The organism is Shinella sp. S4-D37 (assembly GCF_040812195.1).
Lineage (GTDB): Bacteria > Pseudomonadota > Alphaproteobacteria > Rhizobiales > Rhizobiaceae > Shinella.
Genome location: NZ_JBFNXL010000001.1, coordinates 165814 through 221993 on the forward strand (window position 1 = coordinate 165814; position 56180 = coordinate 221993).

52 protein-coding genes, 10 pseudogenes and 1 other annotated feature (2 of these 63 only partly in view) are annotated in these 56180 nt (G+C 62.6%); of the genes and pseudogenes, 27 read left to right on the forward strand and 35 right to left on the reverse strand.

What is annotated here, in order from left to right; all coding sequences use genetic code 11:
- The 3 genes and pseudogenes from AB3G45_RS00840 to AB3G45_RS00850 form a co-directional block, all read left to right on the forward strand.
- A protein-coding gene (locus tag AB3G45_RS00840; protein WP_367828775.1) for a hypothetical protein crosses the window boundary here: on the forward strand, positions 1-311 show its 3' portion. The gene continues 253 nt to the left of window position 1, outside the view; only the last 311 of its 564 coding nucleotides appear in the window; its start codon lies off the left edge, out of view; it ends in the stop codon at positions 309-311.
- A gap of 14 nt (positions 312-325) precedes the next feature.
- Positions 326-430: pseudogene (locus tag AB3G45_RS00845) on the forward strand (transposase); the annotation flags it as partial.
- Positions 431-488: 58 nt separating this feature from the next.
- Positions 489-620 (forward strand): annotated as a pseudogene (locus tag AB3G45_RS00850) (amino acid dehydrogenase); the annotation flags it as partial.
- A 257-nt stretch (positions 621-877) separates the two neighbouring features.
- On the opposite strand, the gene AB3G45_RS00855 reads toward AB3G45_RS00850, so the two are convergent.
- The 5 genes and pseudogenes from AB3G45_RS00855 to AB3G45_RS00875 all read right to left on the reverse strand — a co-directional run.
- A complete protein-coding gene (locus AB3G45_RS00855; protein ID WP_367828776.1) occupies positions 878-2110 on the reverse strand; it encodes a type II toxin-antitoxin system HipA family toxin in 1233 nt (410 codons plus the stop codon).
- The gene (locus AB3G45_RS00860) at positions 2110-2499 is read right to left on the reverse strand and encodes a helix-turn-helix domain-containing protein (RefSeq protein ID WP_367828777.1); all 390 of its coding nucleotides are present in this window, start codon (positions 2497-2499) and stop codon (positions 2110-2112) included. The genes AB3G45_RS00855 and AB3G45_RS00860 overlap by 1 nt, the downstream gene beginning before the upstream one ends.
- Positions 2500-2717: 218 nt before the next feature.
- Positions 2718-3203 carry an IS5 family transposase gene (locus AB3G45_RS00865; protein ID WP_367828958.1) on the reverse strand — a complete coding sequence of 162 codons (486 nt, stop codon included), beginning with the start codon at positions 3201-3203 and terminating at the stop codon, positions 2718-2720.
- A pseudogene (locus tag AB3G45_RS00870) lies at positions 3170-3313 on the reverse strand (amidohydrolase); the annotation flags it as partial. The pseudogene AB3G45_RS00870 and the gene AB3G45_RS00865, both read right to left, overlap by 34 nt.
- A gap of 12 nt (positions 3314-3325) precedes the next feature.
- Positions 3326-3684: pseudogene (locus tag AB3G45_RS00875) on the reverse strand (transposase); the annotation flags it as partial.
- A gap of 324 nt (positions 3685-4008) precedes the next feature.
- Here AB3G45_RS00875 and AB3G45_RS00880 point away from each other — a divergent pair.
- Both AB3G45_RS00880 and AB3G45_RS00885 read left to right on the forward strand, forming a co-directional pair.
- Positions 4009-4296, forward strand: a complete 288-nt coding sequence (locus AB3G45_RS00880; protein ID WP_367828778.1) for a hypothetical protein — start codon at positions 4009-4011, stop codon at positions 4294-4296.
- Positions 4297-4405: 109 nt separating this feature from the next.
- Positions 4406-5236 carry a universal stress protein gene (locus AB3G45_RS00885; RefSeq protein ID WP_367828779.1) on the forward strand — a complete coding sequence of 277 codons (831 nt, stop codon included), beginning with the start codon at positions 4406-4408 and terminating at the stop codon, positions 5234-5236.
- Between the two features lie 84 nt (positions 5237-5320).
- On the opposite strand, the gene AB3G45_RS00890 is transcribed toward AB3G45_RS00885, so the two are convergent.
- Entirely contained in the window at positions 5321-6118 is a 798-nt protein-coding gene (locus AB3G45_RS00890) for a DUF4010 domain-containing protein (RefSeq protein ID WP_367828780.1), read from the reverse strand.
- Between the two features lie 205 nt (positions 6119-6323).
- On the opposite strand from AB3G45_RS00890, the gene AB3G45_RS00895 reads away from it, so the two are divergent.
- Positions 6324-6776, forward strand: a complete 453-nt coding sequence (locus AB3G45_RS00895) for a hypothetical protein (protein WP_367828781.1) — start codon at positions 6324-6326, stop codon at positions 6774-6776.
- Between the two features lie 30 nt (positions 6777-6806).
- Here the strand turns inward: AB3G45_RS00895 and AB3G45_RS00900 are convergent, their stop codons facing one another.
- The 6 genes from AB3G45_RS00900 to AB3G45_RS00925 form a co-directional block, all read right to left on the reverse strand.
- Positions 6807-7274 (reverse strand): pyridoxamine 5'-phosphate oxidase family protein, encoded by a 468-nt coding sequence (locus AB3G45_RS00900; RefSeq protein WP_367828782.1) that lies wholly within the window; start codon positions 7272-7274, stop codon positions 6807-6809.
- A 119-nt stretch (positions 7275-7393) separates the two neighbouring features.
- On the reverse strand, positions 7394-10135 hold the full coding sequence (locus tag AB3G45_RS00905; RefSeq protein WP_367828783.1) for an HAD-IC family P-type ATPase: 2742 nt from the start codon (positions 10133-10135) through the stop codon (positions 7394-7396).
- Between the two features lie 43 nt (positions 10136-10178).
- Complete coding sequence (locus AB3G45_RS00910; RefSeq protein ID WP_367828784.1) at positions 10179-11045, reverse strand: universal stress protein; 867 nt, start codon at positions 11043-11045, stop codon at positions 10179-10181.
- A 48-nt stretch (positions 11046-11093) separates the two neighbouring features.
- Positions 11094-12275, reverse strand: coding sequence for an acetate/propionate family kinase (locus AB3G45_RS00915; RefSeq protein ID WP_367828785.1), 1182 nt, complete (start codon positions 12273-12275; stop codon positions 11094-11096).
- Complete coding sequence (locus AB3G45_RS00920) at positions 12272-13672, reverse strand: bifunctional enoyl-CoA hydratase/phosphate acetyltransferase (protein WP_367828786.1); 1401 nt, start codon at positions 13670-13672, stop codon at positions 12272-12274. Before AB3G45_RS00920 ends, AB3G45_RS00915 begins: the two co-directional genes overlap by 4 nt.
- A 7-nt stretch (positions 13673-13679) precedes the next feature.
- A complete protein-coding gene (locus tag AB3G45_RS00925; RefSeq protein ID WP_367828959.1) occupies positions 13680-14864 on the reverse strand; it encodes a PHA/PHB synthase family protein in 1185 nt (394 codons plus the stop codon).
- 254 nt (positions 14865-15118) lie between these two features.
- On the opposite strand from AB3G45_RS00925, the gene AB3G45_RS00930 reads away from it, so the two are divergent.
- The 3 genes from AB3G45_RS00930 to AB3G45_RS00940 all read left to right on the forward strand — a co-directional run bounded on the left by AB3G45_RS00930 (position 15119) and on the right by AB3G45_RS00940 (position 19289).
- Complete coding sequence (locus AB3G45_RS00930) at positions 15119-15445, forward strand: hypothetical protein (protein ID WP_367828787.1); 327 nt, start codon at positions 15119-15121, stop codon at positions 15443-15445.
- Positions 15446-15519: 74 nt separating this feature from the next.
- Positions 15520-17886, forward strand: a complete 2367-nt coding sequence (locus tag AB3G45_RS00935; protein ID WP_367828788.1) for a phosphoketolase — start codon at positions 15520-15522, stop codon at positions 17884-17886.
- A 44-nt stretch (positions 17887-17930) separates the two neighbouring features.
- Positions 17931-19289 (forward strand): MBL fold metallo-hydrolase RNA specificity domain-containing protein, encoded by a 1359-nt coding sequence (locus AB3G45_RS00940; protein ID WP_367828789.1) that lies wholly within the window; start codon positions 17931-17933, stop codon positions 19287-19289.
- A gap of 15 nt (positions 19290-19304) precedes the next feature.
- Here AB3G45_RS00940 and AB3G45_RS00945 read toward each other — a convergent pair whose 3' ends face one another.
- Positions 19305-20021: a GNAT family N-acetyltransferase gene (locus AB3G45_RS00945; RefSeq protein ID WP_367828790.1), complete on the reverse strand. Its 717-nt coding sequence runs from the start codon at positions 20019-20021 to the stop codon at positions 19305-19307.
- Between the two features lie 457 nt (positions 20022-20478).
- Between AB3G45_RS00945 and AB3G45_RS00950 the strand changes: the two are divergent.
- From AB3G45_RS00950 to AB3G45_RS00960, 3 genes and pseudogenes are all read left to right on the forward strand, one after another.
- Positions 20479-20567 (forward strand): annotated as a pseudogene (locus AB3G45_RS00950) (hypothetical protein); the annotation flags it as partial.
- Between the two features lie 102 nt (positions 20568-20669).
- Positions 20670-21086 (forward strand): amino acid permease, encoded by a 417-nt coding sequence (locus tag AB3G45_RS00955; protein ID WP_367828791.1) that lies wholly within the window; start codon positions 20670-20672, stop codon positions 21084-21086.
- A 7-nt stretch (positions 21087-21093) separates the two neighbouring features.
- A pseudogene (locus tag AB3G45_RS00960) lies at positions 21094-21399 on the forward strand (ATP-binding cassette domain-containing protein); the annotation flags it as partial.
- 193 nt (positions 21400-21592) lie between these two features.
- Here the strand turns inward: AB3G45_RS00960 and AB3G45_RS00965 are convergent.
- Positions 21593-22567, reverse strand: coding sequence for an aldo/keto reductase (locus AB3G45_RS00965; protein ID WP_367828960.1), 975 nt, complete (start codon positions 22565-22567; stop codon positions 21593-21595).
- A gap of 110 nt (positions 22568-22677) precedes the next feature.
- Here AB3G45_RS00965 and AB3G45_RS00970 point away from each other — a divergent pair, with 110 nt between their 5' ends.
- Positions 22678-23586: a LysR family transcriptional regulator gene (locus tag AB3G45_RS00970; RefSeq protein WP_367828792.1), complete on the forward strand. Its 909-nt coding sequence runs from the start codon at positions 22678-22680 to the stop codon at positions 23584-23586.
- Positions 23587-23706: 120 nt separating this feature from the next.
- Here AB3G45_RS00970 and AB3G45_RS00975 read toward each other — a convergent pair whose 3' ends face one another.
- From AB3G45_RS00975 to AB3G45_RS01005, 7 genes are all read right to left on the reverse strand, one after another.
- Positions 23707-24771: an ABC transporter ATP-binding protein gene (locus tag AB3G45_RS00975; RefSeq protein WP_367828793.1), complete on the reverse strand. Its 1065-nt coding sequence runs from the start codon at positions 24769-24771 to the stop codon at positions 23707-23709.
- Between the two features lie 22 nt (positions 24772-24793).
- Positions 24794-25615 (reverse strand): carbohydrate ABC transporter permease, encoded by an 822-nt coding sequence (locus AB3G45_RS00980; protein WP_367828794.1) that lies wholly within the window; start codon positions 25613-25615, stop codon positions 24794-24796.
- The gene (locus AB3G45_RS00985; RefSeq protein WP_367828795.1) at positions 25612-26499 is read right to left on the reverse strand and encodes a carbohydrate ABC transporter permease; all 888 of its coding nucleotides are present in this window, start codon (positions 26497-26499) and stop codon (positions 25612-25614) included. The genes AB3G45_RS00980 and AB3G45_RS00985 overlap by 4 nt, the downstream gene beginning before the upstream one ends.
- Before the next feature lie 89 nt (positions 26500-26588).
- Complete coding sequence (locus AB3G45_RS00990; protein ID WP_367828796.1) at positions 26589-27917, reverse strand: extracellular solute-binding protein; 1329 nt, start codon at positions 27915-27917, stop codon at positions 26589-26591.
- Between the two features lie 19 nt (positions 27918-27936).
- Entirely contained in the window at positions 27937-28791 is an 855-nt protein-coding gene (locus AB3G45_RS00995; protein ID WP_367828797.1) for an ROK family protein, read from the reverse strand.
- A 5-nt stretch (positions 28792-28796) separates the two neighbouring features.
- A complete protein-coding gene (locus AB3G45_RS01000; RefSeq protein ID WP_367828798.1) occupies positions 28797-29483 on the reverse strand; it encodes an N-acetylmannosamine-6-phosphate 2-epimerase in 687 nt (228 codons plus the stop codon).
- 71 nt (positions 29484-29554) lie between these two features.
- Positions 29555-30301, reverse strand: coding sequence for a GntR family transcriptional regulator (locus AB3G45_RS01005; protein WP_367828799.1), 747 nt, complete (start codon positions 30299-30301; stop codon positions 29555-29557).
- 164 nt (positions 30302-30465) lie between these two features.
- On the opposite strand from AB3G45_RS01005, the pseudogene AB3G45_RS01010 reads away from it, so the two are divergent.
- Positions 30466-30614 (forward strand): annotated as a pseudogene (locus AB3G45_RS01010) (IS630 family transposase); the annotation flags it as partial.
- 203 nt (positions 30615-30817) lie between these two features.
- Here AB3G45_RS01010 and AB3G45_RS01015 read toward each other — a convergent pair.
- A complete protein-coding gene (locus AB3G45_RS01015) occupies positions 30818-31165 on the reverse strand; it encodes a DUF2200 domain-containing protein (protein ID WP_367828800.1) in 348 nt (115 codons plus the stop codon).
- A 347-nt stretch (positions 31166-31512) separates the two neighbouring features.
- On the reverse strand, positions 31513-32448 hold the full coding sequence (locus tag AB3G45_RS01020) for an IS110 family transposase (protein WP_367828801.1): 936 nt from the start codon (positions 32446-32448) through the stop codon (positions 31513-31515).
- Positions 32449-32828: 380 nt separating this feature from the next.
- Between AB3G45_RS01020 and AB3G45_RS01025 the strand changes: the two genes are divergently transcribed.
- Complete coding sequence (locus AB3G45_RS01025; protein WP_367828802.1) at positions 32829-33281, forward strand: hypothetical protein; 453 nt, start codon at positions 32829-32831, stop codon at positions 33279-33281.
- 27 nt (positions 33282-33308) lie between these two features.
- Here the strand turns inward: AB3G45_RS01025 and AB3G45_RS01030 are convergent, their stop codons facing one another.
- Genes AB3G45_RS01030 through AB3G45_RS01045 form a run of 4 tightly spaced genes read right to left on the reverse strand, consistent with a single transcriptional unit; the run spans position 33309 to position 36315 of the window.
- Positions 33309-33872 (reverse strand): YecA family protein, encoded by a 564-nt coding sequence (locus AB3G45_RS01030; RefSeq protein WP_064334525.1) that lies wholly within the window; start codon positions 33870-33872, stop codon positions 33309-33311.
- Positions 33869-35443, reverse strand: coding sequence for an IS66 family transposase (locus AB3G45_RS01035; RefSeq protein ID WP_160788236.1), 1575 nt, complete (start codon positions 35441-35443; stop codon positions 33869-33871). The genes AB3G45_RS01030 and AB3G45_RS01035 overlap by 4 nt, the downstream gene beginning before the upstream one ends.
- 48 nt (positions 35444-35491) lie before the next feature.
- The gene (gene tnpB, locus AB3G45_RS01040; RefSeq protein ID WP_160788235.1) at positions 35492-35848 is read right to left on the reverse strand and encodes an IS66 family insertion sequence element accessory protein TnpB; all 357 of its coding nucleotides are present in this window, start codon (positions 35846-35848) and stop codon (positions 35492-35494) included.
- Positions 35845-36315 (reverse strand): transposase, encoded by a 471-nt coding sequence (locus tag AB3G45_RS01045; RefSeq protein WP_160788234.1) that lies wholly within the window; start codon positions 36313-36315, stop codon positions 35845-35847. The genes tnpB and AB3G45_RS01045 overlap by 4 nt, the downstream gene beginning before the upstream one ends.
- Positions 36316-36431: 116 nt before the next feature.
- Between AB3G45_RS01045 and AB3G45_RS01050 the strand changes: the two genes are divergently transcribed.
- Together AB3G45_RS01050 and AB3G45_RS01055 are read left to right on the forward strand one after the other, a co-directional pair.
- On the forward strand, positions 36432-36566 hold the full coding sequence (locus AB3G45_RS01050) for a helix-turn-helix domain-containing protein (protein ID WP_367828803.1): 135 nt from the start codon (positions 36432-36434) through the stop codon (positions 36564-36566).
- A gap of 112 nt (positions 36567-36678) precedes the next feature.
- Positions 36679-37055, forward strand: a pseudogene (locus AB3G45_RS01055) (IS701 family transposase); the annotation flags it as partial.
- 170 nt (positions 37056-37225) lie between these two features.
- On the opposite strand, the gene AB3G45_RS01060 reads toward AB3G45_RS01055, so the two are convergent.
- From AB3G45_RS01060 to AB3G45_RS01085, 6 genes and pseudogenes are all read right to left on the reverse strand, one after another.
- Positions 37226-38173, reverse strand: a complete 948-nt coding sequence (locus AB3G45_RS01060) for a sugar-binding transcriptional regulator (protein ID WP_367828804.1) — start codon at positions 38171-38173, stop codon at positions 37226-37228.
- A 56-nt stretch (positions 38174-38229) separates the two neighbouring features.
- Positions 38230-38979 carry an HAD family hydrolase gene (locus AB3G45_RS01065; RefSeq protein WP_367828805.1) on the reverse strand — a complete coding sequence of 250 codons (750 nt, stop codon included), beginning with the start codon at positions 38977-38979 and terminating at the stop codon, positions 38230-38232.
- A gap of 223 nt (positions 38980-39202) precedes the next feature.
- On the reverse strand, positions 39203-40225 hold the full coding sequence (locus AB3G45_RS01070; protein ID WP_367828806.1) for an ABC transporter substrate-binding protein: 1023 nt from the start codon (positions 40223-40225) through the stop codon (positions 39203-39205).
- Positions 40226-40246: 21 nt separating this feature from the next.
- Entirely contained in the window at positions 40247-41320 is a 1074-nt protein-coding gene (locus AB3G45_RS01075) for an ABC transporter ATP-binding protein (RefSeq protein WP_367828807.1), read from the reverse strand.
- A gap of 11 nt (positions 41321-41331) precedes the next feature.
- Entirely contained in the window at positions 41332-43584 is a 2253-nt protein-coding gene (locus tag AB3G45_RS01080; protein ID WP_367828808.1) for an ABC transporter permease, read from the reverse strand.
- A 212-nt stretch (positions 43585-43796) separates the two neighbouring features.
- Positions 43797-44170, reverse strand: a pseudogene (locus AB3G45_RS01085) (ATP-binding protein); the annotation flags it as partial.
- A gap of 469 nt (positions 44171-44639) precedes the next feature.
- On the opposite strand from AB3G45_RS01085, the gene AB3G45_RS01090 reads away from it, so the two are divergent.
- Both AB3G45_RS01090 and AB3G45_RS01095 read left to right on the forward strand, forming a co-directional pair.
- Entirely contained in the window at positions 44640-45296 is a 657-nt protein-coding gene (locus AB3G45_RS01090; protein ID WP_367828809.1) for a recombinase family protein, read from the forward strand.
- Positions 45251-45652 (forward strand): recombinase family protein, encoded by a 402-nt coding sequence (locus tag AB3G45_RS01095; protein ID WP_367828810.1) that lies wholly within the window; start codon positions 45251-45253, stop codon positions 45650-45652. Before AB3G45_RS01090 ends, AB3G45_RS01095 begins: the two co-directional genes overlap by 46 nt.
- Here AB3G45_RS01095 and AB3G45_RS01100 read toward each other — a convergent pair.
- Positions 45616-46846, reverse strand: a pseudogene (locus AB3G45_RS01100) (IS3 family transposase). The gene AB3G45_RS01095 and the pseudogene AB3G45_RS01100 overlap by 37 nt on opposite strands.
- Positions 46446-46562 (reverse strand) — a sequence feature (AL1L pseudoknot). (Overlaps the previous pseudogene by 117 nt.)
- Here AB3G45_RS01100 and AB3G45_RS01105 point away from each other — a divergent pair.
- Positions 46775-47743 carry a hypothetical protein gene (locus AB3G45_RS01105; RefSeq protein ID WP_367828811.1) on the forward strand — a complete coding sequence of 323 codons (969 nt, stop codon included), beginning with the start codon at positions 46775-46777 and terminating at the stop codon, positions 47741-47743. The pseudogene AB3G45_RS01100 and the gene AB3G45_RS01105 sit on opposite strands and share 72 nt — an antisense overlap.
- Positions 47744-47948: 205 nt before the next feature.
- Here AB3G45_RS01105 and AB3G45_RS01110 read toward each other — a convergent pair whose 3' ends face one another.
- A complete protein-coding gene (locus AB3G45_RS01110; protein ID WP_367828812.1) occupies positions 47949-48980 on the reverse strand; it encodes a LacI family DNA-binding transcriptional regulator in 1032 nt (343 codons plus the stop codon).
- 210 nt (positions 48981-49190) lie between these two features.
- Here AB3G45_RS01110 and AB3G45_RS01115 point away from each other — a divergent pair, with 210 nt between their 5' ends.
- From AB3G45_RS01115 to AB3G45_RS01145, 7 genes are all read left to right on the forward strand, one after another.
- Entirely contained in the window at positions 49191-50483 is a 1293-nt protein-coding gene (locus AB3G45_RS01115) for a sugar ABC transporter substrate-binding protein (protein WP_367828813.1), read from the forward strand.
- A 71-nt stretch (positions 50484-50554) separates the two neighbouring features.
- A complete protein-coding gene (locus AB3G45_RS01120; RefSeq protein WP_367828814.1) occupies positions 50555-51430 on the forward strand; it encodes a carbohydrate ABC transporter permease in 876 nt (291 codons plus the stop codon).
- Between the two features lie 10 nt (positions 51431-51440).
- Complete coding sequence (locus tag AB3G45_RS01125; protein WP_064333952.1) at positions 51441-52265, forward strand: carbohydrate ABC transporter permease; 825 nt, start codon at positions 51441-51443, stop codon at positions 52263-52265.
- A 5-nt stretch (positions 52266-52270) separates the two neighbouring features.
- Positions 52271-53269 carry an alcohol dehydrogenase catalytic domain-containing protein gene (locus tag AB3G45_RS01130; RefSeq protein ID WP_367828815.1) on the forward strand — a complete coding sequence of 333 codons (999 nt, stop codon included), beginning with the start codon at positions 52271-52273 and terminating at the stop codon, positions 53267-53269.
- 4 nt (positions 53270-53273) lie between these two features.
- Positions 53274-54350 carry an ABC transporter ATP-binding protein gene (locus tag AB3G45_RS01135; RefSeq protein WP_367828816.1) on the forward strand — a complete coding sequence of 359 codons (1077 nt, stop codon included), beginning with the start codon at positions 53274-53276 and terminating at the stop codon, positions 54348-54350.
- Positions 54347-55258, forward strand: coding sequence for a sugar kinase (locus AB3G45_RS01140; protein WP_367828817.1), 912 nt, complete (start codon positions 54347-54349; stop codon positions 55256-55258). Before AB3G45_RS01135 ends, AB3G45_RS01140 begins: the two co-directional genes overlap by 4 nt.
- A gap of 11 nt (positions 55259-55269) precedes the next feature.
- A protein-coding gene (locus tag AB3G45_RS01145; protein WP_367828818.1) for a tagatose 1,6-diphosphate aldolase crosses the window boundary here: on the forward strand, positions 55270-56180 show its 5' portion. The gene runs 136 nt beyond the window's last position; the window shows 911 of its 1047 coding nt (coding positions 1-911); the start codon lies at positions 55270-55272; the stop codon falls past the right edge of the window.

Here is a 56180-nt window from a genome sequence, read left to right on the forward strand (position 1 = left end):
ACGCGATGCCGGCCGGCAACGCCCCCGCCTTGGCCCCGGATCGCACTATGGTCATCATAGGCGCCGAACGTCGAAATCAGCAGGATAAGGCACCGCGGGCAACCCGAAGGAAGGTGAAGGCGGATGTGCCGGGGCGTATCAGGGGTGCGGAGTCGGCTGTCGCCTTGGCGGAGCAAGCGGCGCCAAATGAACCAAATCCTGTCCGGGCGCTGGACAGCGAGATCCGGGAATTGCGGTCCCAGCTGGCGGGGCGGCTTCGACTTCAAAATGATCAACTGAGACAGATGCTCAAGCGATTTGAACTGAAGTGATTCTTCTATTGTGAGGCTTTGCCGGACCAAACCTGCTGGCGATCATCCTGTTTGAAAAGGTTGCCCTGCATCAGCCGCTGAGGCAGCAGAGCGATCGCTATGCTCGCGAGGGCCTCGACCCCCAGCCTTTCGACCTTGACCGACCAGGTCGGTGCTTGTGTATGGTTGGAGCAGTGCTGGTCCGGAGAACGCCCCATGACGCCTTCGCCGCGGCCAATCCGCGGCGTCTATGTCAATACCAGTCATTGCATGCTCGGCTGCACTCTTGCGCTCGGCTCAGCACGTCGTCTCTCGGGAACATTGGCGTGAACGATGCCACTGCAGCGCGAGGATTCGAAGCTCAGAAGTTGGGGTCGCGGAGATACATAATAGAATCTAACGTCACCTGGTATAATAATTCGGCGGCCGTTATGTCAGACGCAGCATGACCAATCTGCCAAACCAACCTTCCCCGGCGCACCCGCCGAACCATTCCAAGTGTCTTGAACACTCCCCTGCATCATTCTTCATCTGCCGTGTTATAGTCATATATGACGCACAATATGAAATAACTGGTCAGATATGACTTAAGCTTCGAGCGCCACCCCCATCTCGTCGTTCACGAAGGCCGGCTCATAGTCGCGAGCCAATGCGCCTGAGACACCGACCTGGCGGAGACCTTCCCTCCATCCATCCGAGATAAGCAGCGCCGTAGCACGGATAATGTCCCGGGCCTCGGCCTCGGGGATCTCGAAAAACTCGCAAGCTTCCAGCGCGAGTTTGATCGACCGATCATGGGCGCCGCCCTCAAGGATCGCTGTCTCAAGATGGGGGTTGCGATCCGGCGCCGGGTTCACGTCGAACACCGGCGACAGCCGCCATTGACCCGCTCCCACATAGAGGAAGCCATGGTTCTTCAGATGGTCATCCTTGTTGGACACGAGGATCGTAAAGATCAGCCGACGATAGAGTTCGCGGAAATCGGCCATGGGGTCGGATGATGCGGCCCGCATGAAATCGACGATCTCCGTATAGGAGCCAAGCTCCGCCCCGGTCTTGCCCAACGCAGTACGCGCGGAAATATAGGGAATCCGTGCGGCCCCGCGCCGATCGAACCGTTGAATCAACGCCACCGGGAACGACGTGTCCGCCAGTTCCAACCGCGTCATGGGTGTGCGGATGCCGCAGGCCTCCGCCAAGCGAAGCGTAGCGACCTCGACACGCTCGATAGGCTGCTGATCGTGGACCGAGGTGAACTTCGCCAGCCACAGCACACCGCCATCCCTTACATTGGCCTTGGGTCGCGCTCCGCCGGAGCCGCCCGCGCCGGCCAGCGCCAGCATCTCCTCGGCCGAAATCTCTTTCCCCTGCTCATAGGCGCGGGCGATCGCCGTGATGGCTTCCAGATCGACCAGACGCGGAACGGCGTCGGCGGCGTTGCCGCGAATGATCTCGCCCTTGCTATCCAGAAAGCGCATCGCGCCCTGTCGGCAGGCATCATCGGACAGCGTCAGATACTCGAATTCGTTGAGCCCATTGCCATAGGCTCGTTCGAGAAGCCTGCGTCCCCAACTGTCGGGGGCGGCGTCAGCGAAAACGCCGGGCAATGCGTCACGCATGTTTCCCGGCTGGCCAGACCTATGAAACGGCCCGGCCTCAAGAGAGAAGTCCGGCTCTATGGCGAATGCGCGCGGATTTTCGATCCAGGGCGCGTCATAGGCAAAAGTCGAAAACTGCCGCGGCCCAGCCTGTGTGAAACGCAACTGCCCAACCGGCGTCAGGCTTTCGCCGAGGGCGACGTGGGCGCGGAAATCAGTCATTAGAATGATGTACCGTCAGGGTCCACGATGTCCTGTTGATTTTGAGTTCCTGCGGATTGGCTCTTCTGCTTTCGCAGCTTCGCTGCGAACGAGCGCCCCCGGCGAGGCCCATGTTCGGTTGTCAGCGCAAGTCCAAGATCGTCCTTGCGGACATCAACCAAGTCGGCCAGCCGCTCCAGAAGGCCCAGCACCACCAGCACATCGGCAAGTGTCCCTATAGCGACACCGGGATCGCCCCGTTCGAGGCGAGCAATGGAACTCGCCGAAGTTCCGGCGCGCACGGCGAGATCCGCTACGGCGGTACCACGCCGCAGCCGCGCATTTCGGATATCCTGCCCTAATCTCTCAAGGGCCGGCTTCGCTTTGGGGGAACTCACACAATACTCCATATTTGAAGTGCTATTGTACTTTATTAGTCATATATGACAAATTATGTCTTTGGTCAAGAGGGTGGCCCGCCGATGCGTCTAGCGACCACCCGGCTTTGGATTTCCGCGCTCGTTTGGGGTCGGTCGAATATATCCTGCGCGATGAAGTTCGAGAGCCTCCAGCCGAAATCCCGATCTTATGGGTTGAATCAAGTTTACCCCATGCTGCAACCATCCAATCAGAGAGGACCCGCGTTGCTAGGGTCCGGGCTCACTACATCCACCAGATGACGGCGGCGGCAGAACATACGCTCGATGACGTTTGGCTGCTTGTAGATGACCTTGTCGTATTCGTACTGGATTTTGCGGTTCTTGCGGGGCGCGATCACGGCCTGGGTGCCGCGCTCGTCAAGCCACGCGCGCAGGGCCTGGCTGTCATAACCTTTGTCGGCGACGAGTTCGCTGGACCGCGGCATGGCTTCGATGCAGCGTTGGGCGACCTTGCAATCATGAACGTTTCCCGGTGTCAGGAGCAGGACGACAGGACGGCCTTTCGCGTCGCAGACGGCATGGAGCTTGGTGTTGCGCCCACCTTTGGTGCGGCCGATACCATGAGCCAAGGCCCCCCTTTTCCTCCGCCCGCGCAGCGGTGGACCTTGATGCAACTGTTGTCGATGAACAGCCGATCGGGTGCATGCATCACGCCGGGCGTAGTGCTGGCATATTCGGCTCCAGTTTCTTCGGAGATCGGGAGAGCGTCCATGTCCGCTCGAATTCCCAAGGTACGGTTGCTGGATCCAACCGTCATGGTCGCTGCGCCCCCTGTCCCGGCTAGAGTGTCGGGCGATTAACATGCAACGCATCCTGGGTGCTTTAAGTAATTCCAGCATTCTTCTTGGGTGAAGAGATCGCAGACTTTGCCGAGAGCTTTCCAGAGGTCGTCATAGGTTCTTGCCTTCTGTTTTCGCAAGAGCGTCTTGAGCTTGGAAAACGCCATTTCGATGGGATTGAGGTGCGGACTGTAGGGCGGCAGGAAGAAGAGGTGTGCGCCTGCGGCCCGGACGGCACGACGGACGGCCTGGCCCTTATGGCTGCCGGGATTGTCGAGGATGACGATGTCGCCTTGGCGAGCGTGGGGACGAGGACCCTGTGGATGTAGAGGATAGAGAGCTCGCCGTTTATCGGCCCGTCGATGACCTAAGGGGAGCACCGCAAGGTGTGCATCGATGTCCTTGCAAAGATCCACCCCCATTTGCAGGTCGCCATTGCCGAAATCCGAGCCGGTAATCACAAGCACTGTCTTGAACGTCATAGGTCTGATCTCCGTTTATACTTTGCTGAGCGGGAAGGACGTGCGGGCCATTCATCTGAAATGGATCGGGCAGACTGCGAGCAAAGGCTTTGACGCACGTCAAATTGTGTCGTCGAAGGCGACGATGGATGGCGACTTTGATCCGCAGATGCCACGCGCGAATATCCCGACCAGAGCCCGCGAGGAAAATCAGCAATGGACGCAGGACGATAGCAACGTTGAATACGACCCACCCCCGTGCAAAGTCCGAGGCATCACGCCACGGAGAGACCCAGCCGGCTCAATCCATCCAAGCCGCCGATTTTCGGCTCATCCGCCTGGAAGAAGGTGGATGGAGGCTTCATGTGGTGAGCGCGCGCGTCTTACTGCTGCATGCAAATCACGCGCATTTGCGCAAGGCCGACATCACGTTCGATCTCATGCGGGCGAATGCCTTTCTCCGCAGCGCACGCAAGGATGGCTTCAAGACGGAATATATCGGACCGGTCGGTCGAGCCATCCTTTGAACGGAATGTTCACGCCCGGGTTCTCTTTTGACGCAGATCATCGCGCATGCGGGTGCCGACGGTTAGCTTTCCGTCATTGCATGACCAATTCCGGTGAAGGAACTCAGAAATGTCATTCAAGACCATACTCTCGCTCATCGGCACGACAAACACCGAGACGGATATCGATAAGGCCGTAACGCTGGCGACAGAAATCGGCGGGCATCTGTCCATCATGGCGCTGCGAACCGCGATATCGCCGTTCGGTGCGGACTATCCTGTCGCAGCCGCCTGGCTGAGCAAGCGCCAAAGGGAAATTGACGAGGTGGTGGACGTTCGACGTCTCGCTGACGAGCGTTGCAGGAAAGGCGGCGTGTCGTTCGATGTCGACCACATCTACGATGATCGCTTCATTATCGAGAGCAACATCGGCACGCGTGCGATGTATGCCGATGTCGTCGTTGCCGGGGAAGGTATCCGCTCGGATGTCGAGCTTCGCAAGGCTGCGATTGCGGCGACGGCATTCAACGCCGGTACGCCTCTGCTCTTGATGCCGAAGGCAAGTCGCACCACCCTGAAGCCGAAAAACGTCCTTCTGGCGTGGAATTCGCGCCCGCAGGCGGCCAGCGCTGCAAAGGCAGCCATGGCGCTGCTGAAGGACGCCGATGCTGTCCGCATCGTCATCGTCGATCCGGATTCTTCCTACTTCGAAAACGGGGGAGAGCCAGGCGCCGACATAGCGGCCTTCTTGTCCCGTCATGGTGCGAAAGTCGTGGTCGAGCAGCTTGCGAGCGGGCAGCGGCAGACGGAAGACGTGATCCGCCAGCATGCGCGCGAACTCGGCTGCGACATGATCGTCATGGGGGCCTATGGCCACTCGCGCCTGCGAGAGCGTGTTTTCGGGGGCGTCACCGCCTCGATCATCGAGACATGTGACGTGCCCGTCTTCATGGTCCGGTAAGGACCGGAACGCCCCGGCCGCGATCCTCTTGCCGGGACGTTCATAACTGTCTCCCCGCGTTGTTCGCCGTCGTTCCTCCGCCTTTTACGCTGGGCCGAGAGCAGCGTAGACGGCAAAGGCGGCCGAGCCGGCCACGATCGTGAGGGCGACAAGGGGTGCACCGAAGGACGATGGTCCGAGCACGGTTGCGATGCCTGCGCGGCATAGGGCATTCTTTGCCATGGCCATAAGGATCGCCTTTCCGATCACGTCGAGCGGGAGCGCGTCTCGGCCCATTTGCAGGGCGGCCAGCACGGCGACATCCACATCGGCCGCGCCCGTCAATGCAGCCGTGGCCAAAAGCCCGGAGTTGCCGAAATGAGAAACCAGCGCAGCGCTGCCGGTGGCGGCTACCGCAAAAATCGTGGCGAAGACCAGGAGCGGACCGAGTTCTAAGGGGTTGCTGGCCGGTACGTCCAGGAGGGGCCGGTCGTGCGGCCCGTGGAGCAGCGTCAGCCCGCACCCGGCCAACATGACCGCAGCCGTGGCGGCCGGCGGGCCGATGGCCATGATCGCGGCAGGGTCGATCAACAGCACGAGACCCATCACGCGCGGAACGGATACGGCCGCGCCGAGCGCCGCAGCGCCGACGAGCGGACGCGAATCGTCGGAGAGCTTCGCGGTTCGCGCCAGAACCATGGTGACGGCAGTGGACGAGACGAGAGAACCGCCGATCGCGCTCAAGACGAAGCCCCTCCTTGCCCCGACAATCCTGACGGAAATGTAGCCGAGAAACGAGAGGCTTGCAGTCAAGACGGTGAAGAACCACACCTTCCAAGGATTGAGTCCTCCCCAGGGATCGATGGTCTCATCCGGCAGGATCGGCGGAATGACGGCTGTCATGACCGCCGGCATCAACGCGGAGCGTAACTCCACCCAGGTTAGACGCTATAGGAAGCCATGCAGGACCTCCCGGCTTGCAAGCTCTGGAATTGATCCTGCGCAAGGTGAGCGCGCCCGTCGTTCGGCTTACTCTCTTCGCATTCTGCCGATGGGAGCAGGGAACGTGCCACAAGCGGACAAAGGCCTCTGGCAACGATATTCGAGCGTGATCCTGGTCGCAATCGCCACCGGTGGGTTGTTGATCGGGTTGGTCTTGTCGTGGCAGGCCGCTCGCTGCGCTCATCTTGTCTGGAGCGCAGCGACGCTGGCCGTTCTTGCCCGTCTGCTCCTTCAGGTTTTCAGTGCATTGCGCCGGGGTGAGGTCGGGCTCGATATCGTTGCGGCGCTTTCCATGTCCGCGGCGATCGCGTTTGGGGAGCCGCTTGCAGGAAACGTCGTCGGCTTGATGTACGCGGGCGGCCAGTTGCTGGAATCTTTCGCGGAAGGGCGTGCGCGTCGAAGCTGCCGGATCGCGTTACAGAGCGTATCGGTTGGACTGACGCTTTCAGTCGGGGCGATGGTTGCGGCGGCCTGCGGATATCTCCAACCCGTCGAAGGCGCGATCCTTCAGGAGGCGATCGACGTGGCCGTGATCCTTAACGCTCTCAGAGCCCTTTGATGATGTGAAGCCCAAATCCGGTTGGATTTCTCACTGGGACATTTCGCTTGTTTCGCTCATGGCTTCACGCCCGCTCATCGCGAGGATTTCGAGTTCAAAGAATACGTGGGGCGAGGTGGTCACGACGAGTTGCGGCCGAGGCTTGAATGCACCTGGCTCCCACCAGTCGAAATCCTTTGCGAGGAGCGCCCAGGCTTTCAGGCGCTGGTCGTGTAGTTCTTCGGTATCGGGAAGTTCATAGAAAAGAGCGTCAACGATGACGCTCTTCCATCGGTGTCTTGATTCCAATGCATCTATGAGCAGGCATGCCTTGGGATTGGCGTGCAGGATGTCGAGCTTCTTGCCGGGCATCGAGAATGCAAAAAGCCGGTTCGCCGAATAGGCACAGCAGATAGGGACGACGTAGGGACTGTTGTTTTCGGCGCAAGCCAATCGTGCCAGACGTTGGGAGGCAATCGTCGCGATGCATTCGTTATGCGTCATTTCGCGGATCATCATCGGGAATTCCTCCTTCGATCCGTACGCGGATTGGTACCACTTTCTTCCTCTTTGGTTCCAGGCACATTGACGCAGAGCAAAGCAACTGACGCACCGCCCGATCGGGCGGGGAGGTTTAGCTAAGCTTCAGCCAACCCGCTCTTCGCATCGCTATTTCGTCTTCCGGGCCACAGCTTTTGGACCACCATCTTCTCGCCTTCCAGCACCACCATCGTCATCACGCCGACGGCGAGGATCAGCAGGCCATCCGGCAAGGCAATGGCGGCCGTGCCGAAGAGATCGTGCATGAACGGTGCGAAGGTGAAGAGGAACTGCGCGATCACGACGACGGCGATGGCGGCAAGCACGGCGGGCGTGCCCATCGCGCCGACCAGGCTGAACGAGGTGCGGTGCAGGTAGCGCACGTTGAACAGATAGAAGATCTCCATCACCACCAGCATGTTTACCACCATGGTGCGCGCGCCGTCCTCGCCATAGCCCCTATGGAGCGCGTATTCGAAGATGCCGAAGACGCCGAGCATGAAGATGAGGGAAACGAAGGCGATGCGCCAGACGAGGAAGCGCGAGAGGATCGGCGCAGCGCGCGGGCGTGGCGGGCGGCGCATGACGCCGGGCTCCGACGGCTCGAAGGCGAGCACCAGGCCGAGCGTCACGGTGAGGATCATGTTGATCCAGAGGATCTGCACCGGCGTCATCGGCAGCGCCAGGCCGAGGAGGATCGCGAAGATCACGCACAGCACCTCACCGCCATTGGTGGGCAGCGTCCAGCCGATCACCTTGCGGATATTGTCGTAGACCGTGCGGCCCTCGTGCACGGCGGCGACGATGGAGGCGAAATTATCGTCGAGCAGCACCATCTGGGCAGCCTCCTTGGCCGCCTCCGTACCCTTGTGGCCCATGGCGACGCCGACATCGGCCTGCTTGACGGCCGGCGCGTCGTTGACGCCATCGCCGGTCATGGCGACGATATGGCCGTTCGCCTGGAGGGCGCGCACGATGCGCAGCTTGTGCTCGGGCGTGGCGCGCGCGAAGACGCTGATCTCCTCGACGACCCGGCGCAGGTCCTCGTCCTTCATTGCGTCGAGCGCGCTGCCTTCGAGCGCTTTCGGATCGTCTGCGATGGCGAGGTTGCGGGCGATGGCGACGGCGGTGCCGTTGTGGTCGCCGGTGATCATCTTGACCGCGATGCCGGCGGAGCGGCACTCGGCCACCGCCGCGATCGCCTCCTCGCGCGGCGGGTCGATGAAGCCCACGACGCCGAGGAAGGTCAGGCCGGTCTCGACCATGGCGAAGGTCAGCCGCTCGACATCCCGTCCGACGGCCCCCACCGCGAAGCCGAGGACGCGTTCGCCCTCGGCGGCCGCCGCGTCGATGCGCTGGCGCCAGTAGGCAGGGTCGATGGCGCCCGGCGCGCCTTCTCCCGCCTGGTTCGTGCACATGGCCAGCACCCGTTCGGGCGCGCCCTTGACGAAGATGCGGCGCGTGCCGTCCGGATCGTCGTGCAGCGTCGCCATGAAACGATGCAGCGCATCGAACGGAATCTCGTCCAGCCGGCCCCAGATCTCGCGCTCGGTCTCCGCGTGCAGCCCCGCCTTGGCGGCAAGGGCGACGAGCGCGCCTTCCATGGGATCGCCGAGCACGCTCCATTGTCCGTCGCGCTCCATGAGCCGGGCGTCGTTGCAGAGCACACCTGCGCGGATGAGCGTGTCGCGAACGGCGTCCGGCTGTACGGTACTGCCGTCTGAGGCTGCAAGCGCACCGTCCGGCGCATAGCCAGAGCCGGTAAGCGCCGTCACGCCCCCGGGCGTGACGATGTGGCGCGCCGTCATCTCGTTCTTCGTCAGCGTGCCCGTCTTGTCGGAGCAGATCACCGAGGTCGCACCCAGCGTTTCGACAGCCGGCAGACGGCGAACCACGGCATTGCGTGCCGCCATCCGGCGCACGCCGGTCGCCAGCGTTATGGTGATGACTGCCGGCAGCCCTTCCGGCACGACGCCGACTGCGAGCGCCACGACCACCATCAGCGCATCCATCCAGTCATAGCTGCGCACCAGCACGGCGAAGATGAAAACCAGTACGGCCATGCCCATGGCGCACCAGGTGAAGAGCCGGCCGAATTCGTTGATCTGGCGGAGCAGCGGCGTGGTCAAGGTCTGCACATCGCCGATGAGGCTCGAGATGCGGCCGATCTCCGTGCGGCTGCCCGTCGCAACCACGATACCGTGGCCCTGTCCGGTGGTAACGAGGGTGCCGGAATGGAGGATGGGCAGCCGGTCGCCGAGGGCGGTGTCGACGGCGACGGTCTCCTCCCGCTTTTCGGCCGGCACCGATTCGCCGGTCAGGATCGCCTCGTCCGCGGTGAGCCCGCGCGCCCTGAGAAGCCGGATATCGGCCGGCACCTTGTCGCCCGCCTCCAGCACGACGACGTCGCCAGGAACGATCTCGCGGGCATCGACGGTGTGCCGTTCGCCTTCGCGCACGACGACGGCGCGCGGGGCGATCATGTCGCGGATCGCGTCGAGCGCCCGTTCGGCCTTGCCCTCCTGGATGAAGCCGACCACCGCGTTGACCACCACGACGATGACGATGACCACGCCGTCGATGACATGGCCGAGCACCATGGCGGCGAGGGCGGCGGACAGGAGGAAATAGATGAGCGCGTTGTTGAACTGCGCGAGGAAGCGTAGGATCGGATGCGTGCGGGGGGCGGCCGGCAACTGGTTGGGGCCATGGGTGCCGACGCGGCGCCTGGCCTCGTCGTGCCCGAGGCCGTCGGGGCCTGTCGCCAGCGCCGCGCAGGTCTCCTTCTTCGTGCGGGCGTGCCAGGCCTGCGGGCCGGGTTGAATGTCGACTGTGCTCATGCCCTTCTCCTTCGCCGCCACACCGCCTTTTCCGCCATGCCCGTCATCCATCGGATCGCTCGGCCTTGCGGGGGACGATCATCACGTCGCACTCCACCCCGTCCAGAAGCGCTTCGGCGACGCTCCCGATCAGCGCGCCGAGAAGGCCGGTCCGCCCGTAGGTGCCGGCGAGGAGCAGGTCGATGTCTTCCCGGATCGCGAATTCGGCCAGAAGGGTCACCGGATCGCCATGAGCCACCTTTATGCCGACATCCTCTCCTCTTTCCGGCAGATGACGTGCGACGAAGGTCTTCGCCTCCTTCCGCGCCAGGTTCGCCCGGCCTTGCTCGGACCCATCCTTGTCGTCGAGGAAGCTGCGGAACGGCATGTCGAAGGCGTGGAAAAGCGTGATGCACGACGGCGGGAGGAGCAGGCCGCCCATTTCCAGCGCGCCGGCGGATGCTTCGGAAAGATCGCTGGCCACCACGATGCGGCGATAGGCCTGCCGCGCCCGCTTCTTCACCACCAGCACCGGCAGGCCGGCCTGCCGCACCACGCTCGCCGTCGTCCCGCCGACCAGCATGTGCCCGAGCGCATCGTTGCCGGCAATGCCGGTGACGATCATGTCGCAGTTCCTCTCGCGCGCGACGGCGAGGATGATCTCGGCCGGCTCTCCCTCGCGGATATCGACATTCCAGGCAATATCGCCGACATCGTCGAACTCGCGATCGAGATGCGTGGACGCGCGCCGCCTCGCGGCGGCGAGGACGGTGGAGGCGGTGCCGGCCATGCTCACGACGTCGAGCGCATGCACGATCGTCAGCTTCGCCTTCCATGCCCGTGCGAGGTCGAGCGCACGGTCCTGCGCCCGGTCGCAGCGCGCGCTGAGGTCCGTTGCAAGAAGAAGGTGGCGAGGGAGCGTTTCGGCCATGGGCATGTTTCCTTGTCGTGTTGGCACAGCGAGGCTGCGGGGGTCACGTCACACGGTGGTGCCTCCCAGGATCGAGAGGGTCTCATCGGCGATCACCTGTTCCTCGTCGGTCGGGATGACGAAGGCGGCCGTGCGGCCTTCCGGCTTGCTGACAAGGGTCGCGTTCGCCGCATTGGCGGCGGGATCGAGGTCGAGGCCGAGCCAGCCCAGCCGATCGCAGACGCCGGCCCTCACCGCCGGCTGGTTTTCGCCGACGCCCGCCGTGAAGACGACGGCGTCCAGGCCGCCGAGAGTCGCCGCCAGCCGTGCGACCTCCCCGGCAATGCGCAAGGTGAAGAGGCCGATCGCCTCCTTTGCTCCCGGCGCATCGCTGGCCAGAAGGTCGCGGCTGTCGGCGCTGATGCCGGAGACCCCGAGGAGCCCGGATTTGTGATAGAGGAGGTCTTCCACCTCGTGCAGCGCCAGCTTCTCCTCTCCGAGGAGATGCAGCAGGACGCCGGGGTCGAGCGCGCCGCAGCGCGTCGCCATCGGAATGCCGTCGAGGGTCGAAAAACCCATGCTTGTGTCGCGGCTGATACCCTTGTGGAGGCCGCACAGGCTCGCGCCGCTGCCGAGATGGGCGACCACCACCCTGCCGCCGGCCCTTTCCGGCGCGAGACGGGCAAGTTCGCCGGCGATGTATTTGTAGGAGAGGCCGTGGAAGCCATACCGCTTGATGCCGCGGTCGTAGAGGTCACGCGGGATGGCGAAGCGGCGCACCAGCGCGTCGTTCGTCCGGTGGAAGGCGGTATCGAAGGAGGCGATCTGCGGCAGGCCCGGCAGCACGCTGCCGACGGCGCGTATGAGCCGCAGGCCCTGCGGCTGGTGGAGCGGGGCGAGGGCCGTCAGCGCCTCGATGGCCGCGATGCTTTCTCTGTCGAGGCGAACAGGCCCGGCGAATCGGTCGCCGCCATGCACGACGCGGTGCCCGACGGCCGCGATCTCGTCGAGATCGAAGTGGCGGCCGAGGACGGCGAAGGTCTCCGACAGGATGCCGCTCAGGTCCGCATCGGGCCGGGCGTCCAGCGGGGCCTCGATCCGCTGCTTCCCCTCGCTCACCCGCAAGGTCAGCGGATCGTGGCGGAAGTCGATCACGCCGCGGGCGATCCGGGCGGGACCGCCTGCGCGAAGCGTAAACAGGCCGATCTTCACGGTGGAAGAGCCGGCATTGAAGGCCAGCAGGGTCTTCATGCGGGCAATCCCTCCACGGGATGGGGCGCGGCGACGATCTTGGCGAGCGCCGCCGAGGCGATGCGGGCCGAGAGCGGATCGGCACGGCTGGTCAGCACGATGGGCACCCGCGCGCCGAGCACGAGGCCGGCCGCCGTCGCGCCGGCGAAGTAGATGAGCTGCTTGGCCAGCATGTTGCCGGCTTCGAGATCCGGCACGAGCAGGATGTCGGCCTTGCCGGCGACGGGGGAGACGATGCCCTTGGTGCGGGCGGCGTCCACGCTGATGGCGTTGTCGAAGGCGAGGGGCCCGTCGACGCTCGCGCCGGTGATCTGCCCGCGCGCCGCCATCACGGACAGCGCCGCGGCGTCGAGCGTCGCCGGCATCTTGGGGTTCACGGTCTCCACGGCGGCAAGCACCGCCACCTTCGGCTTCTCCAGGCCGAGCCGGTGCAGGAGATCGATCGCGTTCTGGCAGATGTCGCGCTTGTGCTCCAGCGTCGGCTGGATGTTGATCGCCGCGTCGGTGACGATGAGCGGCTTGTCGTAGGCCGGGATGTCCATGGCGTAGACGTGGCTGATGCGTCGTTCGGTGCGAAGGCCCGAGCCGGGCGCGACGATGGCGCCGAGCAACTCGTCTGTATGAAGGCTGCCCTTGACCAGCACCGAAACGTTGCCCGCGACGGCAAGCTCGACGGCCCGGTCGGCCGCGGCGTGGCTGTGCGCGACGGGAACGATCTCGATCCCATCGAGCGAGACCTGCGCGGCCTCGGCGGCGGCGCGGATCTTGCCCTCCGGCCCGACGAGGATCGGATCAAGGAGGCCCGCCTCGCGCGCTTCCAACGCGCCGGCGATGGCCGCGGCCGAGCAGGGATGCACGATGGCGGCGCGGATCGCCGGAAGGTCGCGCGCGCGCTTCACGAAGGCCTCGTAGCGATCGTGCCGTCGGAGCGACACGTCCGGAAGCCGCGTGCGCGGCCACTCGATGCTGCGCTCCGGCGCGATCACCGTCGCCGTTCCCTTCAACACGACCTCGCCCTCGCGGTTGGTGCAGACGGTGTCGAGCAGGACGACGTGCCTTTGCGGTCGCTTCTCCTTGACCGTGACGGTGGCGGTGATCGTGTCGCCGGGGGCGACGGGCTTGAGGAAATGGAGCTCCTGGCCGAGATAGATCGTGCCCGGCCCCGGCAGCCGCGTGCCGAGCACGGCGGAGATGAGGGCGGCCGTCCACATGCCATGCGCGACGACATGGCCGAAGAGGCCGGTCTTCGCGAACGCGGCGTCGAGATGGGCCGGGTTCTGGTCGCCGGAGACGGCGGCGAAGAGGTCGATGTCGTCATGGCCGACCAACCGCACGATCGAGTCGGTATCGCCGGGCTGAAGCTCGTCGAAAGTCCTGTTGCGGAGGACGTCATCCATCAGTTCTTCACCTTTGCAAAACGTAGCTGCCGGGCGCGTCGGCAACCGGCCTGTATCCGGCGTGGCGCGCGCCCATGGCCGGCGGGCCGATTCGTTCGGGCGCCGAATGGGCGGAAAGCCAGTCCGTCCAGGCCTCCCACCGCCGGCGCGGGCGACCCGGCTCGGTGAAATCCGTCTGGGCGGCCAGCAGGGTCAGGCTCGCCAGCCGGTCGTCGCCGCGATGCGCCATGTCGGCGGCCGCGATGGACAGCAGCGTTCCACCAAGGCAGTAGCCCGCGGCATGGACGCCGCGGCCGGGGACCACGGCATTGACCGCGTCGAGCGCCGCCATAACGCCGAGCCGGCGGTAATCGTCCATCGTCAGATCCCGGTCGGCCGCCGTCGGGTTGCGCCAGGAGATGCAGAAGACGGCGTGGCCCTTCTCCACGAGATAGCGCACGAGCGAATTGTGCGGCGACAGATCGAGGATGTAATACTTCATGATCCAGGCCGGCACGATCAGGACCGGCTCGGCCTGCACGGTCCCGCTTGCCGGCGCGTACTGGATCAACTCGATCAGATGGTTGCGGTAGATCACCTTGCCCGGCGTGGCCGCGACGTCCCGGCCGACGACGAAGTCCTCCGTGCCGACCGGTGGCTGTCCGGTGACGAGGCGGCCCATATCCTCGATCCAGTTGCGCACGCCGTCGAGCATGTTCAGGCCGCCGGACCGGATCGTCTTCTCAAGCACTTGCGGGTTGGCAAAGGGCATGTTGGAAGGCGAGAAGACGTCGAGGGCCTGGCGGGCGGCGAAGGACACGACGTCCTGGTGATGCGGCGCGACGCCGGGCACCTCGTTGGTGGCATTGTGCCACCATTGCTGCTGGAGCAGAAAGGCCTGCGCCCAGATGCTGAACGGCGGCTTTTTCCAGCGCGGGTCGGAGAAGCGGTAGTCGCCCGCAAGGGGATCGATGCAGGACGGCGCATCCGGATCGGCCGCGACCGCCGCGAGATGGCAAAGCAGGCGGATGGCCTTGCGGTTCGCCTTGTCAATGAGTTCCAGCCGCTTTCCGGGAGCCGAGGCGAGATGGATCGACCAGTCCATGAGGGCGAGCGCGAAGGCGGCGGGCGACAGGCCCGCGCTGAACTGCCCGGCGAAGGCCTCCCGCATGCGATCGACCGTCCGGAAGGCTTTACTTCCCAACTCTTCCATGCGCGGGACGGGCGGCAGGCCTGCCGCATGACGGAATGGCGATGTCTCGCTTTTCGGGCTGTACATCGATGTCTCCTTCGGCAGGCGGAGGCACTGCGGGAAGCAATCGCATTCGCATCACGACCTCGTGGCCGGATGGCGGATCGAGCGCCACCTTATACAGGACAGTCTCCATCTCCGTTGACGCAGATCAAGTTTCATCGTGCGAAATCGCCTAGAATGAGACCAGATCGAAACGGAAAAGGGAGTTCGTCATGTCCCAAGGCAATGCGACGGATGCGGAGCGAATTGCGGCGGCCTTTTCCCCCATGGCTGCCGATCCGCTTCTCTTGGCGCCCTTCGAGATCGGAATGGCGATGTATCGTCACTGGCTGGGCGCGACCTCGCGCCTGTTCCAGTACCACTGCGCCCATCTGCAGGATCTTGCCGAATGCGGCAATCCCTTCGACATGCTGGTCTACCAGGCCGAATTCGCCGAGAAATCCGTCGCGACGAGCCTCGATGAGCTGCGCCGGGGCGTCGATACGATCACCGACACGGCGCGCGAGCACCTCGCCGCCGGCAGGGGGCTGCCGCAATAACATCTACGCTTTTTCGGAGCAAACCGGGCGGCGCGGGCGTTGAAGCCTTCGACCAGTCGACAGGGAGAGAGTGCATGGCGAACGATCCCGACACCGAGAGCCTCGCGCTGATCGACCGCTACTGGCGGGCGGCCAACTATCTTTCCGTCGGCCAGATCTACCTGATGGACAATCCGCTGCTGCGCGAGCCTTTGAAGGCGGAGCATGTGAAGCCGCGCCTTCTCGGCCACTGGGGCACGACGCCGGGCCTCAACTTCATCTATGCCCATCTCAACCGCATCATCCGGGCGCGCGACGCCGATGTCCTCTATATCTGCGGCCCCGGCCACGGCGGGCCGGGCATGGTGGCCAATACCTATCTGGAAGGCACCTATTCGCAGGTCTATCCCGAGATCGGCGAGGATGAGGCGGGGCTGAAGGCGCTGTTCCGGCAGTTCTCCTTCCCCGGCGGCATTCCGAGCCACGCGGCCCCCGAAACGCCCGGCTCCATCCATGAGGGCGGCGAACTCGGCTATGCGCTGGTGCATGCCTATGGCGCGGCCTTCGACAATCCGGGCCTCGTCGTCGCCTGCGTGGTGGGGGATGGCGAGGCCGAGACCGGCCCGCTCGCCGCCGCCTGGCATTCCAACAAGTTCCTCAGCCCCGTCAGCGACGGCACGGTGCTGCCGATCCTCCATCTCAACGGCTACAAGATCGCCAACCCGACCGTGCTGGCGCGCCTGCCGGACGAGGAGCTGGCCCATCTCTTCACCGGCTACGGCTACGACCCGATCTTCGTGGAGGGGCATGAGCCGCAGGCGATGCACAGGGCCATGGCGGCCGCGCTCGACGCCGCCTTCGACCGCATCGCGGCCATCCGCGCCGCGGTGAAGGACGAGCCCGCCCGCCGGCCGCGCTGGCCGATGATCGTGCTGCGCAGCCCCAAGGGCTGGACGGGGCCGAAGGAGGTGGACGGCAAGATGGTGGAAAACCATTGGCGCTCCCATCAGGTGCCCGTCTCCGAGTGCCGCACCAACGCCGCCCACCGCGACATCCTCGAAGCCTGGATGCGCAGCTACGATCCCGAAGACCTCTTCGATGCGGATGGCCGCCTGAAGCCGGAGCTGCGGGCGCTGGCACCCACGGGCGCGCGCCGCATGGGCGCCAGTCCGCACGCCAATGGCGGTATCCTTCGCAAGGAGCTGCGCACGCCCGACGTCGCTGCCTATGCGGTTGCTGTGGAGCGGCCCGGCGCGGCCGAGGCGCAGGCGACGAAGGCGCTTGGCGACTACCTGCGAGACGTGATCCGGTTGAACGCGGCGGAGCGCAACTTCCGCGTCTTCGGGCCGGACGAGACGGCCTCGAACCGGCTTGCCAGCGTCTTCGAGGCGACGGATCGCGTGTGGATGGCCGAGACGCTGCCGACGGACGATCATCTTTCGCCGGACGGCCGCGTCATGGAAGTCCTGAGCGAGCATCTGTGCCAGGGCTGGCTGGAGGGCTATCTCCTCACCGGTCGCCACGGCTTCTTCTCCTGCTACGAGGCTTTCATCCACATCGTCGATTCGATGTTCAACCAGCATGCCAAGTGGCTGAAGGTGGCGCGTGAGCTACCCTGGCGAAAGCCGGTCTCCTCGCTCAACTACCTGCTGACCTCCCATGTCTGGCGACAGGACCACAACGGCTTCTCGTACCAGGACCCGGGCTTCATCGATCTCGTCGCCAACAAGGGATCGGACATCGTGCGCGTCTACCTGCCCCCGGACGCCAACACGCTGCTGTGGGTGGGCGATCATTGCCTGAAGACGTGGAACCGCATCAACGTCATCGTCGCCGGCAAGCAACCGGCGCCGCAATGGCTGACGATGGACGAGGCGGCCTCCCATTGCGAGGCCGGACTTGGCATCTGGGACTGGGCGGGCACGGAGGAGGGGCTTGGCCCGGACATCGTGATGGCCTGCGCGGGCGACGTACCCACCCTGGAAACCCTCGCCGCCGTCGATCTTCTACGCCGGGCGCTGCCGCACTTGCGCATCCGCGTCGTCAACGTGGTGGACCTGATGGCGCTGCAATCGCCGCAGCATCACCCGCACGGCGTTTCGGACGAGGAGTTCGACCGGGTCTTTACCCGTGACCGGCCGGTCGTCTTCGCCCATCACGGCTACCCCTATCTCATCCATCGACTGATCTACAAACGCACCAACCATCCGAATTTCCACGTCAGGGGCTTCGTCGAGGAGGGCACCACGACCACGCCTTTCGATATGACGGTGATGAACAAGCTCGACCGCTACCACCTCGCCATCGAGGCGATCGAACGCTTGCAGGCCCTTGGCGAGAGGAAACCGGACCTCGTCGCCGCGCTGAAGGCAAAGCTCGCCGCGCATCATGCCTATGTGCGCGAGCACGGCGAGGACATGCCCGAGATCCGCGACTGGAAATGGCCCTATGCGCGGCAATAGGCCGATCCGTGGGGAGGCAGCCTGCACCCTGTGAGGGAGAAACCATGCTGTCACTGAAATCGCTCGGCGGCGCCGGAACCGTTACCGGCTCGAAGCATCTGCTCACCCTCGGGGGACATCGCATCCTGATCGATTGCGGTCTTTTCCAGGGGCTGAAGAATCTGCGTGACCTCAACTGGACGCCTTTGCCGGTCTCGCCCCGCGATCTCGACGCGGTGATCCTGACGCATGCGCATCTCGATCATTGCGGATATCTGCCGCGCCTGGTGCGCGAGGGCTACCGTGGCAAGATCTATGCGACACCCGCTACCCGCGATGTCGCCGAGCTGATCCTCATGGACAGCGGCCATTTGCAGGAAAAGGACGCGGAATTCCTCAACCGGCACACGCTGTCGCGCCACCAGCCGGCTCTTCCCCTCTACACCGTCCATGACGCACAGAACGCCGTGGAGCACTTCTCGACCGTTGAATTCGACCAGACCGTGCGGCTTTCCAATGGAGCATGGTTCCGGTTCCACCGCGCGGGTCATATTCTCGGTGCGGCATGGGTGGAGTTGGCCTGGGGTGGGCAGAGGATCGTCTTTTCCGGCGATATCGGCCGCTACGGCGATCCGCTGATGCCGGACCCGGCCCGGCCGGTCGAGGCGGACTATGTCGTGATCGAATCCACCTACGGCAACCGCATTCACGACAAGACCGACCCCGAAGACGCCCTGAGGGCGGTCGTGGAGCGCACGATCAAGCGTGGCGGGACGCTCGTCGTCCCGGCCTTCGCTGTCGGGCGCGCGCAGGAACTGCTCTATTATTTCTGGAAGCTGAAACAGGCAGGGGGGCTTGGAGACGTTCCCGTGTTCCTCGACAGCCCCATGGCCATCGATGCGACCGGGCTCATGGGCCGGCATCCCGGGGATCACCGGCTCGACCTCGAAAGCTGCCAGACGGTGTTCGGCATCGCGCGCTACACCGACGACGTCGAGGCCTCGAAGGCGATCAGTTCGAGCCGCGTTCCGAAGATCGTCATTTCCGCATCCGGCATGGCGACGGGCGGCCGTGTCCTGCACCATCTGAAAGCCTTCGCGCCCGATCCGCGCAATACGATCCTGCTTGCCGGCTTCCAGGCCGCCGGCACGCGGGGGCGCTCGCTGCAGGACGGCGCGAAGGAACTGAAGATCCATGGCGTCTGGATTCCGGTCAATGCGGAGGTGGCCCATCTCGATATGCTCTCGGCCCACGCCGATGCCGATGAACTGATGCGTTGGCTTTCGGGCTGCCCGCGTCCGCCGAGCAAGGTCTTCATCGTGCATGGGGAACCCGAAGCCTCGGAAGCCTTGCGTGTGCGTATAGGGCGCGAGCTAGGTTGGGAGAGCGTCGTGCCGCGTCTCGACCAGGAATTCTCGCTGTAAGCCCGACACCCGGGCTCAGGCAAAGCGAAGATCCTTGCGGATGAGGATAAGCGTCGGATCGTCGGGGTAGGGGACGGCGACGAAACCCTGTTCCCGTTCGAGTTCGATGGCCTCATGGTTTTCCCGGCTTTCCAGCGATTCCAGAGTGCTAACGTCGCGACTTTGCGCATAATGGGCTGCGTGGCGCAGCATCTCCCAGCCGACACCCTTGTGCCTGTCGTCGGCGCGTACGGAGATCGCCACCTCGTCCTTCGTCATCGATGGGTCGCAAGCCACCATCGCCGCCGCGACAATCGCGTCGCTGCCGCCGGCGAAGGCGAGGAAGTGCTCGGTCGCGACATGATCGACCTTCGTCATGGCAAGCAGGCGTTCGTCGCTCACCTCCCGGACGCCACCAAGGAATCGGAAGCGCAGGTCTTCCGGCGTCACGTGCCGGAAGAATTCCGAGAGCAGCGGCTCGTCCTGCGGCTTCACCATGCGCACATGGAGCATGAGCCCCGTATGGGTCATGAGGGCGGTGCTCAGATCGTCGTCCGTCGCCCCGGCCGGGATCGCCCGCACGGCGTCGGTCTCGATGATCACCTTGAGCGCCTTCGTGTCGGCCGCGTGGGAGAAGGTCTCGTAGGCATCGACGATCCGGTCGAGGCCGAAACGGTGTGTGATCAGCTTCTTCGGATCGATCTTGCCCGCCTGCACGATCTTCAGGAGCATCGGGGTCGAGGCGGTATCCACCAGTCGTATCGTGATGGCGATATTCTGCGACCACAGCTTTTCCAGATGAAGGTCGGCCTTGACCTCGTGTACGCCGATATTGGCGATGACCCCGCCAGGTGCGACGATTTCCTGGCATAGTTCGAAGCTAACGGGCAGTCCGACCGCCTCGATCGCGGTGTAGAATGAGCCTCTTCCTCGCGACAGGCTTTGACGCCCGTCAACGACCCGCCCAGCGGCGAGAAATTTCAGGCCTCAGCGGTGCTTTGACGCCGGTCAAAGCAACCTGCGGGTTGGAGGCGCAGTCTTAGCTATGTTTTCGAACTCCGGGAGACCAGCCATGACTGCCGCAGATGTTCATTCCACGTCCACCACCGCTGCCTCGGTGGCAAAGCAAACCAAGCTGCATCCGGGCGCGCTGACCGCGCTCGTCATCGGTTCCATGGTGGGATCGGGCGTCTTCAGCTTGCCGCAGAACATGGCGGCAGGAGCCGGTCCGCTCGCCATCATGATCGGCTGGGCGATAACCGGCGTGGGCATGCTGGCATTGGTTTTCGTCTACCGGTCGCTGGCGACGCGAAAGCCGGACCTCGATGCCGGTCCCTACTCCTATGCAAAGGCTGGCTTCTTGCCGCGGAGGTCCCGCACGTCGCCGGCCGGGACGGCACCATGCCGAAGTTCTTCGGACACGAGAACGCGCGAGGCGTGCCGTCCACCTCGCTTCTCATCACCAATCTGCTGGTGCAGGCGTTCCTCGTCATCACGCTGTTCGCGCAAAGCACCTATCAGGCGCTGTTCACCATCGCGTCCGCCGCTATCCTGGCGCCCTACATCTTCTCCGGAGCCTACGCGGCCCGGCCTTCTGGCGACGGTCTACGGCCTCTGGCTCGTCTATGCGGCCGGCCTTTCTTACCTTTTCATGTGCGCCATCCTCTATGCGCCTGGCATGTTTTCTTCATCTGGGCACGGCGCGAGACCGGCCAACGTATCTTCCACCCGGTGGAAGCGGTCCTGGCCGCCGCTCTGGTCGCGGTGGGATTCTACGCCGCCTACGCCATGTGGACCGGCGCCGTCAGCGCCCTTTGAACCGCTCGGGCGGCAGGAACGGGAGCGCCGCATCGCCGAGCTTCTGGACAGCACGGGGCTCGCGCCCTTCGCCGACCGGCCTGTTGCCAACCTTTCCGGTGGCATGAAGCAGAAGCTCGGTCTGCGCTGCGCCCTGATCCATGACCCGGACCTCCTGATCCTCGACGAGCCGACGACCGGCGTCGATCCGCTCGCCCGCCGGCAGTTCTGGCAACTGATCGAACGGATTCGCGCGAGTCGCGATGGCATAAGCGTGATCATCGCCACCGCCTATATGGAGAAGGCGGCGCGCTTCCACTGGCTGGTCGCCTTGTCAGCGATACGCCGGCGGCAATCGTCGCCAGCCGCTCCACTGACACGCTTGAAGCCGCCTTCGTCGGCTATCTGGAAGAGGTGGCATTGACCGAAGAGACCGCCGCTTCGGTTCCGGAGCCGGAAACGCCGAAGGCACAAGGCGAGACCTCGCGGCCCCGATCCCGCTTTTTCGACGTCCGCCGCATGTTCGCCTAGGCGGCGGTCTTCTGGCTGGCCTTGTCGAGCCGCGCTATCTGGTCCGGGGTCAACGACCAGTCGATGGCGCCCAGGTTCTGACGTAGCTGCTCTTCGTTGCGGGCGCCGATGATAACGCTGGAGACCGTCGGGCGCTGTAGTAGCCAGTTGATAGCGATCTGCGGGATCGTCTTGCCGGTCTCCTCGACCAACTCGTCGAGCACATCGACGATTTCAAAAAGCTTCTCGTCATCGACCGGCGGGCCGAACGAGGCCGTATCATGCAGGCGGCTTCCGTCCGGCCAGGGTTGGCCCCGTCTGATCTTGCCGGTGAGGCGTCCCCAGCCGAGCGGGCTCCAGATGAGCGCACCAACGCCTTGGTCGAGCCCAAGCGGCATCAATTCCCATTCATAGTCGCGCCCAACCAGCGAATAGTAGACCTGATGAGCAACGTAGCGAGGATAGCCGCCTTTCTCCGCCACTGCCAGTGACTTCATCAGTTGCCAGCCGGCGAAATTGGAAACGCCGACATACCGGATTTTTCCACCGCTGACCAAAGTGTCGAGTGTCGACAACACCTCTTCGATGGGCGTGAACGCATCGAAGGCGTGCAGTTGCATCAGGTCTATGTAGTCGGTACCCAACCGGCGCAACGCATCGTCCACTCCCTTGATCAGGCGCGAACGCGAGGACCCGGCATCGTTCGGGCCGTCGCCCATGGGCAACGCCATTTTGGTGGAGATCAGAACGTCGCTGCGCCGTCCGTTGATCGCCGCGCCTAGCACCTCTTCGGAGGCGCCGTCCGAATAGACGTCCGCCGTGTCGAAAAGATTGACGCCCGCCTCGACGCAGATGTCGACAAGCCGGCGCGCCTCGGCGTCGTTGCTGTTGCCCCACGCGCTGAAAAGCGGCCCCTTGCCACCGAACGTCCCGGCGCCGAAAGACAGCGCGGGAACCTTCAACCCGGACGATCCAAGCCGTCTGTATTCCATCATACGAACTCCTCTTTGCGAGCATGCCCTCATTGGCGAATGGAAGGTGGTGTCTTGAGGATTTGATAGATAGACCATCTGCAGGAACATCATTTGTGAGCTGAAGTCACATGGCGCGACAACATATCAATCGCTCCGGCGAAATGGCCGTCTTCGTCAGGGCTGTCGAACTCGGCGGCTTCTCAGCAGCTGCTCGCGAATGCGGCATGACGCCATCGGCGGTGAGCAAGCTGGTACAGAGGCTTGAAGAAAGGCTTGGCGTTCGGCTGATCAACCGTTCGACGCGACAATTACAGTTGACGCCTGAGGGATGCGCATTTCACGAGCGCGCGGCCAGCATCCTCGCCGATATCGATGATGCGGAGAGGCAGGCCTCAGCCGGCGACACCCCTTCCGGTCGCGTTCGCCTCAATGCCAGCGCATCCTTTGCTACGCATGTCCTGATGCCGCTTCTGCCGGACCTTCTGAGGTCGCTTCCGGAACTCGCCGTTGACATTATCCAGACCGATGCCGTCGTCGACCTGATGGCCGAACGCGTCGATATCGCGATCCGCGCTGGTACGCTGAAGTCATCGACGCTGGTCGCGCGCAAGCTCGGCAGTACGTCGATGACGATCGTCGGCGCGCCGTCCTATCTCGAATGCAGAGGCAAGCCGGAAAGCTTGGACGACCTCAGAACGCACAACCGCCTGAGCCTGAACTATGTAAGGGCCGTGGATGGGTGGCCGGTGCTGGAGAACGGTCTGACAATCCAGTTGCCGCCAAGTGAAAAGGTGCGTGTAAGCGACGGGGAGGGATTGCGCCGGCTGGCGCTAGCAGGTGTCGGATTGGCGCGGATGGCGACGTTCACGGTCCGGGGCGACATTGATACCGGCCGGCTGGTGCCAGTAGTTGAACACCTCAACCCGGGAGACCGCGAGACCTTCCACGCGGTGTTTCAGGGCCAGGGCGGTGCGCTTCCGTCCCGGGTGAGGGTGATGCTTGACTTTCTGGCGGCGCGGGCGCGACTTTCCGACTGAGGCGGATGCTCAACTGAGCCAAACAAAAGATCAGCGGTTCTGATCCCTACAAGACCTGAAGGCAGCTTTGGACTATAGTTGCAGAACGACGGATGTCGTGGCCCGATTGCTCCTGCAAGACTAGCCTGCCCGCCTCGCCAGGCTCAATCCGTCGGCGCCGAAGAGGGAGGCGCGGGTGGGGTCGATCGCGATACCGACCGTCTCGCCGATGCGCACCGGCGTATCGGCGACGGCGCTGACATTGACAAGCCCGAGCCGGTCGTTCCGCACGAAGACGCTGGTGCTTCCGCCAAGATATTCGGCAACTTCCACCGTGCCACAGCAATGGCCGACTTCGGGTGAAACGAGCCGGAGATCTTCGGGGCGTGCACCGAGTTGGGCCGGAACACCGGTAAATGCAAGATCGATCCGACCTTCGCCGGAGAGGTCGAGCACTCCATCGCCAGCTGGTGTGCAGTCGAGCACGTTCATCTTGGGGCTGCCGATGAACTGGGCAACGAAGAGGTTTGCGGGCCGCTCGTAAAGCTCGTGCGGACTGCCGTGCTGCATGATGCGTCCGTCCTTGAGGACGACGATACGGTCAGCGAGCGTCATCGCCTCCACCTGATCGTGGGTGACGTAGATCATCGTGGCGCCCAGCGAGCGGTGCAGTCTTGCAATCTCCAGCCGCATATCGACGCGGAGCGCCGCATCGAGATTGGACAGCGGCTCGTCGAACAGGAAGGCGGTGGGCTGGCGCACGATGGCGCGGCCAATGGCAACCCGTTGGCGCTGGCCGCCCGAGAGCTGCCTTGGATACCGGTCGAGAAGGGGCGTCAGTTTCAGCGCTTCGGCGGCGTCATCCACTTTGGCTTTGATGGTGGTCGCGGGCAATTTGGCGAGCTTGAGACCGAACCCCATGTTCTGGCGCACGGTCATGTGTGGATAGAGGGCGTAGGACTGGAACACCATGGCCAGTTCCCGCTCGACCGGCGGGGCCTTGGTAACGTCCCGTCCATCGATCACAATCCTGCCGGACGTTGTTTCCTCGATGCCGGCGATCATCCGTAGCAGCGTGGACTTGCCGCATCCCGACGGCCCGACAATGACGACGAACTCTCCGTCGGCGATGGCAAGGTCGAGATCGCGCATGATCTCGACGCCCCCATACCGCTTCCCGGCCTTTTCCAGCGCTATGGTACCCATTTGAATCTCCGAGGATTTGGTTTCAGCCTTTGACCGCACCGGCCGTCATGGAGCCGCTGATCTGGCGGTACATGAGAAGGCCGAGCAGCATGGGCGGCAGCGCCCCCACGACCATCACGGCCGAGGCGACGCCCCATTGGACGCCGCCGCCGCTCGCGGCAAAGAAGAACGAGGCGCCGACGGTGATCGGCACGGCCTTGGACGTCGTCAGCATCAGGCCGAAGAGGAACTCGTTCCAGGCGGTGATGAAGCCGAAGATCACGCCGGTGACGATGGCCGGGCGGCAGAGCGGGGCGATGACCCGCGCGAGGATCTGCGTGCGCGTCGCCCCGTCCATGAGCGCGGCCTCGTCCAGTTCGGCCGGCAGGTCGCGGATGGCGTTGACGAGGATGACGAGGGCGAGCGGCAGGTTGACGATAGTGAGGATCAGGCCGAGGCCGAGCCGCGTATCGAGCAGCGAGAGCCACTGGAACATCATGTAGAGCGGAATGGCGAAGATGACGAGTGGAACGGCGCGCAGGTTGACGATGAGTGGCAGAAGCGTGCGTTCGCCGACTTTGCCGCGTGCAATCGCATAGGCGGCGGGCAGGGCGAGGGCCACCGCAAGCAGCGTTCCCAGTGCGGCGACGGCGAAACTGTTGACGAGATAAAGGAAGATGTTCAGCCGGTCGGAGACGGTGAAAACCGTCGCATAGTTTTCGAGGGTCGGTGCCTCGACCCACAGGCCCGGATTGGCGGTAAGCTCGCGCGGGCTCTTCAAGGAGGTGGAGAGGGTGACGAGGATGGGGAAATTCATAACGAACGCCGCGAGGGTGAAGACGATCCAGCGTAGGATATTGATCATCGGGCGGCTCCCTTGCGGCGTGCGGCAATCGTGTTGAGACCGTAGAGAACGGCGAACGACGCGAGGAACAGAATGACGGAGGCGGCGACCGCCTTGCCGATCGCACCCTGCTTGAAGAAGGCCTCATAAATGTAAATGGACAGGGAAGCGGTCGAGCCGCCGGGGCCGCTGCCAGTCAACACGTAAACATTGTCGAAGACACGGAAGCCGTCGATAAAACGGATGAGCAGGGCGACCACGATTGTCGGTGCCATGAGTGGCAGCTCGATATACCAGAGCCGATGGCGATAGCGCGCGCCGTCCATCGCGGAAGCCTCGATGATTTCGCGGGGGATCGCCTGGTAGGCCATGTAGAACAGCAGGAAGGCAAAGGGCGTCCACTGCAATGTCTCGACGACTATCAGCGTCCAGAAGGCGGAGCTTGGGCCGAGGAAGGAAAAGCTCGCGCCGAACCAGGCCCAGAGATAATAGGGCACGGGGCCGGCGAATTCGTGCAGCACGAGGCGGTACATCAGGCCGACCAGCGCCGGGGCCACCATCAGCGGCAGCATCAGGATCGCCATCAGCCAGCTACGCCGCTCGATGAGCGGTGCGAGGAAAATGGCGAGGAACAGGCCGAGCAGGCATTCCAGCCCGGCCGTCAGAAGGCCGAAACGCAGGGAAAACCAGCTCGCCTGCCAGAAGGCGGCATCGTTCCAAACCGCTGCGAAATTGCCGAAACCGGTGATCTCAGGATTGCGCAGGGTCTCGAAGCTGACCTCCGACACCGAATAAATCACGTTGACCATCGCCGGAAAGCCGAGGAACACGAGCAGGAACACCACCAGTGGAACCGTCAACATGCGGAATTCGGAAACGGGGCTGCGGTGCGTCTCAGTTGTCATGGGTCGATCCTGGTTCGGCATTCCAAGGGAGCCGCGGCGGCGCGCCGGGCAAAGCCGGTGGCGACGAAGAGCCGCCACCGGCGCGGTGCTTACTTGAGCAGTTCGCTCATGCCTTTTTCAGTGTTCTTCAGCGTGTCGTCGAGCGACTGCTGCCCCGACCAGTAGCCCGTGAACTCCTTGGCCTGAAGCTCATAGACCGAGAGCGCCTTGGCCGAGGTGCCGCCGCTCATGACATAACCGTACTTTCCGGCGAACTCGCCGAGCTTGACGAGGTCGGGACGCTCGGCCGCAACTTCCTTCACGACTTCGGGTGTCAGCGCTGGTGCGCCGCTGTTCCGGGCGTAGACGAGCGCTGCCTCTTTCGAGGACAGCCACTTGATAAAGGCCTTGGCGCCGTCCTCGTTCTCCGCGTTCTTGTTGAGGCCGAAGCCGAGGCCGTGGATGTGGGTGAAGCGGCCCTCGGGGCCGGTCGGCGGGGCGATTGCTTCCGTAACCTCGCCGACGGCCGGCGATTTCTCCTTGGACATCAGCTCCGATGCGGCCGCGTTCCACTGCATCATCGCGGCGACCTGGCCCGATGCAAAGGCGGCATTCGCCTCCGCATATTCGTAGGACAGCGAGTCGCGCGGTGTCGCACCGGCGTCGTAGAGCAACTTGTAGGTCTCAAGGCCCTTGCGATAGGCCTCGGAATCGATTGTGACCTTGCCGCTGTCGTCCATCCAATTGCCGCCATAGGCGCGTGGCAGCGACTGGAACACCATCATGTTGAAGAGGAGGTTCTTTAGCTGAAGCACGGTGCCGTAGCGGGTGGGGCTATCGGGGTTCACGGCTTGGGTGAAATAGAGCGCAGTCGCGGCGTAGTCGTCCCACATCCACGCGTCCGGGGCCTTGGGTTCAAGCTTCTTACCGAGGTGCTTTTCCGAAATTTCGGCGAACTTGGCCTTGGCCGCATCGTCTTTAAGAAGCGCTTCGATCAGGTCCTTGCGGTAGTACATGAAGTGCAGCGACAGGTCGGTTGGCACACCGAACTGCTTGCCCTCGTACTGCATGGTGGTGAGGACCTGCTCTCCATAGACGGACTTCGCCTCGTCAGACAGCTCGACCGGCTCCATGAAAGGCGCATAGCGGCCTATGGAGTAGGTGGCGAGCAAGTTGACGTCGAAAGCGGTGGAGCCGGCGGCAAGGTCGGCCTGCAGCTTGTCCCAGAAACCATCACGGTTGAAGAACAAGAGTTCGACTTTGTTGTCGGCGCTGACGTCCGCCTTGGCGTTGTAGGTGTCGGCGGCGGCGCGCAGAGCGGCCTCTTCCGGGCCTCCCGGCCAGCCGAGCACGGTCACTTCGGCGAAGGCGGGGCCGGCCAGCAGGCTTGCGATCGCGGCGACGAGCAGGCCGCCCTTGTTCATTCTGGCAAAAGTCATGTTCTGGTTCTCCCTCAGGTTAATTCTGACGTCTTGCGAGATCCGCAATCCCCACCACACCGGCCCTCTCGGCGAGCGCGGCGGCGTGGAGCTGCGGGGTGAGCCGCGGCGACAGGCCTCCCAGGGCCTGACGGACGGATTCGAGATAGCCGGGCGCCAGACCAATGCCGCCGCCGATGACAATGCGGGCCGGATCGAGCGCAAGCTGGATGTTGCCGCACAGAAGCGCCGTCTGACGGGCCGAGGCCGCGATGATGGCGTCTGCCCAGTCGTGGCCGGCGGCTGCCGCTTCGAAGACGTCGCGCGCAGTGGCGCCTGGCCGGTGCGGTGCCGCCTCTGCGGCAATCCAGTGGCCGGAAACCTTGTCCTCCAGTGTGCGGCCCACGTCGCCAAGACTGCGGAACTGACCGAAATGGCCGGCAAGGCCGCCGAGCAGGCGCCCATTGACGACGATGCCGCCGCCGATTCCGGTCGAGACGGTGAGGAAGACGAGATCGTGCAGTTGGCCGGCGCCGAAGGCATACTCACCCCAGGCGGCGGCCTGGGCGTCGTTGGCAGCCAATACCTGGTCGATACCGGAAAGCGCCGCGACCGTCGCGATGAGGGGGAAGCGGTCCGGGATATCGAGGGTCCGACGGTTGAGCGGCGACCAGCAGCCGTCATCGATGATGCCGGTGACGGCGACGCCGACCCTTTGGTAGCGTCCCTTCCAGCCCGCAATCGCGGCAAAGAGCGCTGCAAGCCAGGTTTCTGGGTCGCCGTTGCGCGGGGTTGCCATGGTGTGGGTGTCGAGCACAGCGTCCCCTTGTACCAGCGCCGCGAGCATCTTCGTGCCGCCGATATCGAGAGCGAGGATGGTGTCGGGGAGGCTCATACTCGTCAGGCTCCCGATCCGGCAATGGCCGCGTCGAGCGCCGAGCGGAACCAGGACGTGACATATTCCGGCCGCGTGATGGCGGAGCCGACGACGACCATGGAGGCTCCGGCAATCAGAGCCTGCTGGGCTTGCGCGGGGGTTCGGATGTTGCCCTCCGCGACGACATGCGGCGTCAGATGGCGCATGGCGGCAACGAGGTCGAAGTCGGGCTCGGTGGGCTCGACGGAGCCGGTATAGCCGGCAAGCGTGGAGCCAACGACATCGGCTCCTTCGGAAAGCGCCTGTTCGGCATCCGCAAGGATCGAGCAATCGGCCATGGCGATGCGGCTGTGGGCGTGGATGCGCTCTATGAGCGTGCGGGTTGAAACGGGGCGAGGGCGCTGCGTTGCGTCATAGGCGATGATATCCGCGCCGGCCTTGGCGAGTGCGTCGACATCCGCGATCCAGGGCGTGATGCGCACCATGCTGTCGTCGAGGTCGCGCTTGACGAGGCCGATGATCGGCCTGTCCGTCGCGGCGCGCACCGCGGCGACGTAGTCGGCCGATTCGATGCGCAGCGCCGTGGCGCCGCCGTCCAAGGCCGCCAACGCGAAGCCCACGACCATATCGGCGCTGTCCATCGCCCCGCCCTTCACAGGCTGGCAGGATACGATCAGACCCTTGTCGAGAGTTTTGAAGTCAAGCGGCACGCGGCTATCTCCTGTCAACAGGCAGGATGGTAGCAAAAGAATACCAGATAGCAACAGGAGTTAAACTGGTATTATCGCATCAATTCGATGACGAAGTCGTAGACATCCCCGCGATATTTGGTCTGCGTGAACTCGACGATCTGCCCGTCGGCGAGGAAACAGCGGCGCTCCATAATGAGCAGCGACGCATCGTCGGGAGCGGCGAGGAGGCGCCGCTCCTCCTCGGTGCCGGGCTTTGCCTGCATGCGCTGCAGTGCCCTCACCGGCAGTGCGCCGGTGGTTTCGAGGTACTCGTAGAGCGAGTCTCCGATGGCCTGCGGCTCGGGTATGAAACGGGCAGGCAGGGTGGCCATTTCGATGGCGATCGGCACACCGTCAGCGGTACGCAGGCGGCGCAGCCGCACGACCTTTTCGCTGCCGGAAATGCCCAGCGCCATCATTTCGGCTGGAGAAGGTCTTGATATGTCGCGCGAAATCCAGGTGCAGCCGGGTTCCAGCCCGCGCGAACGCATGTCCTCGGAAAAGCTGGTCATGGTGGCCAGAGACTTTTCCAGCCGGGAAGAAACCACCGTTTTTGCACCATGGCGGCGGTCGAGGAACCCGTCCGAGACGAGACCGTCGATGGCCTTGCGCACGGTTACGCGAGAAAGGTTGAGCTCCAGGCTCAACACCCGCTCACTCGGTATGACCCCGCCACGCTTGATATACGCAGCAGTGACCGCCTGCTTCAAGGCATTCTCCAGCTGCCTATAGAGCGGTTCGCTGCTGGTTGTGGACAGCTCCTCTGCGAGGAAGTCGAGGATTGGTCGGTCAGTCATGGAAAGCGCGCCCCCTGAGGCGATTCCTCATCAAAAATATTATTTTGATGTTAAACTGGTATTGGCTTTTTACAATGAATTTTGCCCGCGGAACGCAATCTGACTGCACAATTTGCCACGCTGGTCCGACGTGGTGGTTGTATCGGGACTTTCAGACAAGAGGAAACCCGATCAAGATGGCCTTCGCCAAGCTCAAGGCACGCCTGCGAGCCCGTGCAATCCGCACCATCGACGGCCTCTGGAAGGGCATCGGTTCTTCTCAGCAACCGAGTGCCAAAACTACTTCAAAGCCGCAGGATACGGACCCATATGAACGCACGACGCTATAGGGCGCAGCTCTTGCTTATATTCGGGGCATCCGGATGGCGCCGGCTTCAATCAGGCCCGTAACACCACAGCGGCGGATGGACCCGCCCATCGAACTGTGTCCGAGGGACTCTATAAGATGGGAGAAGTCGCCCATATGACAAAGGGATGTTGTTTGCTGCCAAATTGTTCCGCGCGTCAGCCTAGCTTTCACGCAGAATCCCAGCCCATCGCCTTCCCTTTGGCCAGCTCGTCAACGAGTTTGTCCAGATAGCGAATCTCCCGCACGGCCGGCTCTTCGATTTCCTCGGTACGGACGCCGCTGATGACCCCGGTGATCGAGGCCCTCGATGGGTTGAGGCGAGGGGCTACGGCAAAGAACCTTTCGAAATCCGTTTGCGTGTCGAGGCTCGTTTGCAAGGCCTCCTGATCGTAGCCGGTCAGCCAGCATATGATCTGATCGACCTCGGCTTTCGTGCGCCCCTTCTTTTCGGCCTTTGCGACATAGTGCGGGTAAACGCTCGCAAAGCTGGTCGTATATATCCGGTGCCTGGCCATCGGCTCTCCTCCGTTTTCAGGCCGCATTACACCGTCTAGCGAGCAGCCTTTCCAGCGCTATATTGACAGGGCCTGGAACTGCTCCGGGATCTTCTAGGTAGGGGATCTGTAATTTGCAGAGCTTGGCGGTGTTTCCCTTGAGGGTTTGAAGGATCTGTCCGCCCTGATGGCTGCAAGCGATCGTGCTGTATCGGGTTTCACAAGGCCGAACGTTGCATTGACTCAAAGCGGGCTTTCTGGCCCATCCGGTAACCTTCGCAGATTGCTCGTCCCTGCGTTCCCTCTCGGGACACCGCCCTCGGATCAGCTTTCCGGCTTCACCGCTGGCAATCAGATTCCATCTCACCTCATGCTTCGAACAAAGTGCCATCGCGCAGCATGGCGTGCATGATGACGGCAAGACGGTGAGCAAGCGCCACGCGTGCCTTTCTTAAACCGCGCCGCTTCGCGATCTTCATGGCCCCCCCCTTGAGGGCGAAGCTGCCGCGGCTGCGCGTCAGGATTGAGTTAGCCGCTTCGTAGAGTAGTTTTCGCACCATGCTGTCGCCTTGCTTGGTGATGCGACCTGTCCAATCGATCTCTCCGGATTGGTGACGTCTGGGGACAAGGCCGAAGTAGGCGCCGGCGGTGCGAGATTGTCGGAAGCGGCCAACTTCATCGATTGCCGCGGCAAAAGCAGCAGCTGTTTGAACGCCGACACCGGGGATGCTCATGAGTTGCCTGCAGGATTGAGATCGGTGGGAGAACTCACGCAGCACCAGATCCATTTCCTTGATCTGCTTCATCAGCCCAGTTTTCACGGCAAGCAGCGCGATGATGCTCTGGCCGAGGCCGGGGATGTTGGCGGCCTCCATGACGTGGTCGATAAAAGCCTTGCCCTGACCGGGATCGGGCTTGAAGCCGAAGGTCGCGCACAGGCCGCCGATCATGTTGTCGAGCCGCACCCAGGATTCGACCAGGGGGTTGCGGGTCGTGATGACGCTCCGCACGCCATGGGCGGCGGGGGGGGGGGTGACATACACCTCCTTGTAGAAGCCGGTCCTGGCCAATTGCGCCAGACCGGCTGCGCCATGAGGATCGGTCTTGTTCGCCTTCAATGCTTTCAGACTCTGATGCGTCTGCCGTGATTCTTTTACGAAAACACCTGACTCTTTTGCTTGCGCATTTATCGTATAAACATGAGAAAATAGATCATGAATTATTTGACACGAACCTGGCATGAAGGGCAATGATGCGCTGAACCGGACTATTGCCATGCCACCCGGCAAGACACGAAAAGCCACGTACACTCCAGACCAGATCCGTCGCCTATTAGCCCCAAAGGGCGTCGCGCTAGAGATCTCGGGCAATGGCCGCGATGCCGTCATCCAGGGGACGTTTCGGCGCGAAGTTCCACGATCCGGCTTGTCGGTACACATTACGATGCGGTGGAATACAGCGATTTCCTCAGCCAGGCAGAACTCAAGCCTGACCTCTCATTCATCTTCTTTCTCGACGGATCGTTGGACATCAAGTTGGGAAGCCGCGAATTTGCGATCGGCAATTCGCGACGACCTGAAGGCCTGGTGATTAACCGTGCGGCTCCCGAAGCCTTTACTCGCGTTCTCAAGATGGCCAGCATGTTCGCAAGGCCGTCATCGGGCTCTCGCATGAGTGGCTTGACATGGACAGTATTGCGCCGGTCGCCAGCCATCGCGCCGTGACACGTTTTGCGCACGATCATCTTTCCTCGGTGCACTGGGAGCCTTCGGCCCATCTCTCTACCCTTCTCCAGACACTCATATCGCCACCAATGTACGAGGACTGGCTGCATAGACTGTTTCTGGAAAATCGAGCCATTGAAATCGTCACGGAATCGCTGGCGACCTTTGCCCGTGCCGATGCTGCCAGCCATCCAACCGGAATTTTAAGCCGGCAGGAACATGCCATCCTGACACGTGCCGAGGAGTTCATCGCAAGTCATATTCTGGATGATCTGACGGTCGCCAGCGTGCATCGAAATGCGGGCACCAGCGCCACCGTCCTTCAGCGGCTGATGAGCGCAAAGCATGGAGGCAGTTTGTTCGGCTACATTCGCTTGAAGGTGAGCGCAACGAAGAGCCCACGGCTTCCGTGATTGACTGAATAGGCTTCCGGCTGTCGGTCAGAACTTTTGCTTTGCCCGCTTCGGCATAAAATAGGCTCGGATCTTGACGAGCGCTTCGGCGACGGCAACGGCATCCTGACGGGTCGCGTTCCGTTTTGCCTCGCCGAGCTTGCGGATGGGCGCGACGATATCCCCAGTGACGGCATGACCTCCAAGGACGGGCTGCCAAAGCTTGGGCGCGTACCTTGTTCCCAATAGAAAGCAGAGGTCCCAAGCGAAGGGATCAAAGGTTTGATCATCGATCTTGGTGAACCTGGGCCGATGATCTTTCGGCGTTTCGGCGAGGCTTGCCGATATCCGGTTGTATTCCGCAACGATGGTCTGGACGGCTCGATGCTCGGTTGTTTCCATTGGCAGGTTCAGGGCATCCGGGCCAGTCAGCTCCGGGATCCACTGACGCGGGTCGATAAACCTCGGGCCGATGATGAGAGCCGTGAGATAGCCGTCGAGGCCGCTCATCGACCAGATCGGCGAGACTGGACGGCGTGCCCTGATAAACGCCTCGAACGCCTCGTCATCGAGCTTCGGTCGTGCCGTAGCCCCTTGGCTGTTCTGTGTCATGCCGCCCGTCGCTCCTGATCTGCAATGCTCTCGCGGTTGGCCTTCCAGGTCCATGGAAAGAGCGTATCCATCTGGTTCGCGGTCACCTTGCCGGAGATGATGCGCTCGAGCACGTCGGCAAGCCAAGCTTCGGGGTCTACACTATTGAGCTTTGCCGTGTTGACGAGCGATGCGAGGACCGCGAACGTCTTGCCACCGCGTTCGCTGCCCACGAACAACGAGTTCTTCCTCGTCAGAGCCACCGATTTCATCGAACGCTCGACCACATTGGAGTCCACTTCGATCCGGCCATCCTCCAGGAAGGCTGCCAGTCCGTTCCAGTGGTTGAGCGTGTAGGTGACGGCCTTGCCAAGCGCCGATTTCGACGACACCTCGTCGCTCAGTTCGGTGAGCTGGGCCTTCAGTTCGCTCATGATGGGCGCTGCCTCGCGACGCCGCACCGTGAGCCGGGTATCGGCATTTTCGCCGCGCAGTTTCGCTTCGATCCGATAGAGCTCGGCAATCCTGGCAAGGATCGACAGGGCCTCAGCAGACCCGGTCATCTTGACGATTTCGACGAACTTGCGTCGGGCATGGGCAAGGCAGAAGGCCAGCCGCATGGGAGCGACATTGCTCCTCCCCCGGCGCTTGGCCAAGGTTTTATAGGCTTGGTACCCATCGACCTGGAGCACGCCGGCAAACGACGACAATTGCCCCTCGACCTCGCGCGCGCTGCGGCTTTCGGCAAAAGTATAGGCCACCGCCGGCGGCGCCGGACCATTCCATGGCCGATCGTCGACCGCCTGCGCCCAAAGTTGGCAGACCTTGGTTCGCTTACGCCCCGGATCAAGCCGCGGGAGCGGCGTCTCATCACAGAACACCCTTGGCTGGGAGCGGATGAAGGCAAGCAGCGCGTCATAGAGAAGCTCAAGCCACCAGGCGACCCGCGTCACCCAGGCCCCGAGCGTGCCGCGATCGATGATCACGCCGCAGGAGGCAAGCATCTGCGCCTGGCGATGAAGCGGCAAATGCCAGGCGAACTTCGAAACGGCGACATGGGCGGCAAACGCCGTGGTCACCATGCCGCCGTCCATCACACGCGCCGGCGCTGGCGCTTGCACAATGGCACTCTCGCAGGCCCGGCATGCGTAGCGCGGCCGGATCGTCCGCTTCACCCGGACAACCGCCGGCACGATGTCGAGCGCCTCACTGACGTCCGTGCCGATGCAATGCAGCTCGAACGAGCAGCACGGGCAAATCTTGCTCTCCGGCTCGATGAGCTCTTCATACCGTGGGAGATGCCTGGGTAACCGGCCGATGTTGCGCGCCGGCGATCGCCGCTCCTGCTTTCGGCCGTCAGCCACGGGTGCAACATCGTCATTGGCCGCCGCGGGAATGTCGCTGAGATCGCCAAGCTCAAGCGTCGCCTGCTTCGGGTCGATCGCCGTCATCTTCTCCGATTTCGGCCCAAAGAGCTGCCGCTCCAGGAAGGCAACGCGCGCCTTGAGGTCGGCATTCTCTGCATCGAGCGAGAGAATGATTCGGCTCAATTGCGCGGCATCCTGAGGTAAAGGGTCGGGTCGAAGCGGCATGGCAGACCCTAGCACATGACCCTGAATCTTCAAGCAAATCCAATAGGATCAGCCTGCTTTCGTTGGCCGCTTTACGGTGTTTCGCCTGACCCGCGTCCAGTCGATACCGGCCAGCAAAAGGGAGAACTCCTGGCTACTCATCTGCATCGCGCCATCACGGATCGGTGGCCAAACGAACGTGCCAGCCTCCAGCCATTTCGTCGCCAGGATCATGCCTGATCCGTCCCAATAAATGCAGCGCAGGCGATCGAGACGCTTGGCGCGGAACACGAACACGTCACCACAGTAGGGATCAGCTGCAAGCGCTGACGCCACCAGCGCAACAAGCCCATTCATGCCGCGCCGGAAGTCGACCGGCTGCGTCGCCACCATGATCTTCACTCCACCAGGCGAAAGTCCAATCACCGGCGTGCTCGCAACGTTGCCACGATCGCCTGCGCCAATTCGGGCGCCACCGAGCCGATCACGGTCATACGCGCGCCAGCAATCTCGATCTCAATACGCCCCGCGGCGTCATGGGCGACATCCGACGGCGAGTTCTCGCAAGACGTTCTATCGCCAACCACCGTCACCGGCACGAACATGGCCTGCTGTGCGCCGGCTTGCGCGGATCGTCGAGAGGTCAGCCCGGCTTCGCGCCGCCAGACGTTCAGCAGGCCGCGATTGACGCCCCAGCGCCGGGCGATCGCCGAGATGTTCACGTCAGGTTCTGCACTTTCGGCAAGGATCCGCGCCTTCTCCTCGTCGGTCCAATTCCGCCGCTGGCGTCGACCCGTGATCACCTCGATCCGACGATACTTTCCCTCATGCCTGGCTTCATGCATGCCTTCATCCATGGCTTCAAGCATGGCATCAGCGCGATCTTCGACCATCCCGTTCCGCTCCTATCGGTGAAGGAGCTGTTCTCGCGGCCGCGATCGCAAAAGGAAAGGTGGGGTGTTCGTCGCGCTCACGCTTGAAGCGCCTGGAGTTGGTACGGAGCCAGGTCGTGCGCCGGGCACTGTCGATAGAACAAGCGGCATCCATGGCGGGTTGTTCGAATGCGGCGAACTTCACGACCGCGTTCAAGAAAGCCTTCGGCTACACGCCCGGCGTGATTGTCACGCGTTCCAAAAGTAACTGATGCCTGTCTTGCTCATCAAAGCGCATGAGTCCTGGCGTTAACGGAAAGCCGTGCCTCAACGCGCTCAGGAAACCAGACGATCTGCCTCCGACGGCTACCACGTCCTCCAAGCTCACGTCCCGCCCAGGCAATGCTCGAAGATGCGAAATGGCGGCAGGTCAGTTGGTGCCGGGGAACGAAAGGGCGCCTGGTCGCGCGCTTTGCCGCCGTTTGCGTGCACATCGCTGCCGGTCCACCACAGCGCATCGGCGCTCGGGGGCGCAACATATGCCTGATGAGGAGACCTGGATGATAGGCGAGCATCGCTTCAACGGCGAGCGGAAATACTACCTCGCGAATTTACCCGCAGACATTCCCACCAAGAAACTGGCCGGTGCGATCAAGGCACGCTGGATCTGCGCGCAGGCGCATCAGCAATTCAAGGAGGAACTCGGCCTCGACCACTTCGAGGGTCGTTCCTGGATCGGCCATCGCCTTGCGCTCGTGACGAGATCGTGTCCACGTAGGCGGCGGGCGGATGATTGCTACAGTCAACGTTGTTCCCGACCTGGCGCATGCGGTGGTGAGGACGCTGCGGGGTGGCTGCGCATCTTCCATAGGATACGCAATTCGGCAGGTGCGCGCAGCCATCTTGCTAGATGTCGAAACCCCATCAATTGCTAATTCACCAATTCCTGCGCGACCTGTTCGTCGGTTACCAGCCTGTTGATGTATCGGCCACGCAGAATGGAGCGTATGATCGGCAATTTGTTCAATCCGCCGGACGCCAAGATGGAGATCGGCTTTTGGCGCAATTTTTCCAACGGCAGCGCCATGACGCAGCTATTGATCGGGTGGGGAACGATGCCTCCGTCGGCATCCATGAAACAGCCCAGCACTTCGCCGATCGCACCCAAGCTCTCCAATTCGTTCACGAGTTGCTTGACGATCCCGATTGACATGATCGGATTGCGGTCGGACAGGTCGCTGCACGATACCAGACACATTTCCGCTTCTTCGGCGCGCTGCAGAACAGTTGCGATCTGGTCGTAGGAACTCAGTATCTGGCGGCTTTCAGCACTGGGGCAATAGATGGGTGCGGTCAGGTAATAGCACTCTGCGCCAAGCGCATGGGCCACAGCCGTCGACACCTCGAATGTGTTGATGCCAGAGCCGCGGGACACACCGCCCATCAGGCCGACGACCCATGGGTCGGGCCAGCGCAAATCGTCCAGCCGCCTCGCGCAGCAGCTAAGCGTCCTGCCCCAACCGACACCAAGCCCCTTTCGGCCCGACCCCAGTGTATGGACCATGGCCGCGGCCGCCTCTCCGACGACCCGCTGGAGTTCGGCATAATCGGGAACGCTTGGCACGACGCAGACGTCCTCCAGACCGAAACGCTCCTTAAGGGCCTCTTCAAGCGCGACGCATTCGGCAAGCCGCAAACGAATATCAAAGACGACAGAGCCGTCAATCCGCGCCTGACCGATCAGCTTGTTGGCGCGCAGGCGGGTAATCTGTAGCCGCTCTGCGATCTCCTGTTGGGTCAATCCGCCGACGAAATACAGCCAGACGACGCGCGCAGCCAGATGCGCGCTTTCGGTATCGGACAAAGCACTGTCGGGCACATTAAGCCTTTCTTGAAGCGTTTCATGGCCACAGGACAACGCCCGTCATAGTCAAGTCAATCCTCGCACGCAAAACTTTTTTCGGTACTATGTCCTGTCTGCAAGTCCTCGGCCAATTGCCTGTCGATGCTTTCCAATATGTCCAGGATTGCGCCTGCCCCCAAGGCGACGGCATGCGCTCCGTGGTCCGAAAGGGTGGAATGGCGATCTTGCCGCGGATCTTTCGGGTCGATAAATCCAATCGGGATCATTCCGGCAGCAACCGCGGCGGCCATTCCATGCGCGCTGTCGTCTATCATCACGCAGGCGAAGGGGCGCGCTTTGAACCTTTCTGCGCAAAGCAGCAGCAGATCAGGCGCAGGCTTCGGGCGTGAGACCTGCTCGGCGCTGAAGATGTCGGGGGCGAAGGCGTTCCATAGATCAAGCATACCCAGGCTGTTTCTTAGCCGCTCCAGCGTGCTGTTGGACGCCACGCATTTAGGCCGCTTGACCCGGGAAATGGCGTCTTCAATGCCCGGCATTGCTCTCAGACGCTCCTGACACCGCTCATAAAACCTTTCATTGGTGGAACGGGCCAGCGTGGCTGGGTCGGTGACGCCGTATTCAGTGCGGCACATCTCCATAATGCCCGTCATGGGCGTGCCGGTGAATTTCCGGTGTGCCTCCGATGCAGGCAAATCGATGCCCAAATCTTTCAGTGTTTCGGAAATGGTCGCGCTGAAAAGATACTCACTGTCGATCAGCACGCCATCGCAATCAAATATGATCAGGTCTATGTTGCTGAGGTACATGTTCTTGTTCGTCACACCTGTTTCCTTGCTGTTTCATGTCAGATCTGCGTGGGGTGGAAAATCAGTTACGCACACGCAGGGATGACCTAGCCTCACGGCACGGATAGGGCTTCGGTCACCGACCGGCTGAAGCCCATGCCGGGAAATGCTTTCTGGAGTTCTTCTGTTGGACGCCGATCAAAGGGCGAGAGGGTCGCACAGGCAAAGCGCCGACAAACTTCGCCTGTGCGGCCTCAGATCAGTGGTTAATGTTTACCTCGTCTTCCCAACGCTGGATTAACCGCGCGCGTTCGTCCTTTGCGGCGAATTTGGCGTAGTCGTAGTCGATCAGCTTGGCGGTGCTCAGCACTTCGGTTCCCTGCGGCCGCTTGGAGTTCACGTTTGCCGGATCATGGAGCAAGCCACCCTGGGCCGCCGCCGACAGCCCGTCGGGCGTCAGCGCCCACTCATAAAACGCGATTGCGTTTTCGGGATTGGGTCCACCCTTCACAATCGACATGCCATCGACGCCGGCGGCTGTCCCCTCGCAGGGCAATGCCAATTCGATGGGAAAGCCGGCATTCTTTTCAACGAGAATATCCTGGGCATAGTTGATGCCCACCGTGGTCTCGCCGCGCGCAACCGCCTTGCCCGGCGCAACGCCGGACTTGGTGTAGCTGTTGACGTTCGCGTTCAGGGCTTTGAGGTAATCGAAAGCCTTATCCTCGCCCATCATCTGAACCAGCGATGCGATGACCTGATAGGCGGTCCCGGAAGAGTTCGGATTAGAGATCTGAACCTCGTCTCTGAACTCCGGCCTGATGAGATCAGACCAGCATTGCGGTGCCTCGATCCCAAGCTTCTCGATCAGCTCCGGGTTGTAGGCGATGCCGAGAGTGATGGAATAGATGCCGATCGTACGCCTGTTGCTCGCTTCGAAAATGGCTTTCGACCAAGGCGCAAGATCATCGAGGTTCTGGGGCTCATAAGCGATGGTCAAGCCTTCCTCGTCGGCGACGAAGTGGGAATCGACGATGCCGCCCCACCACACATCAGCCTTGGGGTTCTGAGCTTCGGCTCTGATCTGCGCCAGAATTTCGCCGGTCTGTTTCTGAAGAATCTGAACGTCGATCCCGGTTTCCCGCTTGAAACCGTTGGCGAGCTCCTGGCAGACGCTCCCGGGCAGGGGGCAATAGACAACCACACTGCCATTGGCCATTGCGGGAGCCGACATTAACCCAAGAGCCAAGAGCGGTCCGGCAGTCATAGCTAATCTTTTCATTCTTTCCTCCTTGTTGGCAGTTTATGCGTGAGAATTTCCGGGAATGATGACCGACCCCCGCGCGGCGAACCGAACACCGACCGGGTCACCGACCCGGCGCAACACTTGATCATCCGAGACCACGGCGAAGATCGTTCCCGCCTCGGTATCGACAACATACTCGTTCGTGGCTCCCATATAGGCGGCGGTCGAGATGATGCCCTTGATCGCCCCTTGCTGGTCGTCGGACAGGCTGACCGCATGGGGCCGGACGATAATGTCCACCTCGTCTTCCTTGGCCCCACGATGGGGCAGGTTCAGCTCGAACTGGGCGATCCGCGCCGAGGCAAGGTCACCGTTTCTGGACACGATCCTGGCCGACAGGCGATTGGCCTCGCCCATGAACGATCCGACGAACGTGCTGTCAGGCTGTTCATAAAGCTCTTGCGGCGTCCCCACCTGGGCGATACCGGCGTTTCGCATGACGACGATGCGATCTGAAACAGCAAGTGCCTCGGCCTGATCATGCGTCACATAGACGACGGTGATGCCAAGCCGCTGCTGCAAAGCCCGGATCTCCTCCCGCATCGTGCGCCGCAGACTGGTGTCAAGGTTCGACAAAGGCTCATCGAACAGCAGCACATCGGGATTCAGAACCAACGCACGCGCGACCGCAACACGTTGCTGCTGCCCGCCCGACATTTCCGAAGGCATCCGTGTGCCGAGATTGGAGAGACCGACCGTCTCAAGCGCCTCTTGCGCGCGCTGGCGTGCCACGCCCTTCTGGACACTCGTTGAAACCAATCCGTAGGCCACATTGTCGGCTACACTCATGTGCGGGAAAAGCGCGTAGCTTTGAAAGACCATCGACACGTTGCGTTCGCGGGCGGAGAGGTTTGTAACGTCCTTTCCGCCGATGAAAATCTCACCGCCGCTTGGTCGTTCAAGACCGGCGATCATCCTCAGCAATGTCGTCTTGCCGCAGCCTGACGGACCCAGAAGGGTCACCAGCGTGCCTGCGGATATGGTCAGGTCAAGTGGCTTGACTGCATTGAACGCGCCGTAGTGTTTCGAGATACCGCGCAATTCCAAAGCGGCAGGGTTCTTGTTGGACATCAGATTACACCTCAGGCTTGAGCTTTGGCTGGATAGATGGCCGGAGCGGCCTCCCGCCGACCAATACGGCGTTTCCCGACCAGAAGATTGATGATGGCGACGGCCACGATCATGATTGCGATAAGGACTGTGCAATAGGCCATGGCGAGGCCGTAATCACCGTTGATGGCACTGTTTATGATCATCACCGTTGCCAGATTGTATTCGGCAGACGCCAGGAAGATCACCGCGCTGACCGTCGTCATCGAGCGAACGAAAGAGTAGATAAGCGCGGTGGTAAGCGCGGACTTGACCAGCGGAAAGGTAACCGCAGTCAGCGTCCTGTATGCCGACGCGCCAAGCGTGGTCGACGCTTCATCCAGGCTTTTGTCGACCTGGCTCAACCCGGCCATGCCCGAACGGACGCCGACCGGCAGGTTTCGGAAAACGAATGCCGCGATCAGGATGAACCCCGTGCCGGTCAGCTCAAGCGGCGGGACATTATAGGTCAGGATATAGGCGACGCCGATGACGGTCCCGGGGACGCAGAAACTCAGCATCACGCTGAACTCCAGCATCCTGCGGCCCGCAAATCTTTGCCGTGTGAACAGCCACGCGGCAACCAGTCCGATGGCGGCGGTGATCGGCGCCGCGATCACGGCAAGCTCGACGGTAGTGAACAGCGAATTCCATGCACGCCCGGTCCAGAACGCAGCTGCGCTTTGTGTCATATCGACCGACAGGGCGCGTCCGAAGTGATCAAGGGTAAGCGTCCAATCTCTGCCCCAGGTCGTTACAAAGCCGCCCAGAATCGCAAGACCGTAGATCGCCACGCTGAGAACGGCCCACGGGATGGCAATCGCGAAGGCCGTACGGCGCACCCCCGCCGGAAGCGGTTGCGGCAAGCCGCCGTCGCCCTTGCCCGACATGGTGACGTAGGATTTCCCGCCGACGATGCGTTGCTGAACCAGGAACGCAACCAGGGCGAAGGTCAGCAGAATAAGCGCCAGCGCCGCCGTCTGCCCGAAATCCGCCTGGGCGCCGACAACAGAGAAATAAATCTCTGTGGACAGCACGTTGAATGACGCCCCCAGCAACAGCGGATTGCCGAAATCCGCAAGACTTTCGATGAACGAAATGAGGAACGCATTCGCGATGCCCGGCATCATCAGGGGAAGCGAGACCGTCCAGAACGTCCGTCGCGGAGAGGCGCGTAGCGTCTGCGTTGCTTCCTCAAGCGTCGGGGAGACGCCCTCGACAACACCGATGAGGATAAGGAAGGCTATCGGCGTGAAGCTGAAGGTCTGGGCAAGCCACACACCGTCGAAGCCATATATCCAGCGCCCGGCGCGTATGTGGAACGCCCATTCGATCCACTGGTTGATGACTCCGGATCTGCCGAAGATCAGGATAAGACCCATGCCCACGATGAAGGACGGCGTGATGATCGGCAGGATCGTCAGCAGCCGAAGGCTTTTCCTGAACCGGAAATTGGTGCGTGCCACGATCAGCGCGAACGCTAGCCCAAGGATCGTGCATGACGAGGCGGTCAGGAAGGCAAGCGCAAGCGTATTCCATGCAGTGCCGCATGCCCCTGTGTTAGTGACGCAGCTCAGGCCCCAAATCCTGTTCGTCAGCACTCTCTGACCGACGGCAGTATCCTCTGCTCCGAAAAGCTGACCAAACAGGGTCATGACCGGCCAAACGGTAAAGATAAGGATGACAAGCGACAGGCAGCCGACGGCGGCAGCCACGAAATAATCACCACCGAACTTGCCTTGCCGTGCAAGGCCGCCCGTCAATAGCAGCAAGAAACAGATAATCGCGCCAGCAGCACCGATGCCAAGATTGCCCTGCCTGACGTCCAGCGGCCCGAAGGCGTCCACCAACCAGCTTCCATTCCATCCGTGCAAGCCGATCGCCCAAGCTTGCAGCAAGGTCATCGCAAGGCCAACCGCACCCCCACTGGCCAGCAAGATGTCTCCGCGGCGCCTGTCTGGAGTTAAAACCGAGAATACCGGCGCGATGGCTGCAGCCACGATCGGCCAAAGCCACCAGTGTCCGCCGAAGATGGCCGATGCCAATGCCGATGCATTGTTCTCGTCCCGGGCAAAGAGCCCCATAAATATGCCAAGGTCAAAACTGGACCTGTACCAAGGCAGCATCACAACCGACAGGCATAGCATAGACCACCATGTCGTTGCGAATCTGGCTCCCCTTTGCATGCGACCACTCTCCTCCCGTGAATTCAAATGCATTATTATTTTTACATTCGTATCCGTCAACGGATTTTTCCTGGTCCGAACAAGATTTGTCTCGCAGACACGCTCCGGCCAAACGCACGGTGAACGTCAGGCGGCGGGCATGAGGCGGGAAAGTGGCGCAGGCTTGAAGCCCTCCGGCATCTGCTACCCGGCGCCGCAGGTGTTGGTTTCCACGTGGAACTGAGCTGGTTTTTCCACCGAGAAGTGAGCCACCTCTGAGTATGGTTTTCTGATCAGGCTTTGGTCAAGGGATTGGCTTTCTCTCCTCTCTTTTGTGCCGCTGCAGCCGAGCTGGCTTTGAAACGGAAGCTGTCGTTTCCGGTTTCCAGGATATGGCAACGGTGGTTCGCTCATAAAGCTTGCTCAACAGATAGAAGAGCAATGCGCCCCCTGAAGCACTGAACGGAAGGTATCCGAGTTCATCGAGGATCAGCAGATCGAGGCGAACCAGGGTCTCTGCAATCTGGCCTGCCTTGCCTTTGGCCTTCTCCTGCTCGAGCGCATTGACCAATTCGATGGTCGAGAAGAAGCGGACCTTTCTGCGGTGATGCTCGATCGCCTGAACACCAAGGGCGGTTGCCACGTGGGTTTTGCCTGTGCCGGTCGGATTGGGCTCATAATGCCCGTTATCAGGATGGCGGGGCAAAGAAATTTGTCCGCTACGCCTTTCATCCGCGTGCGGGCGCGGAGATTTTCGTCACGGGTCGCCAGCGTTATTGTGGCGAGCCGGCTTATGTGGGGCGACAACCGGATGGCAGCCTGGCGCTGATCCCGATCTGGATGACAGAAGAGATTGCGCTGACCATGACGGTGCAGGAAGCACCTCGTTTTCCGCTTTCATGCCTGCGCGACCTGCGCCACGAGATCGATGCATGTCTACGCTTCCTGCAGAGCGACTCACGCCAGGCAGGAGATGATCATGCAACGCATACAATGCCGAACCGAGCAGCCAGACCTGTTTGCCACGAAGGCTCCACCATCGAGTCTTCCAGGCGAAGTCCGCGAGCGCGCTCTCGCGCTGATCGAGACCTTGCTGAGGGAAACGATGCTAAGCCAGACGGGGCGGGAGACAGATCATGAAGATCACCGCTGAACATCTCGCACGTGGCGCTTATGTCTATGTCCGGCAGTCCACGGCCGATCAGCTCGTCAACAATCCCGAAAGCCGGCGACGCCAATATGGCCTTGCCGAGCGAGCGCGATCTCTTGGCTGGAACGACGCCACCGTCATTGACGAAGATCTGGGCCGTTCAGGCTCCGGTATCAGCCGCCCAGGTTTTGAGAAGCTTCTCGCGGCGATCTGCGAAGGTCGGGCGGGTGCGGTCCTTGCCATTGAAGCCTCCCGGCTGGCTCGCAACGGCCGTGACTGGCATACGCTCATCGAATTCTGCGGCCTTGTCGGAACGCTCATCGTAGATGAAGACGGCATCTACGAGCCCCGCCATCCCAACGACAGGCTGCTGCTCAGCATGAAGGGCACGATGAGCGAACTGGAGTTTTCGATCCTGCGGGCGCGCTCGATCGAAGCCCTGAAGCAAAAGGTGCGAAGGGGCGAACTCTTTCTGGCGGTGGCCATCGGCTACGTAAAATCCGGTCGTAACAGGGTCGAGAAAAACCCTATCTGCGGGTGCGCGAGGCAATCGATCTTGTATTCCGGCGTTTTGACGAACTGCAGAGCATCAGACAGGTGCACCTGTGGCTGCGCGGTGAAGGGATCATGCTTCCAGCCGTAAATTACGCGCGCGAGGCAGAGCGGACGATCGTGTGGAAGTTGCCCGTCTACAATACCGTGCATCACATTCTCACCAACCCGATCTACGGCGGAGCCTATGCATTCGGGCGAACCTGCAGCAAAGTCACTATCGAGGCCGGCCGCAAACGGATCTTGCGCGGGATCAGGCGTGACCGCGCCGACTGGGAGGTCTTGCTCATCGACCATCATGAGAGTTACCTGAGCTGGCACGATTTTGAGAGGAATCAGCGCCTGATCACGGACAATGCCACAAGCAAAGGTGAACCGCGCCGGCTTTACCGGAGACCGTTTGGTTTAAGTTATGCGGCCATGGCTGGTGCGTCCAGCCTGGCGTAATATCGGTCTTCGGCCTCGGCGGGCGGTATGTTGCCGATGGGCTCCAGAAGGCGGCGGTTGTTGAACCAGTCGACCCATTCCAGGGTGGCGAACTCCACGGCTTCGAAGTTTCGCCACGGTCCTCGCCGATGGATGACCTCAGCCTTGTAAAGACCGTTGATCGTCTGTCGGAAGCGTTGTCATAGGAGTCGCCAACGCTTCCGACAGACGGCTCGATGCCCGACTCCGCCAGCCGTTCGGAATAGCGAATGGACACATATTGCGAGCCGCGGTCGGAATGATGAACCAGCCCGCCACGGTGAACGGGCCGCCGATCATGAAGTGCCTGATCGAGGGCATCGAGCACGAAGCCCGCATGGGCAGTCCGGCTTGCTCGCCAATCGACGATGCGACGAGCGAAGGCATCGATCACGAACGCGACGTAAACGAAGCCCTGCCAAGTGGCCACATACGTGAAATCAGAAAGCCAGAGCATGTTCGGCGCGGGAGCGTAGAACTGCCGGTTCACCCGGTCGAGCGGGCATGGCGCGGCCTTGTCCGACACGGTGGTTTTGACGGGTTTGCCGCGAATGACGCCCTGCAACCCCATGCCCCTCATAAGCCTAGCGACTGTGCAGCGGGCGATGTCGTAACCCTCCCGCAGCAACTGCCGCCAAACTTTCCGCACGCCATAGACCTGGAAGTTCTCGTTGAATACCCGGCGTATCTCGACCTTCATGGCAATGTCGCCTCGGGCGCGGGCCGACAAACGATCGACGTCCGTGCGCTTGGCGATGACCTCATAATAGGTGGACGGGGCAATCGGCAGCAATCTGCAGATCGGCTCGACCCCGAGCACCGAGCGGTGTGCATCGATGAAGGAAATCATCGCTTCAGTGGGCCGTCGAGCTCCGCCATCGCAAAATACGCAGAGGCCTTGCGCAAAATCTCGTTGGCTTGACGAAGCTCGCGGTTCTCCCGCTCAAGGGCCTTCATCTTCTCCGCGACGTCGCTCGGCAAACCCGCACGCTTACCGCTGTCCACCTCGGCCTTCTTAACCCATTCATTGAGCGTATGCGCCGAGCAGCCGATTTTGGCCGCGATAGATGAAACGGCTGCCCACCGGGAAGGATGTTCAGCTTCATGCTCCGTTACCATTCGAACGGCGCGGGCCCGGACTTCAGGAGAAAACTTGTTTGTCGTCTTGCTTGTCATAGACCCTACTTCTCACGAGTTGGGATCTCCGGCAAAGCCGGCGCGGTTCAATCTGCAAGACACGACAACGAATTCATCCCGATTAAAAGGGCGCTCTTCGGTGAACAGGCATCGGCCGTCCATCCCCTCTGGAAGGAGGCTTCGCACTTCGGGTACATCACGACGCCGGGACGATCTTTCAGTACGGCGCTCGTCTGTGTCGGCGAGATGGGTCTGGCAGCGACTGCCGCAATCACCGCGCAGGCGATACGCGTTCTCCGTCCGCGAATGGTGGTGATGCTCGGGATGTGCGCTGGGTTCAAAGGTAAGGGCGCAAAAATCCTGGACTCCATCATTGCGACGGAAGCGGCGTGCTGGCAGGACGGAAAGTATGAACATGCGGACGACGCTTCAAAGTTCGACAAGCGGGCAAAGAACCGAAATTGTTCATTGCAGGTTTGCGGAATCATCGAGCATTTCGTTGAGCGTTATGACGAGTCTTTTGCCGCGCTCGCAGCGACGATTTCTTTGGAACGCGAGTTCCTGGATATCAAGTCAGCTTTCGGAGAGGCGGTTCGAGAAACTCCGGCCGTCAAGAACGGGCTTCTGTTGTCCGGCTCTTCGATCGTAGCCGACGACGAAACGCGGACGAAGATCGAAGCTGATTTCGGGACCGCGCTCGGCCTGGAGATGGAAGTTTATGGCATGTACACTGCTGCGTTCAAGTCGATGGGGAAACAGCCTGAGTATTTCGCGATCAAGACGATCGCCGATTTCGCCGATGGCGAAAAAAAGGATCGAGCTCAAGCGCTGGCAAGTACGATATCAGCCCGCGTCTTGATGCGAATGCTCGAACTTGGAAACGCACCCGACAAGTTTGCAATGATCGATGCATCGCCTCGGCTTCTTGAAGAGTGACTGTTGGTTTCCACGCGGAACTGAGCCGCGCCTAACCGGCTCAGTTCCGCGTGTAAACCAACAAGCGGTCCATCGATGTCGTTGGTAAGGCGATGGCGACCGAGCTCGAGGACTGGGGTTTCTAAGTCTTTGATGTCTGCCAGACTTTGGATGAGATCCACGCCAAGCAACAACGGATCGCAGGTTCGTATCCGTTCAAGAGCGTTCACCGTCTATCGTTCATCGGCGGTGCGGTAGACTCCCGCACGACGAGCGCGTAGTCCACCTCGTAGTGCGTGGGAACCTTGTGGCCGTCGATGCGGGCGAGAATGTACTCGCCGGCGCCCTTCCAGGTCAGGTCCGTCGGAACGTGGAGCGTCGTCAAGGCGGGACGCAGGTGGCGGCTCCATTCGAGGTCGTCGAAGCCGACGACCGAGAGGTCGGCGGGGATCTTCAGGCCTCTTCGCTCCGCTTCCAGCATGACGCCGTAGGCGAGTACGTCATTGCCGCAGGCGATGGCCGTCGGGACGCTCGGGCCCATAAGAATCTGCCGCGCGGCTTCCCGCGCATCGTCCAGCGTGTAGCGCACCTCGACGTGCCACGCCTCGGGCAGGTCCAGCCCGTGTTCGGCAAGCGCACGGCGGAACCCCCTTATTCGTGCGCTGGCGCGGTCGTTGTTGCGCTGAAGCGCGCTGACCACGCCGATGCGGCGGTGGCCGATCTCGATGAGATGCATCATGGCGCGATGCGCGGCCGCCTCGTTGTCGACGCCGATGCTCGGATGCGACTGGCTCGGATTGTAGATGCCGACATTGATGAAGGGGACGTCGCGGGCCGCCAGCAGGTCGCGGAGCGCCTGATGGTGACAGTCGCCGCGCAGGATGAGCCCGTCGACGCCGCGGCTGATCAGGTTGCGTGCCTGCTCCAGCTCCACATCGATATCGTAGCCGTTCGTCGAGAGAATGAGCATGTAGCCGCGTGAGGAGAGGAACTTCTGCAGCGACTCGATCCCGCGGGCGAACATGGCATTGTCGATGGTGGGGATGATGGCGCCGATCGTGCGCGTCCTGTTGCTGGACAAAGCCCGTGCCATGCCGTGCGGCACATAGCCGGTCTCGTCTATCACCCGCTGGATGCGGGTGCGCAAATCTTCGCTCACGCTCTGCGGATTGTTGAGGGCGCGCGAAACCGTTGCCGTCGAGACGCCCGAAAGCTTCGCGACTGCCCGGATGCCTGTCTTTTCCTTCTCACTGGTCATGTAATCGCCTGGATTATGTAACGTTACATTGTTGTGTGGCGATCAGTTGGCGAATGTCAAACGAAAACAGCCTTGCAATGCAGCATTACTTTCATGCCTTCCGAGTGTTGACAGCGATGCCTGCGACATAATATGTAACCGGTTACATGGAGATTGCGCTTGGGAGAAGCGCTCGGTCTGCCGCTGGAGAGCGGCCTTTTGGAGGAAGATATGCTGAAAAATCGTTCTATCCCTGCCGTTGTCCTGTCCGTGCTCCTCGCCGGAACGGCGACCTCCGCCTTCGCCTTCGACTGGAAGGCGCACGAAGGTGAAACGGTTTCATTCCTGGCCAACAACAATCCCTGGTCCCAGGCAGTCCTGTCCTACAAGGATGAATTCACCGCGCTGACGGGGATCAACCTGCGGGTCGACTCCTATCAGGAGCAGCAGATGCGCCAGCGCCTCGTCACCGTGCTCAATTCCGGCAGTGACGAGATCGACGTGTTCATGACCCTCGCCTCCCGTGAAGGGCAGCAGTTCGCGGCTTCCGGCTGGTATGCCGACCTTGCGGCCTATACGCAGGGCTCGGTGGCTCCGGAATACGATTTCGCAGGCGTGAGTCCCGCTCTCGTGAAGGCTGCGACATTCGATGGAAAGCTGACCAGCATCCCGCTCAACCTCGAAGGCCCGCTGCTCTACTATCGGACGGATATCTTCGAGAAATGCGGCCTTGCCAAGCCGGCTTCGCTCGACGACGTGCGGGCCGCGGCCGAGAAGATCAAGGCATGCGACGCCAGCGTCACGCCCTTCGCCTCGCGCGGCCTGAAGCCGGCGATCGCCTACACGTTCAGCAACGTCCTACACAATATGGGCGGCACCTACATCGTTGACGGGAAGTCGACGCTCTGCGCGCCGGCGGGCCAGAAGGCCATCGCCTGGTACGGCGACCTGATGCGCGAATACGGGCCGCCCGGCGCGGCGAACTACAGTTTCTACCAGATCTCCGCGCTCTATCGCAGCGGCCGCGCGGCGATGGCCTTCGAATCCTCCAACGAACTGCGCACGATCATGGAGGGCGGCGAGCGCCTGAACGATACGGATGTGATTCCGCTGCCTGCCGGCGAGGCGGGAACCGTCCCGACGGCGATCGGCTGGGGTCTTGCGATTTCCAGCCGCAGCGCCAGGAAGGATGCGGCCTGGTATTTCGTGCAGTGGGCTTCCAGCCCGGAAATGCAGAAGCGTCTGGCGCTCCAGGGTGTTGCCTCGCCGCGCGCCTCCGTCGCCGCCGATGAGGAGTATAAGACCTGGATCGCCGAGGCGCCGGTGCGGGCGAGCTGGCAGGCGGCGCTGGGCGTGCTGGCGTCCGACGGGTCTTCCGAAGTCGGCTACCCCATCGTCGCCAATCCGGAATCGCGGGACTATATCGGCCAGGCCGTGCAGGACGTGCTTCTCGGGCAGCGGTCGGTCGAGGAGGCATGCGCCGCCGCCGACAGCGCGCTCGACGGCCTGATCGCCCGCAAGTAGCGCATCTGCCGGGTCCTGCGTTTCGGCGGGACCCGGTATTCGACGCAATCGCCCACCGGAAGGACCGGACAATGACTCCAGGCTCGACCAACAGCCAGGGACGGCAGCTTGCCGCGCTCTCCGCGCCGGCGGTCCTCTTCACCGTCGCCATGATCGCCTTTCCGGTGGTCTACACGATCTGGCTCGGCTTCCACGCGTTCTCGTCGACGGGGGAGGCGAGCTTTGCAGGCGGCGCCAATTATGCGGCGCTCGTGGCCGACGGCGAGTTCTGGAACGGCCTCTACGTCACCTTCGCACTCTACGCCCTGTCCATGGTCCTGCAGCTCGTCGCCGGCATCTATCTCGCCATGCTGCTGTTTCATTCCAAGCGGTTGTCCGGCCTGTTGCGTTCGTTTCTGATCTCGCCCTTCATGATGCCGCCCGTGGTGGCCGGCATGATGTGGCTCGTCATTCTCGATCCCTCGCTGGGCGCGGCCAACTACATCCTCGTGTCGCTCGGCCTTCCGGCCTCCGAATGGCTGGCCTCTCCGACCTGGGTGATCCCGACCATCGCCCTGATCGATACCTGGCAGTGGGCGCCCTATGTCGCGCTGATCGTTCTCGGCGGGCTGCAGTCCCTGCCGCCCAGCGTCTACGAGGCCGCCCAGATCGACGGCGCCTCCCCGTTCCGCATCTTCCGGCGCATCACCCTGCCGCTGCTGCTGCCGACCATCGTCACGGCCGCCGTGCTGCGAAGCGTCGATCTGCTGCGCTTCTTCGACATTATCTACATCACCACCCAGGGCGGGCCGGGCAATGCCTCGAACACGCTCAACATCTACGGGTTCCGGGTCGGTTTCGAGTTCTTCAACATCGGCTATGCCAGCGCGCTCATGATCACGCTCTCGGCCATCGTGCTGGCCGCCGTGCTCGTGCTCAACCGCCTGCGCAACGCGGTCGCCTGGTAAGGAGACGACGATGAACGACCATTCAAGCCCCCGCTGGGTCCACTGGCTGAACACGCTGCAACTGACCGTCGCGGGCATCCTTATCCTGGCGCCGACCGTCTGGATGGTGCTTTCGTCCTTCAAACCGTCCTTCGAGGTGACGGCCTATCCGCCGACGCTGTTCTTCCAGCCGACCTTCGAGAACTATGTCACGCTGTGGCAGACGACGCCGTTCCTGTCCTATGCGGTCAACAGCTTCGTGGTGACCATCGGATCGACGCTGCTTGGCCTCGCCTTCGGCATCCCGGCCGCCTTCGCCGTCTCCTGGTCGCGCATCACCTGGCCGGCCGTCCTGACGCTTGCCGCGCGGATGGCGCCGGGCACGCTGTTCCTGCTGCCCTGGTACATCATGTTCCGCGAGGTCGGGCTGATCGGCTCTTACACGGCGCTGATCCTCAGCCATGCGGTGATCACCATGCCGATCGTCATCTGGGTGCTGCTTCCCTTCTTCGACAACATTCCGCGCAGCGTCTTCGAGGCGGCGCAGATGGACGGCTGCTCGGTGACCCGCATTCTCTGGCGGATCGCCCTGCCGCTTGTCGGCTCGGGCGTCGCGGTCGCGTCGATCCTCGCCTTCGTCTTCTCGTGGAACTTCTTCCTCTTCTCGCTGATCCTGTCGAACTCCGACACGAAGACGCTGATTGCCGCCGCCTTCAACTTCGTCGGCGAAGGTTCCACCCAGTGGGGCTCGCTGATGGCAGCCGCCACGCTCATCGCGCTGCCGCCGCTCGCGCTCGCGATCCTCGTCCAGCGTTGGCTCGTCGCAGGGCTGACCCTCGGTGCCGTCAAGGGATGATCAGGATGACAGACAGAAAGAATGCCCGCATGCGCGCCTCCGTCTTCCACGGCGACCGCAGGATCACCATCGAAACCCGGGACCTGCCGCCCGTCGGGCAGGGCGAGGTGCTGGTCAAGGTGCTGCGCACCGCGCTCTGCGGCTCGGATTTCAAGCTCTGGTACAAGGGGGCGGAGTTCACCGCCGGCCACGAGATTTTCGGCGTGGTCGAACAGCCGGGCCATCCGCGCCACGGACAGCGCTGCGCGGTCTACATCCCGGTGCATTGCGGCCATTGCGATGCCTGCCGTGCGGGCGACACGCAGATGTGCCTGGAAGTATCGAGCCTGATCGGCTGGAACCGGCCGGGCGGCTATGCGGAATACGTGCCGGTGCCCGAAAACTGCCTGCTGCCGGTGCCCGACGACATCGAGGACGACCTCGCGCCGCTGCTGCTCGACACGATCGGAACGTCGGCCCACGCCGTTCGCTTCGCCATGCCACTCGTTCCTCCCGAAGGGTCTGTGCCGGTCCTCGTGACCGGTGCAGGCCCGGTCGGGCTCGGCGTGGTGCTGGCGCTATCGAGTCTTGGCTATGAGGACATCCATGTCAGCGATCCCAACGAGGAGCGGCTCGCGATCGCCGTTTCCTTCGGTGCGAAGGCCCATCCCGTCGGCGCGCGCGGCAAACGTTTCAAGCTGATCTTCGAATGCTCCGGCGCGCATGTGGCGCGCAATCTCGGCATAGAGCTGGTCCTGCCGCGCGGGGCCCTGATGCTGGTCGGGGAGAACGCCGCGCCCTGGACCATCGAGGAAGGCAAGATCTTCCGCCGCAAGGACTTCTACATGATCCGCACCTTCTATTTCCCGGTCGGCGACTTCGCGCCGAATGTCGAACTGCTGCGCGCCAACAAGGAGCGCTATCGCCGGCTCGTCGACGCCGCCTTCGGTCTCGACGACCTGCCGGAGAATTTCGCCCGCTTCGCCGAAGGCAAGCTCATCAAGCCCGTCCTCTCGTTTGGGTGACACCATGGCCTCGATCACGATCAGGAACATCGCCAAGAAGTTCGGCGATCTCACCATCATCCCCGGCCTCGACCTGGAGATCGCCGACGAGGAGTTCGTCGTCTTCGTCGGGCCGTCCGGCTGCGGCAAGTCCACGCTCCTGCGCATCATCGCCGGGCTCGAACCGTCCACCTCGGGCGAGCTTTTCATCGGCGAGACGAAGGTCAACGACGTGCCGGCCTCCAAGCGCGACATCGCCATGGTCTTCCAGGACTATGCGCTCTATCCGCACATGACCGTCTACGACAACATGGCCTTCGCGCTGGAACTGCGCGGCATGAGCAAGGCGGAGATCGACCAGCGCGTGCGCCGTGCGGCCGGCCTCCTGCATATCGAGCCCTTCCTGGAGCGCAAGCCGAAGGCTCTGTCCGGCGGCCAGCGCCAGCGCGTCGCCATGGGGCGGGCGATCGTCCGCGACCCGAAGGTCTTCCTGTTCGACGAACCGCTCTCCAACCTCGACGCCAAGCTGCGCGGCCAGGTGCGTACCGAGATCAAGGCGCTGTCGCAGGAGCTGAAGACCACGATGATCTTCGTCACCCATGACCAGGTGGAGGCGATGACGATGGCGGATCGCATCGTGGTCCTGAAAGGCGGCGAGATCCAGCAGTTCGGCCGGCCGGAGGAAGTCTACGAGACGCCTGCGAACCAGTTCGTCGCCGGCTTCATCGGCTCCCCGGCGATGAACTTCTTCCCGATCCGGCGCACGGGCGAGACCTTCGTCTTCGACGGCGCACCGCATCTTGCCGCCCCCGTGCCGGACGCGCTGAAAGCGGCGCTCGGCAGCAGGAGCGAGGCGGTGCTCGGCATCCGGCCGGAGCATTTCGTTCCCGTCGGCGGCGAGGAGGGCGCGCTTCCCGTCACGATCGACCTGGTGGAGCCGCTCGGTTCCGACACGCTCACGCATTTCGATCTTGCGGGCGTCCGGACCGTTGCCCGGGTCAACCCCGAACTGAGGCCGAAGGTCGGCGACAGGCTGGGCCTCGTCGCGCAGGCCGGCAAAGCGCATCTCTTCGACAGCGTGGACGGAAAGGCCATCCGATGAACCGCCCGCCGATCATGCCGGCAGGGGCCGCCCCGGCGGTCGTCTGCCTCGGGCTGTCCGCGCTCGACCGCATCTGGCGCGTGGAGACGCCGTTCACCGGCGGCAGCGAAAAGATCCGCGCGGGCGAGCACCTGACCGAACCGGGCGGCATGGCGGCGAATGCCGCGGTGACCGTCGCCAGGCTTGGTGGGCGGGCTTCCTTCTGGGGCAGGGCGGGCGGCGACGAAGCAGGCCACCTCATGGCGGAGGCCTTTGCGGCCGAAGGTGTCGAGATCGGCCAGTTCCGGCTCTTCGAGGGCGGGGCATCGTCCGTCTCGGGCGTCATCGTCGATGCCAGCGGCGAGCGGCAGATCGTCAATTTCCGCGGCCGCTATCCGGCCGATCCCGCCTGGCTTCCGCTTGCTGGCCTTTCTGCCGATTGCGTGCTGGCGGATCCGCGCTGGCCGGAGGGTGCGGAGGCGCTTTTCACCGCGGCGCGCCGCCGCGGCATCCCGACGGTTCTCGACGGTGACGTCGCCGACGCCGATATCTTCGAACGCCTGCTTCCGTTGACCGACCACGCCGTCTTCTCCGAGCCCGGCCTGCGCGGCTTCGGCGGAGAGGATGTGGACGCGGCGCTGGCGCTGGCGGCGGGCTTCGGCTGCCGGATGGTCGCGGTCACCCGCGGCGGTGACGGCCTCGTCTGGCTGGACGGTTCCGGCAGGCACGACATGCCGGCACCGGCCGTCCATGCCGTCGACACCACGGCCGCCGGCGATGTCTTCCACGGCGCCTATGCCTTCGCGATCGGGACGAACCTCGGCATTGCCGATGCACTCGGTTTCGCCAGCGCGGTCGCCGCCCTGAAATGCACACGGCCCGGCGGTCGTGCCGCCATTCCCTCCCTCGACGATCTGAAATCATCCTGAAAGGAAACATCATGCTCACACTTGGAAAAACCCGAGGCCTTGCCCGTCTCGCCAACAAGGACGGCCATTTCTGCATGGTGGCGCTCGACCAGCGTCCGCCGCTCTTCGAAGCGCTCGCGGCAGCGCGCGGCATCGACAAGTCGCAAGTCACCTTCTCCGATATGATCACGGCAAAACGGCTTCTGGTCGAAAATCTCGCCCCGCATTGCAGCTCCATGTTGTTCGATCCGAATTATGCCATTCCCGCCGCCATCGACGTGCTGCCGCCGGATTGCGGCCTGATCGTCACGCTGGAGGACCACCGCACCGAGGAAACCGAGGGCGGCCGCAAGTCCAAGGTGATCGCCGACTGGAGCGTCGAGAAGATTCGCCGTCTCGGCGGCGATGCGGTCAAGGTGCTCGCATGGTACCGGCCGGACGCCTCGGCCGACGTTCTTGCGCACCAGAAGGCGTTCGTGCGCAAGATCGGCGAGGATTGCCGTCGCCACGACATCGCCTATGTGCTCGAACTGCTCGTGTTCCCGTTTCTCGGCACCGCGGGTCATACGGCGGATTATGTCGAATCGCCGACCAAGCTGCCGGAACTCGTGATCGAGAGCGTGCGCGAATTCGCAAAGCCCGAATACGGCGTCGATCTCCTGAAGCTCGAAAGCCCGCTTGCCGCCAACAGCCTGCCGCCGCGCGACGGCAGCGCGGCTGCCCTTGCCGCCCAGCGGGAATTCGATGCGATCGGCAGGATCTGCGCCGATGCGGGCATTCCGTGGGTGCTGCTGTCGGGCGGCGCGGCGACGGAAAAGTTCGAACGCGTGCTCGACTATGCCTATGCCGCCGGCGCCGGCGGTTTCCTGGCGGGCCGCACGATCTGGCTCAATGCGATCCGCTCGCATTTTCCGGATACCGCTGCCGTCGCCGGGGCGCTTAC

Bases quoted from the DNA above. Each gene is read 5' to 3' on its own strand.
- AB3G45_RS00855 (WP_367828776.1), bottom strand. From the start codon at position 2,110: ATGACTGATTTCCGCGCCCACGTCGCCCTCGGCGAAAGCCTGACGCCG.
- AB3G45_RS00860 (WP_367828777.1), bottom strand. From the start codon at position 2,499: ATGGAGTATTGTGTGAGTTCCCCCAAAGCGAAGCCGGCCCTTGAGAGA.
- AB3G45_RS00885 (WP_367828779.1), top strand. From the start codon at position 4,406: ATGTCATTCAAGACCATACTCTCGCTCATCGGCACGACAAACACCGAG.
- AB3G45_RS00890 (WP_367828780.1), bottom strand. From the start codon at position 6,118: ATGACAGCCGTCATTCCGCCGATCCTGCCGGATGAGACCATCGATCCC.
- AB3G45_RS00900 (WP_367828782.1), bottom strand. From the start codon at position 7,274: ATGATGATCCGCGAAATGACGCATAACGAATGCATCGCGACGATTGCC.
- AB3G45_RS00905 (WP_367828783.1), bottom strand. From the start codon at position 10,135: ATGAGCACAGTCGACATTCAACCCGGCCCGCAGGCCTGGCACGCCCGC.
- AB3G45_RS00910 (WP_367828784.1), bottom strand. From the start codon at position 11,045: ATGGCCGAAACGCTCCCTCGCCACCTTCTTCTTGCAACGGACCTCAGC.
- AB3G45_RS00915 (WP_367828785.1), bottom strand. From the start codon at position 12,275: ATGAAGACCCTGCTGGCCTTCAATGCCGGCTCTTCCACCGTGAAGATC.
- AB3G45_RS00920 (WP_367828786.1), bottom strand. From the start codon at position 13,672: ATGGATGACGTCCTCCGCAACAGGACTTTCGACGAGCTTCAGCCCGGC.
- AB3G45_RS00925 (WP_367828959.1), bottom strand. From the start codon at position 14,864: ATGGAAGAGTTGGGAAGTAAAGCCTTCCGGACGGTCGATCGCATGCGG.
- AB3G45_RS00930 (WP_367828787.1), top strand. From the start codon at position 15,119: ATGTCCCAAGGCAATGCGACGGATGCGGAGCGAATTGCGGCGGCCTTT.
- AB3G45_RS00935 (WP_367828788.1), top strand. From the start codon at position 15,520: ATGGCGAACGATCCCGACACCGAGAGCCTCGCGCTGATCGACCGCTAC.
- AB3G45_RS00940 (WP_367828789.1), top strand. From the start codon at position 17,931: ATGCTGTCACTGAAATCGCTCGGCGGCGCCGGAACCGTTACCGGCTCG.
- AB3G45_RS00955 (WP_367828791.1), top strand. From the start codon at position 20,670: ATGCCGAAGTTCTTCGGACACGAGAACGCGCGAGGCGTGCCGTCCACC.
- AB3G45_RS00965 (WP_367828960.1), bottom strand. From the start codon at position 22,567: ATGGAATACAGACGGCTTGGATCGTCCGGGTTGAAGGTTCCCGCGCTG.
- AB3G45_RS00970 (WP_367828792.1), top strand. From the start codon at position 22,678: ATGGCGCGACAACATATCAATCGCTCCGGCGAAATGGCCGTCTTCGTC.
- AB3G45_RS00975 (WP_367828793.1), bottom strand. From the start codon at position 24,771: ATGGGTACCATAGCGCTGGAAAAGGCCGGGAAGCGGTATGGGGGCGTC.
- AB3G45_RS00980 (WP_367828794.1), bottom strand. From the start codon at position 25,615: ATGATCAATATCCTACGCTGGATCGTCTTCACCCTCGCGGCGTTCGTT.
- AB3G45_RS00985 (WP_367828795.1), bottom strand. From the start codon at position 26,499: ATGACAACTGAGACGCACCGCAGCCCCGTTTCCGAATTCCGCATGTTG.
- AB3G45_RS00990 (WP_367828796.1), bottom strand. From the start codon at position 27,917: ATGACTTTTGCCAGAATGAACAAGGGCGGCCTGCTCGTCGCCGCGATC.
- AB3G45_RS00995 (WP_367828797.1), bottom strand. From the start codon at position 28,791: ATGAGCCTCCCCGACACCATCCTCGCTCTCGATATCGGCGGCACGAAG.
- AB3G45_RS01005 (WP_367828799.1), bottom strand. From the start codon at position 30,301: ATGACTGACCGACCAATCCTCGACTTCCTCGCAGAGGAGCTGTCCACA.
- AB3G45_RS01015 (WP_367828800.1), bottom strand. From the start codon at position 31,165: ATGGCCAGGCACCGGATATATACGACCAGCTTTGCGAGCGTTTACCCG.
- AB3G45_RS01025 (WP_367828802.1), top strand. From the start codon at position 32,829: ATGGACAGTATTGCGCCGGTCGCCAGCCATCGCGCCGTGACACGTTTT.
- AB3G45_RS01030 (WP_064334525.1), bottom strand. From the start codon at position 33,872: ATGACACAGAACAGCCAAGGGGCTACGGCACGACCGAAGCTCGATGAC.
- AB3G45_RS01035 (WP_160788236.1), bottom strand. From the start codon at position 35,443: ATGCCGCTTCGACCCGACCCTTTACCTCAGGATGCCGCGCAATTGAGC.
- AB3G45_RS01045 (WP_160788234.1), bottom strand. From the start codon at position 36,315: ATGGTCGAAGATCGCGCTGATGCCATGCTTGAAGCCATGGATGAAGGC.
- AB3G45_RS01070 (WP_367828806.1), bottom strand. From the start codon at position 40,225: ATGAAAAGATTAGCTATGACTGCCGGACCGCTCTTGGCTCTTGGGTTA.
- AB3G45_RS01075 (WP_367828807.1), bottom strand. From the start codon at position 41,320: ATGTCCAACAAGAACCCTGCCGCTTTGGAATTGCGCGGTATCTCGAAA.
- AB3G45_RS01090 (WP_367828809.1), top strand. From the start codon at position 44,640: ATGAAGATCACCGCTGAACATCTCGCACGTGGCGCTTATGTCTATGTC.
- AB3G45_RS01105 (WP_367828811.1), top strand. From the start codon at position 46,775: ATGCTCCGTTACCATTCGAACGGCGCGGGCCCGGACTTCAGGAGAAAA.
- AB3G45_RS01110 (WP_367828812.1), bottom strand. From the start codon at position 48,980: ATGACCAGTGAGAAGGAAAAGACAGGCATCCGGGCAGTCGCGAAGCTT.
- AB3G45_RS01115 (WP_367828813.1), top strand. From the start codon at position 49,191: ATGCTGAAAAATCGTTCTATCCCTGCCGTTGTCCTGTCCGTGCTCCTC.
- AB3G45_RS01120 (WP_367828814.1), top strand. From the start codon at position 50,555: ATGACTCCAGGCTCGACCAACAGCCAGGGACGGCAGCTTGCCGCGCTC.
- AB3G45_RS01125 (WP_064333952.1), top strand. From the start codon at position 51,441: ATGAACGACCATTCAAGCCCCCGCTGGGTCCACTGGCTGAACACGCTG.
- AB3G45_RS01130 (WP_367828815.1), top strand. From the start codon at position 52,271: ATGACAGACAGAAAGAATGCCCGCATGCGCGCCTCCGTCTTCCACGGC.
- AB3G45_RS01135 (WP_367828816.1), top strand. From the start codon at position 53,274: ATGGCCTCGATCACGATCAGGAACATCGCCAAGAAGTTCGGCGATCTC.
- AB3G45_RS01140 (WP_367828817.1), top strand. From the start codon at position 54,347: ATGAACCGCCCGCCGATCATGCCGGCAGGGGCCGCCCCGGCGGTCGTC.